This window comes from Cellulophaga baltica (assembly GCF_900102165.1).
GTDB lineage: Bacteria > Bacteroidota > Bacteroidia > Flavobacteriales > Flavobacteriaceae > Cellulophaga > Cellulophaga baltica.
This window is the reverse complement of the sequence record NZ_FNBD01000016.1, coordinates 1-57,671: the sequence shown is the minus strand read 5'-3', so window position 1 is coordinate 57,671 and position 57,671 is coordinate 1. Positions and strand designations below refer to the sequence as shown.

The 57,671-nt window shown below is 33.5% G+C and carries 57 protein-coding genes and 1 tRNA gene (1 of these 58 running past the window's edge); 12 read left to right on the top strand and 46 right to left on the bottom strand.

Annotated features, from left to right (window positions below):
• From BLQ19_RS19070 to BLQ19_RS19060, 3 genes are all read right to left on the bottom strand, one after another.
• Positions 1-1,394 carry the 5' portion of a CDP-glycerol glycerophosphotransferase family protein gene (locus tag BLQ19_RS19070; protein ID WP_074539388.1) on the bottom strand. 433 nt of this gene lie to the left of the window's left edge, so only the first 1,394 of its 1,827 coding nucleotides appear in the window; it begins with the start codon at positions 1,392-1,394; its stop codon lies beyond the left edge, outside the window.
• Positions 1,394-2,077 (bottom strand): phosphocholine cytidylyltransferase family protein, encoded by a 684-nt coding sequence (locus BLQ19_RS19065; protein ID WP_173399761.1) that lies wholly within the window; start codon positions 2,075-2,077, stop codon positions 1,394-1,396. The genes BLQ19_RS19070 and BLQ19_RS19065 overlap by 1 nt, the downstream gene beginning before the upstream one ends.
• Before the next feature lie 189 nt (positions 2,078-2,266).
• Positions 2,267-3,082, bottom strand: coding sequence for a 2,3,4,5-tetrahydropyridine-2,6-dicarboxylate N-succinyltransferase (locus BLQ19_RS19060; protein WP_025614299.1), 816 nt, complete (start codon positions 3,080-3,082; stop codon positions 2,267-2,269).
• 104 nt (positions 3,083-3,186) lie between these two features.
• Between BLQ19_RS19060 and ruvX the strand changes: the two genes are divergently transcribed.
• The 5 genes from ruvX to BLQ19_RS19035 all read left to right on the top strand — a co-directional run bounded on the left by ruvX (position 3,187) and on the right by BLQ19_RS19035 (position 6,390).
• Entirely contained in the window at positions 3,187-3,597 is a 411-nt protein-coding gene (ruvX, locus tag BLQ19_RS19055) for a Holliday junction resolvase RuvX (RefSeq protein ID WP_074539387.1), read from the top strand.
• A 4-nt stretch (positions 3,598-3,601) separates the two neighbouring features.
• Positions 3,602-4,192: a peptide deformylase gene (def, locus tag BLQ19_RS19050; protein ID WP_025614301.1), complete on the top strand. Its 591-nt coding sequence runs from the start codon at positions 3,602-3,604 to the stop codon at positions 4,190-4,192.
• 56 nt (positions 4,193-4,248) lie between these two features.
• On the top strand, positions 4,249-4,683 hold the full coding sequence (locus BLQ19_RS19045) for a DUF5606 family protein (protein WP_025614302.1): 435 nt from the start codon (positions 4,249-4,251) through the stop codon (positions 4,681-4,683).
• 226 nt (positions 4,684-4,909) lie between these two features.
• Complete coding sequence (locus tag BLQ19_RS19040) at positions 4,910-6,001, top strand: sensor histidine kinase (protein ID WP_074539386.1); 1,092 nt, start codon at positions 4,910-4,912, stop codon at positions 5,999-6,001.
• The gene (locus BLQ19_RS19035) at positions 6,001-6,390 is read left to right on the top strand and encodes a response regulator (protein WP_024479687.1); all 390 of its coding nucleotides are present in this window, start codon (positions 6,001-6,003) and stop codon (positions 6,388-6,390) included. Before BLQ19_RS19040 ends, BLQ19_RS19035 begins: the two co-directional genes overlap by 1 nt.
• Positions 6,391-6,406: 16 nt before the next feature.
• Here the strand turns inward: BLQ19_RS19035 and BLQ19_RS19030 are convergent, their stop codons facing one another.
• The 3 genes from BLQ19_RS19030 to BLQ19_RS19020 are packed head-to-tail and all read right to left on the bottom strand — an operon-like array spanning position 6,407 to position 9,841.
• On the bottom strand, positions 6,407-7,540 hold the full coding sequence (locus BLQ19_RS19030; RefSeq protein ID WP_074539385.1) for a lactonase family protein: 1,134 nt from the start codon (positions 7,538-7,540) through the stop codon (positions 6,407-6,409).
• A gap of 27 nt (positions 7,541-7,567) precedes the next feature.
• Positions 7,568-9,184, bottom strand: a complete 1,617-nt coding sequence (locus BLQ19_RS19025) for a beta-N-acetylhexosaminidase (RefSeq protein WP_074539384.1) — start codon at positions 9,182-9,184, stop codon at positions 7,568-7,570.
• An 18-nt stretch (positions 9,185-9,202) separates the two neighbouring features.
• Positions 9,203-9,841 carry a GDSL-type esterase/lipase family protein gene (locus BLQ19_RS19020; protein ID WP_083332300.1) on the bottom strand — a complete coding sequence of 213 codons (639 nt, stop codon included), beginning with the start codon at positions 9,839-9,841 and terminating at the stop codon, positions 9,203-9,205.
• 159 nt (positions 9,842-10,000) lie between these two features.
• Between BLQ19_RS19020 and BLQ19_RS19015 the strand changes: the two genes are divergently transcribed.
• Positions 10,001-10,074, top strand: a tRNA-Pro gene (locus tag BLQ19_RS19015).
• A 761-nt stretch (positions 10,075-10,835) separates the two neighbouring features.
• Here the strand turns inward: BLQ19_RS19015 and BLQ19_RS19010 are convergent.
• The 17 genes from BLQ19_RS19010 to BLQ19_RS18925 all read right to left on the bottom strand — a co-directional run bounded on the left by BLQ19_RS19010 (position 10,836) and on the right by BLQ19_RS18925 (position 27,243).
• Positions 10,836-11,681 carry a hypothetical protein gene (locus tag BLQ19_RS19010; protein WP_074539382.1) on the bottom strand — a complete coding sequence of 282 codons (846 nt, stop codon included), beginning with the start codon at positions 11,679-11,681 and terminating at the stop codon, positions 10,836-10,838.
• Positions 11,682-11,944: 263 nt separating this feature from the next.
• Positions 11,945-13,483: a phospholipase D family protein gene (locus BLQ19_RS19005; protein ID WP_254788441.1), complete on the bottom strand. Its 1,539-nt coding sequence runs from the start codon at positions 13,481-13,483 to the stop codon at positions 11,945-11,947.
• Between the two features lie 116 nt (positions 13,484-13,599).
• Complete coding sequence (locus tag BLQ19_RS19000) at positions 13,600-14,814, bottom strand: bifunctional alpha/beta hydrolase/OsmC family protein (protein ID WP_074539380.1); 1,215 nt, start codon at positions 14,812-14,814, stop codon at positions 13,600-13,602.
• Positions 14,815-14,989: 175 nt separating this feature from the next.
• Complete coding sequence (locus BLQ19_RS18995) at positions 14,990-15,514, bottom strand: OmpA family protein (RefSeq protein ID WP_074539379.1); 525 nt, start codon at positions 15,512-15,514, stop codon at positions 14,990-14,992.
• Between the two features lie 83 nt (positions 15,515-15,597).
• Complete coding sequence (locus BLQ19_RS21660) at positions 15,598-15,861, bottom strand: hypothetical protein (RefSeq protein WP_254788438.1); 264 nt, start codon at positions 15,859-15,861, stop codon at positions 15,598-15,600.
• Positions 15,815-16,003 carry a hypothetical protein gene (locus tag BLQ19_RS18985; RefSeq protein WP_074539377.1) on the bottom strand — a complete coding sequence of 63 codons (189 nt, stop codon included), beginning with the start codon at positions 16,001-16,003 and terminating at the stop codon, positions 15,815-15,817. The genes BLQ19_RS21660 and BLQ19_RS18985 overlap by 47 nt, the downstream gene beginning before the upstream one ends.
• A 185-nt stretch (positions 16,004-16,188) precedes the next feature.
• Complete coding sequence (locus tag BLQ19_RS18980) at positions 16,189-17,211, bottom strand: adenosine deaminase (RefSeq protein WP_074539376.1); 1,023 nt, start codon at positions 17,209-17,211, stop codon at positions 16,189-16,191.
• Positions 17,212-17,360: 149 nt separating this feature from the next.
• Positions 17,361-17,900 carry a GNAT family N-acetyltransferase gene (locus BLQ19_RS18975; protein ID WP_074539375.1) on the bottom strand — a complete coding sequence of 180 codons (540 nt, stop codon included), beginning with the start codon at positions 17,898-17,900 and terminating at the stop codon, positions 17,361-17,363.
• A gap of 581 nt (positions 17,901-18,481) precedes the next feature.
• Positions 18,482-19,222, bottom strand: a complete 741-nt coding sequence (locus BLQ19_RS18965; protein WP_074539373.1) for a hypothetical protein — start codon at positions 19,220-19,222, stop codon at positions 18,482-18,484.
• Between the two features lie 139 nt (positions 19,223-19,361).
• Positions 19,362-19,781 carry a response regulator gene (locus tag BLQ19_RS18960; protein ID WP_029445620.1) on the bottom strand — a complete coding sequence of 140 codons (420 nt, stop codon included), beginning with the start codon at positions 19,779-19,781 and terminating at the stop codon, positions 19,362-19,364.
• 3 nt (positions 19,782-19,784) lie between these two features.
• The gene (locus BLQ19_RS18955; RefSeq protein ID WP_074539372.1) at positions 19,785-21,650 is read right to left on the bottom strand and encodes a PAS domain-containing sensor histidine kinase; all 1,866 of its coding nucleotides are present in this window, start codon (positions 21,648-21,650) and stop codon (positions 19,785-19,787) included.
• Positions 21,651-22,056: 406 nt separating this feature from the next.
• Positions 22,057-23,232, bottom strand: coding sequence for a hypothetical protein (locus BLQ19_RS18950; protein ID WP_074539371.1), 1,176 nt, complete (start codon positions 23,230-23,232; stop codon positions 22,057-22,059).
• A 205-nt stretch (positions 23,233-23,437) separates the two neighbouring features.
• Entirely contained in the window at positions 23,438-23,902 is a 465-nt protein-coding gene (locus BLQ19_RS18945; RefSeq protein WP_024479702.1) for a hypothetical protein, read from the bottom strand.
• The gene (locus tag BLQ19_RS18940) at positions 23,899-24,459 is read right to left on the bottom strand and encodes a hypothetical protein (RefSeq protein ID WP_074539370.1); all 561 of its coding nucleotides are present in this window, start codon (positions 24,457-24,459) and stop codon (positions 23,899-23,901) included. The genes BLQ19_RS18945 and BLQ19_RS18940 overlap by 4 nt, the downstream gene beginning before the upstream one ends.
• 327 nt (positions 24,460-24,786) lie before the next feature.
• Entirely contained in the window at positions 24,787-25,233 is a 447-nt protein-coding gene (locus BLQ19_RS18935; RefSeq protein ID WP_226990059.1) for an ASCH domain-containing protein, read from the bottom strand.
• Positions 25,234-25,464: 231 nt separating this feature from the next.
• Complete coding sequence (locus tag BLQ19_RS18930) at positions 25,465-26,112, bottom strand: DUF2459 domain-containing protein (RefSeq protein WP_074539369.1); 648 nt, start codon at positions 26,110-26,112, stop codon at positions 25,465-25,467.
• A 129-nt stretch (positions 26,113-26,241) separates the two neighbouring features.
• Entirely contained in the window at positions 26,242-27,243 is a 1,002-nt protein-coding gene (locus BLQ19_RS18925) for an alpha/beta fold hydrolase (RefSeq protein ID WP_074539368.1), read from the bottom strand.
• A gap of 503 nt (positions 27,244-27,746) precedes the next feature.
• Between BLQ19_RS18925 and BLQ19_RS18920 the strand changes: the two genes are divergently transcribed.
• Positions 27,747-28,298 (top strand): hypothetical protein, encoded by a 552-nt coding sequence (locus BLQ19_RS18920; protein WP_024479706.1) that lies wholly within the window; start codon positions 27,747-27,749, stop codon positions 28,296-28,298.
• Positions 28,299-28,425: 127 nt separating this feature from the next.
• Here BLQ19_RS18920 and BLQ19_RS18915 read toward each other — a convergent pair whose 3' ends face one another.
• The 4 genes from BLQ19_RS18915 to BLQ19_RS18900 form a co-directional block, all read right to left on the bottom strand.
• On the bottom strand, positions 28,426-29,295 hold the full coding sequence (locus BLQ19_RS18915) for a hypothetical protein (protein ID WP_024479707.1): 870 nt from the start codon (positions 29,293-29,295) through the stop codon (positions 28,426-28,428).
• A gap of 99 nt (positions 29,296-29,394) precedes the next feature.
• Positions 29,395-30,126 (bottom strand): MBL fold metallo-hydrolase, encoded by a 732-nt coding sequence (locus tag BLQ19_RS18910; protein ID WP_367888709.1) that lies wholly within the window; start codon positions 30,124-30,126, stop codon positions 29,395-29,397.
• Between the two features lie 285 nt (positions 30,127-30,411).
• Entirely contained in the window at positions 30,412-31,563 is a 1,152-nt protein-coding gene (locus BLQ19_RS18905; RefSeq protein WP_074539367.1) for an alpha/beta fold hydrolase, read from the bottom strand.
• A 245-nt stretch (positions 31,564-31,808) separates the two neighbouring features.
• Positions 31,809-35,036: a ligand-binding sensor domain-containing protein gene (locus BLQ19_RS18900; protein ID WP_083332298.1), complete on the bottom strand. Its 3,228-nt coding sequence runs from the start codon at positions 35,034-35,036 to the stop codon at positions 31,809-31,811.
• Between the two features lie 450 nt (positions 35,037-35,486).
• Here BLQ19_RS18900 and BLQ19_RS18895 point away from each other — a divergent pair, with 450 nt between their 5' ends.
• Together BLQ19_RS18895 and BLQ19_RS18890 are read left to right on the top strand one after the other, a co-directional pair.
• Positions 35,487-36,782, top strand: coding sequence for a PQQ-dependent sugar dehydrogenase (locus BLQ19_RS18895; protein ID WP_025614326.1), 1,296 nt, complete (start codon positions 35,487-35,489; stop codon positions 36,780-36,782).
• 26 nt (positions 36,783-36,808) lie between these two features.
• Positions 36,809-39,103, top strand: a complete 2,295-nt coding sequence (locus BLQ19_RS18890) for a TonB-dependent receptor domain-containing protein (RefSeq protein WP_074539365.1) — start codon at positions 36,809-36,811, stop codon at positions 39,101-39,103.
• Positions 39,104-39,187: 84 nt separating this feature from the next.
• Here BLQ19_RS18890 and BLQ19_RS18885 read toward each other — a convergent pair whose 3' ends face one another.
• From BLQ19_RS18885 to BLQ19_RS20955, 3 genes are all read right to left on the bottom strand, one after another.
• A complete protein-coding gene (locus tag BLQ19_RS18885; protein ID WP_074539364.1) occupies positions 39,188-39,892 on the bottom strand; it encodes a hypothetical protein in 705 nt (234 codons plus the stop codon).
• Positions 39,893-40,008: 116 nt separating this feature from the next.
• Positions 40,009-40,749 (bottom strand): ThuA domain-containing protein, encoded by a 741-nt coding sequence (locus BLQ19_RS18880; protein ID WP_074539363.1) that lies wholly within the window; start codon positions 40,747-40,749, stop codon positions 40,009-40,011.
• 26 nt (positions 40,750-40,775) lie between these two features.
• On the bottom strand, positions 40,776-42,080 hold the full coding sequence (locus BLQ19_RS20955) for a sugar phosphate isomerase/epimerase family protein (protein ID WP_083332297.1): 1,305 nt from the start codon (positions 42,078-42,080) through the stop codon (positions 40,776-40,778).
• A gap of 43 nt (positions 42,081-42,123) precedes the next feature.
• Here BLQ19_RS20955 and BLQ19_RS18870 point away from each other — a divergent pair, with 43 nt between their 5' ends.
• Entirely contained in the window at positions 42,124-42,333 is a 210-nt protein-coding gene (locus BLQ19_RS18870; protein WP_029445635.1) for a hypothetical protein, read from the top strand.
• Between the two features lie 259 nt (positions 42,334-42,592).
• Positions 42,593-43,003, top strand: coding sequence for a hypothetical protein (locus BLQ19_RS18865; RefSeq protein WP_029448324.1), 411 nt, complete (start codon positions 42,593-42,595; stop codon positions 43,001-43,003).
• Between the two features lie 139 nt (positions 43,004-43,142).
• On the opposite strand, the gene BLQ19_RS18860 is transcribed toward BLQ19_RS18865, so the two are convergent.
• The 10 genes from BLQ19_RS18860 to BLQ19_RS18820 form a co-directional block, all read right to left on the bottom strand.
• Entirely contained in the window at positions 43,143-44,042 is a 900-nt protein-coding gene (locus tag BLQ19_RS18860) for an SMP-30/gluconolactonase/LRE family protein (protein ID WP_254788436.1), read from the bottom strand.
• 518 nt (positions 44,043-44,560) lie between these two features.
• Positions 44,561-44,710: a hypothetical protein gene (locus BLQ19_RS21420; protein WP_217637588.1), complete on the bottom strand. Its 150-nt coding sequence runs from the start codon at positions 44,708-44,710 to the stop codon at positions 44,561-44,563.
• Between the two features lie 216 nt (positions 44,711-44,926).
• A complete protein-coding gene (locus tag BLQ19_RS18855; RefSeq protein WP_302846555.1) occupies positions 44,927-45,652 on the bottom strand; it encodes a tRNA-uridine aminocarboxypropyltransferase in 726 nt (241 codons plus the stop codon).
• A gap of 265 nt (positions 45,653-45,917) precedes the next feature.
• The gene (locus tag BLQ19_RS18850) at positions 45,918-46,502 is read right to left on the bottom strand and encodes a hypothetical protein (RefSeq protein WP_024479717.1); all 585 of its coding nucleotides are present in this window, start codon (positions 46,500-46,502) and stop codon (positions 45,918-45,920) included.
• Positions 46,503-47,064: 562 nt separating this feature from the next.
• The gene (locus tag BLQ19_RS18845) at positions 47,065-47,646 is read right to left on the bottom strand and encodes a YdeI/OmpD-associated family protein (protein ID WP_074539361.1); all 582 of its coding nucleotides are present in this window, start codon (positions 47,644-47,646) and stop codon (positions 47,065-47,067) included.
• Positions 47,639-48,430, bottom strand: coding sequence for an alpha/beta fold hydrolase (locus BLQ19_RS18840; protein ID WP_302846556.1), 792 nt, complete (start codon positions 48,428-48,430; stop codon positions 47,639-47,641). Before BLQ19_RS18840 ends, BLQ19_RS18845 begins: the two co-directional genes overlap by 8 nt.
• A gap of 246 nt (positions 48,431-48,676) precedes the next feature.
• Positions 48,677-49,366, bottom strand: a complete 690-nt coding sequence (locus BLQ19_RS18835; protein ID WP_074539360.1) for a helix-turn-helix transcriptional regulator — start codon at positions 49,364-49,366, stop codon at positions 48,677-48,679.
• A 155-nt stretch (positions 49,367-49,521) separates the two neighbouring features.
• The gene (locus BLQ19_RS18830) at positions 49,522-50,364 is read right to left on the bottom strand and encodes a hypothetical protein (protein WP_074539359.1); all 843 of its coding nucleotides are present in this window, start codon (positions 50,362-50,364) and stop codon (positions 49,522-49,524) included.
• Between the two features lie 311 nt (positions 50,365-50,675).
• Positions 50,676-50,804, bottom strand: a complete 129-nt coding sequence (locus tag BLQ19_RS21740) for a hypothetical protein (protein ID WP_302846554.1) — start codon at positions 50,802-50,804, stop codon at positions 50,676-50,678.
• Between the two features lie 299 nt (positions 50,805-51,103).
• Entirely contained in the window at positions 51,104-52,105 is a 1,002-nt protein-coding gene (locus tag BLQ19_RS18820) for an NAD(P)/FAD-dependent oxidoreductase (protein WP_083332296.1), read from the bottom strand.
• 85 nt (positions 52,106-52,190) lie between these two features.
• Here BLQ19_RS18820 and BLQ19_RS18815 point away from each other — a divergent pair, with 85 nt between their 5' ends.
• Positions 52,191-52,568 (top strand): Fur family transcriptional regulator, encoded by a 378-nt coding sequence (locus BLQ19_RS18815; RefSeq protein ID WP_025614338.1) that lies wholly within the window; start codon positions 52,191-52,193, stop codon positions 52,566-52,568.
• 38 nt (positions 52,569-52,606) lie between these two features.
• On the opposite strand, the gene map is transcribed toward BLQ19_RS18815, so the two are convergent.
• The 6 genes from map to BLQ19_RS18785 form a co-directional block, all read right to left on the bottom strand.
• The gene (map, locus tag BLQ19_RS18810) at positions 52,607-53,371 is read right to left on the bottom strand and encodes a type I methionyl aminopeptidase (RefSeq protein ID WP_074539358.1); all 765 of its coding nucleotides are present in this window, start codon (positions 53,369-53,371) and stop codon (positions 52,607-52,609) included.
• 140 nt (positions 53,372-53,511) lie between these two features.
• Positions 53,512-54,033, bottom strand: coding sequence for a DUF4269 domain-containing protein (locus tag BLQ19_RS18805; protein ID WP_367888708.1), 522 nt, complete (start codon positions 54,031-54,033; stop codon positions 53,512-53,514).
• Between the two features lie 162 nt (positions 54,034-54,195).
• On the bottom strand, positions 54,196-54,564 hold the full coding sequence (locus BLQ19_RS18800) for a hypothetical protein (RefSeq protein WP_034668265.1): 369 nt from the start codon (positions 54,562-54,564) through the stop codon (positions 54,196-54,198).
• 240 nt (positions 54,565-54,804) lie between these two features.
• The gene (locus BLQ19_RS18795) at positions 54,805-55,629 is read right to left on the bottom strand and encodes a DUF5694 domain-containing protein (protein ID WP_025614341.1); all 825 of its coding nucleotides are present in this window, start codon (positions 55,627-55,629) and stop codon (positions 54,805-54,807) included.
• Positions 55,630-55,758: 129 nt separating this feature from the next.
• The gene (locus tag BLQ19_RS18790; RefSeq protein ID WP_025614342.1) at positions 55,759-56,250 is read right to left on the bottom strand and encodes a GNAT family N-acetyltransferase; all 492 of its coding nucleotides are present in this window, start codon (positions 56,248-56,250) and stop codon (positions 55,759-55,761) included.
• 202 nt (positions 56,251-56,452) lie between these two features.
• Positions 56,453-57,169: a hypothetical protein gene (locus BLQ19_RS18785; RefSeq protein ID WP_074539357.1), complete on the bottom strand. Its 717-nt coding sequence runs from the start codon at positions 57,167-57,169 to the stop codon at positions 56,453-56,455.
• Between the last annotated feature and the right edge of the window lie 502 nt (positions 57,170-57,671).

Here is a 57,671-nt window from a genome sequence, read left to right as displayed (position 1 = left end):
AAAAAATAATAAGCAGCTGCTTTCTTTTGATCAGAATTTACAGTTTTTAGCACTTCATTTTTCAAGGCATCTGTTAGCCGCTCATCAGCATCAATAAATAAAACCCAATTGTGCGTAGCTTGTGCTAAGGCATACGCTTTCTGATCTGTAAAATCTTTAAAAGGTCTTTGAATTAAATGAATGTTGTTAAAAGCCTTTAGCTTTTCAATGGTTGTATCCGTACTAAAAGAATCTACAACAATGATCTCGTCTGCAAATTGTAAGTTCTCTAAAACACCGTTGATATGTTCTTCTTCATTATAGGTAATGACAAGCGCCGAAATTTTATTTTTTTTAGGCCCTGTAAATATGTCTTTCGTTGGTGTTCCAAAGATTTTATGTATTTTCTTCTTTCTTAAAAACGATAACTTCCTTTCGTTTGGCACACCATTCTTTGCAATATACTCTTGGGTAGTTTGCACCATTCGCGCTGCAGATTTTCCATCTTTATACGGGTGGTACTGTTCATTCAACGTTTTTCTTTGAGGAGCATACGTATCATGCTCTAGCGTAGCTTTAACCTTGCCAACTAACCCTTCATAAGATTTAATATCTAGCCACTGTATATTTTTAGAGATATTTTTAAAAGTAATTACTGGTTTATCTAACAATAAAAACTCATAAATAACAGAAGAAGTATCACTGATCATTAGATCTGCCAGCAATAGCGATTCGGTAATATTCTTGTCTTCTTTAAAAAGAATATTAGGGATTTCTTCGGATAGTTTTTTATACGCTGCTATCCATTTTTGATCCATTAAATCATGAAATTTAAGCAGCAGGAGATAGCCTGTACTTAGGGCTAATTCTCTAATTTGATCTAGTAAATAAGGTGCAGAAGTTAGGCTAGGAGAGAAGGTAGGGGCATACAAAATAATTTTATCTGTTTGATAGTCCTTTAAAAGTGCCTCTTTTTCTTTCTGATATTCTTGAACAGCTGTATGGTAAATATCTAATTTAGGCCATCCCGTTTCTACAACGTCAAAATCTTGATGTTGCGCTTTAAATCTATTAAACTTTTCTGTAAAATAGGGTCCTTGTGTAAGGTACAAATCAAAATAATGGCGGATTCTAAAGTGCCCTTTTTTTTCACCTGCCAAGCCATGAAATATTTGCACTTTTACGCCTCGTAGATAATACGGGACTTCATTACCAGGAGCAAATATAGCATCACTTTCAAACAATTGAAGGTCTAAAATACTCGTCGTAAAATTTTCTTTTTTGAAAGGGAATGTATCTAATAACTTCGGTGCTATAAACCAGATATACTCATGATTTTCCTTTTGCAATACATCTCTAATGGGAGCTAAAATCCCAAAAGCATAGGCATTCTGACAAAAAAGAATAGTGTTCATTATTCTAGTAGCTTATTGGCGTTATCTAAATCTTCTTGAAAATCTACTTCCATACAATTGAATTGTGAAATATCAACAGCACATACTTCTAGACCATCTTTTTCAATGGCAATTTCAATGCCGCGTTCAAAATAGTCATTGGCATCGCATTCTTCTAGTCTAGCAATAAAGCTATTAATATCTTTGGAAGCAATATAATTAATACCAACCGCTTCTCCTAGTCCGCCTTTTACCGTTTTTGATAGTTCTTTAATAAATCCATTTTCCAGGGTGTATTTAACTTCTTCATCGGCCACTTTACTGGTGTTTACAGCAACAAAAGACTGTTTCTTTTTGATAAATGGATTTAAGACGTCAAATAGTTTTTCATCGAAAACAACATCGCCGTTCATCCAAAGAACAGATTTATCCTTAAATTTTCTTAAAGCTCTTAATAAGCTTTTAGAGGTATTTGTAGTATCAAAAAGAGGATTGTAGATATAGCTTACCTCAGGAAAACGTTCCATGATTAAGTCTTTTTTAAAACCTACTACTACATTTATGTCTTCTACAGAATAGTAAGAATTTATATTATCTACCTGCATTTGCATGATACTTTTTCCATTCACCAAAGGCGTTAAAGGTTTAGGAAATGGATTTCCCAATCTTGACCCCATTCCGGCAGCTAGTATCACTATTTTCATAATCAAAGTATATTTTAAACTTGTAAAATAGTTACAAGAACAATCGTTTTTATAGGTTGGCAAACCTAAAAAAAAATGGCCTGTATAAATAATATTTTAAGGTATTTATGTGAAAACGATTTCAAAAAAAAATCTCCCATAGGCTATTAAAACCATGGGAGATTATTCTTAAAATAGTCGTTTGTAGCCTTATACGGCTACATCATATTCTCTAAGGGCATCATTTAGAGACGTTTTTTTGTTGGTACTTTCTTTACGCGTACCTATAATTAATGCACAAGGAACATTGTATTCTCCTGCAGGGAATTTTTTAGTATAGCTTCCCGGTATAACTACAGATCTTGCAGGAACTAAACCTTTGCGTTCTATAGGGGTATCTCCAGTAACATCTATAATTTTGGTAGATGCTGTAAGCACAACATTTGCACCTAAAACTGCTTCTTTCTCTACACGTACACCTTCTACAACAATACATCTAGAACCAACAAATACATTGTCTTCTATGATGACAGGAGAGGCTTGTAATGGTTCTAAAACACCACCAATACCAACACCACCGCTAAGGTGAACGTTTTTGCCTATTTGAGCACAACTACCAACGGTAGCCCAAGTATCTACCATAGTGCCTTCATCTACATAAGCACCTATATTTACATAACTAGGCATTAAAATAGTTCCAGCAGAAATATAAGCTCCGTGTCTTGCTGTTGCTCCTGGTACCACACGTATTCCTTTTTCTTTATATCCTTTTTTCAAAGGCATTTTATCGTGATATTCAAAAATACCCGCTTCAAGAGTTTCCATTTTTTGAATTGGGAAATAAAGTACTACGGCTTTTTTAACCCACTCATTTATTTGCCATCCGTCTGTTGTAGGTTCTGCACAACGCAATTTTCCGTCATCTAATAAGTCTATTACTGAGCGTATTGCAGTTTGTGTCTTCTCTTCTTTCAATAAATCTCGGTTGTCCCAAGCTTTTTCTATTTGCTCTCTTAATTCAGTCATTTTACGCTAAAATTTTCTCAAATATAAGTCCTACGCGCTAATTATTCGCGGGAATTTATAGTTATAACAATTTATCCTTTATTTTTGCAAAAAATATAATTTAGATGGCACGGATTGTTGCACTTGATTTTGGTAAAGTTAGAACAGGAATTGCTGTTACCGATGAGTTACAACTTATTGCATCAGGATTAACTACGGTAGCCACTAAGGAATTGATTGAATTTTTAAAAAACTATATTGCAACAGAAAGTGTTGAACTTATTGTAGTTGGTGAGCCTAAACAAATGAATAATCAGGTATCAGAATCTGAGGCATTGATACTTCCATTTCTAGAGAAATTGAAAGTAAGTTTTCCAATGATGAGAATAGAACGCCAAGATGAGCGTTTTACTTCTAAAATGGCTTTTCAAACGATGATTGATAGTGGCCTGAAAAAGAAACAAAGAAGAGATAAGGCTCTGGTTGATGAGATTAGTGCTACCATTATTTTACAAGCATATTTAAATAGAATTTAATACAATGATATTACCCATTACAGCGTACGGAGATCCAGTTTTACGAAAAGTAGGAACTGATATTACAAAAGATTATCCTAAACTTGAGACCTTAGTAGAAAATATGTGGGAAACCATGTATAATGCAAGTGGCGTTGGTTTGGCTGCACCACAAATTGGTTTGCCTATTCGCTTATTTGTTATTGATACCACTCCATTCTCTGAGGATGAAGATTTAGCTCCGGAAGATCAGAAAGCATTAAATGGTTTTAAAAAGGTTTTTGTCAATGCCAAGATAGAGGAGGAGACGGGAGAAGAGTGGACTTTTAATGAGGGTTGTTTAAGTATTCCGGATATCCGTGAAGATGTGAATAGAAAAGAAACCATTAAAATCACTTATTTAGATGAGAATTTTAATGAGAAAAGTGAAACCTATGGTGGTTTGTTGGCAAGAGTAATTCAACATGAATACGATCATATTGAAGGAATTTTGTTTACAGACAAGCTTTCAAGTCTTAAAAAACGTTTGATAAAAGGTAAATTAAGTAATATTTCTAAAGGAAAAATTAATGCAGATTACCGCATGCGTTTCCCTGATATGAAAAAAGGAAGATAATCTAGTTTTTTTATTACCGTAAAAGTTTAATATTTGTCCAGAAATTAAAATAATACATGAGTTTAGATAAAATTTTATCCATAGGGGGAAAACCAGGTTTGTTTAAATTATTAACACAAACTAGAGCTGGTTTTGTAGCAGAATCGTTATTAGATGGTAAAAAAATTACGGTAGGTTTTAAGAACAACGTAAGTGTTCTTTCTGAAATTGCTATTTATACACTAGATGCAGAAATTCCGCTTCGCGAAGTGTTTAAGAAAATTCAAGAAAAAGAGAATGGAGAAAAAACTCCAGTTTCTCATAAAGATGATAAGTTAAAATTGGAGGAGTACTTTTTTGAGATACTTCCTAATTATGACGAAGATAGAGTATATGCTAGCGACATTAAGAAAGTAATTCAGTGGTATAATATGCTCCAAGAGCAAGGAATTACGGATTTTGAAGCTAAAGAAGAAGTAAAAGAAGCAGCAAAGGAAGAAGGAGGAGAGTAAATCTATCCACTTTAAAACCAGTTGTTTGAAAAGGCAACGAATATGAAAATTCATATTCGTTGCCTTTTTTTGTTAAAATCTGTCTATTTCAAATTCCTTTATCTACAGTTTATTGCTATTCGTCTATGGTTTTATCGTAGTGGCGGCTTTATTCCTGATGTTATCACACAAAAAGAGGAGTTTTGAGACCTAATAATGATTTATTACAAATCAAAAACAAGATAGTATGGCAGCAGTAGAAGGAGAATTCGATAGAGATCTTCGAGGTGCTTTTTTTAATATGGCCTATTCGCCATTTGTTATTTTAAATAAGGATCTAAATTTTGTAGATATTAATCAAGCAGCTCTAACGGCTATCAAAATTAAGAGAGAAGATTTTATAGGAAGAAATTTATTAGATTTTTTTCCGTATTTAAAAGAGAATGAAAGATATCAGTTATATAAGGATGTTTTAGTAACAGGTAAGCCTGTCGGTTTTGATGAAGTTTCTTTTCATACCGATGCCGGAGTACTTAAATTCATGATAAAAGCCTTCAAGATTGGTGATTATTTAGGCATGAGTACGTTAAATGTTACGAATTTAACGAACACTATAGATCAACTAAAAACAACAAAAGTAAACTTACAGACTGTAAACGATAATCTTAAGCGCAAAAATCAAGAGTTAGAAGAGTTTTCTTATGTAGCGGCACATGATTTAAGATCGCCCCTTACTAATATTCATAGCTTATTAGATATGTTACAGAATGAGAATGCTATTTCTGAAGCAGGTATGCCGGTATTTGATAAAGTACAGCAGGTAGCCAAACAAATGTGCGATAAACTTAGGGCTTTAAATTCTGTAATTGCTTTGAAAACGAAATCGGATGATAAAAAAGAACTTCTAAGTTTTTCTAAAATTATTGAAAAAATAAAAGTTAATCACGCTGAGGAAATAGTACAGAGTAGGACTATAATTAAAGAAGATTTTGCCCGTGCGCCTAACATAGATTATAATGTAATTCAGTTAGAAAGCATTTTGCAAAACTTAGTCTCTAATGCGATAAAATTTAGAAACCCAAACAGGAAACCTGTTATTCTTATTAAAACAGCCTTAGTTAAAGAGCGGTTGGTTTTATCGGTTAAAGACAACGGATTAGGGTTTGAGCCGGCTACTGATCCCAATAAAATCTTTGGATTGTTTAAAAGAATGCACACCCATGTAGATGGACTTGGAGTAGGACTTTATGTTACGAATTCTATTATTACAAATAATGGGGGTGCTATTCGTGCTACAAGTGATATAAATAAAGGAACTGAATTTAAAATTACATTTTAATGGAAAATCAAACTAGTAGCGTTTTCAAAATACTGTTGGTGGAAGATGATGAAATTACCAATTACATAACCACCACAAAATTAAAAAATATAGGCTTTGAAAATGTTGACGCTGTATTAAACGGGGAGTTGGCACTAGAATATTTAGCGAAGGAACAACCTAATCTAATATTTTTGGACGTTAACATGCCTGTCATGGACGGCTTTGAGTTTTTAGACTCAGAGGAAGTCAAAAATCAATACTCAGGCATACCCATTGTCTTATTAACATCTTCTAGTAGGCCAAAAGACAAAGAAATGGCTTCTAGGTATAGCAATGTCATAGAGTACTTAGAAAAGCCCTTGAATTATGAGAAAATGAAAAAAATTCTATTAGCCATTAATAAGTAGATGGTCTTAGAAATATTTAGTCAAAAAGAATACAAACAGGCGTAGGAGCTTCAATTTCTGAAACAAATGTTAATAGTCCTGTTTGCGCATTTCTTTTAAAAGAAATTAGATTGTTGGTGTCTTGATTGGCTACAATTAAATAAGTGTCTTCTGGCGTTAATGAAAAATTCCTTGGATTCTCTCCACGGCAAGATTCATAACCAACTAAGCTTAAGTCACCACTATCTTCATGTATACTAAAAATGGCAATACTATTATGACCTCGGTTTGAAGCGTATAGGAATTTACCGTCTGCAGAAATATGGATGTCGGCACTTTTAGTTGCCTCTTTAAAATCCTCAGGAATAGAAGAGATGGTTTGCTTTTTTTCATAAGTACCGTCCGCTAATCTAGAAACGCTAGTGATGGTATTATCTAATTCATTTAAAACATATAGGATTTTTTTAGTAGGATGTTGTACCAAATGTCTTGGTCCTGCACCTTCTGCCATAGGCAATCTAAAAGGAGCTACGGAATCTAGTGTATTCCTAGTGGTATTGATACTTGAAAACCAAAGCTCATTCGTTCCTAAATCTACTGCGATAACAATGTTTTCATCAAACCAAGCAGAATGCGCGTGCGGTCCTTTTTGCCTTGCTGTAGTTCCTTGGCCACTATGTTGTTGCGTATCTAATAAATCAGTCAATTTTCCGGCAGAATCTATTTGTAATAAGCCCACAGAGCCACTACTGTAATTTGCCGCTAAAACGTATCCTTTATCGTTAATAGCAACATGACAAGGATGTGCACCACCTGATGAACTCATGTTCTTGAAAAGTAAAGTATCTTTCTCAATTTGATAAGAACTTACAAAGCCGGTGTTTTTTTCGGCTACTTCATTTACGGTTAAAAGAAATTTTTTGTCTGGGCTCAAGGCTAAAAACGACGGATTATTTGTTGTAGCCGCCAAGCCTATTTTAGCTAATTTTCCATCGGCCGAAAGGCTATATTTATAAATGCCCTTACTTTCTTTATCCGTATAGGTGCCTACATAAAAAGTAGCATCTTGTGCCGTTTCTTGTGCCACTTCTGGTGTGTTTTGAGTAGGTTTGGTTTCTGTTTTACAACTTGTAAGCATAATTACTACTAAAAAAAAGATAGAATACTTCATTGAGTGGGTTTGTGGTGGTACTATTAATTAGTTTTTAAGTATGGTTTCTGATACGTCTTTCTTCCAATCAATCAAAGTAGACGGGTAGTAGTTTACATTCATCCTGTTTAGATAAGGAGTTTGATTGGCTAAGCGTGTTTTAAAATCGTCCCAATTTCTATTTTCGTCCGTGGTCCAACCTAGTTCTGCATAGCCAATAATTCTAGGAAATGCTAAATATTCTAGCTCAGCTATTGTGGAAATTGTTTCAGACCACAGTGGTGCCTCTACACCTAAGATATCCTCCTTTTTTAGATTTTCAATATATGTTGTAGGAGACCAGTTGTAAGCCGTGTCAACAGGAATGAGTGCTGCCCAATCCAAGCCATGAATAGAGGTGTCATCATATTTCATATCCAGATAAGCTCTCGTAGCAGGTGACATAATTATTTTTGATCCTCTTGCAGCTGCTTTAGTTGCATTTTTCTTGGTGTTCCAATGTTGTGCAATACTGGTGCTATCTACATCCGCTTGCATAATTTCATCCCAGCCAATCATTTGCTTACCATGTTTTTGAACAATTTTTTCTACACGATTTACAAAAAGAATATAATCTTTCTTTTTAGTTACATGACTTTCATCTCCACCAATATGAAAATAAGGTCCTGGACTAAGTGCTGCTATTTCACGTACAACATCATCAATAAAAGCATAAACGGTATCCTTGTGCGCATCAAACGTACTAAAACCTACATGCGTACCTGTATATGGCTTTAACGTTTTGCCATTTCCGTTAAGAATTGGATATGCAACAGAAGCAGCATTGGTATGTCCTGGCATATCTACTTCAGGAATAATCGTCATATGATGTTTAGAAGCATAGCTTACAATTTCACTATACGCTTCTTGCGTATAAAAACCACCTTCGCCACCGCCAACTTCTGTAGCACCAGAAACAGCAGTCAGTTTTGGCCATGATTTTATTTCAATACGCCATCCTTGATCATCCGTAAGGTGTAAGTGTAGTTTGTTGATTTTATAATAAGCTAATACGTCTATGTATTTCTTTACATCGGTAACGCTAAAAAAATGCCTTGTAACATCTAGCATGGCACCTCGATATTCAAAATTAGGACTATCAATAATTTTGCCTGTTGGAATAAGCCACATAGGATGATCTGTGATGCTATCGTTACTTTTCTCTGGGATTATCTGTCGTAAGGTCTGCACACCTCTAAAAGCGCCCTCAGCAGTCTTAGAATTGATGATAATAGAATCTTTTGAAATGTATAATTGATAAGATTCTTTTGTTTCTAGTTCTAGACTGTCCGTTTGATTGATGTAAATAATGCGATCTACCTGTTCTAAATCAGTAGTATTTACAGGAACTTTCAATGATGTTAAGGTTTCAATTTTCTCTGATAAAAAAGTACCTACTTCGGTAAATCCATTAAATGCTTGAGAAGTGTAAATCACGGTGTTCTGATCTAAGCCAAAGGCAGAATTTGTCGCAATAACTTTAGAAGGCTTCGGAATAATATTTTCTGCGGATAAATTTGTTTCAGGAAATACAAGTACAACTTTCTTCTTTTTCTCTGCACAGGATAGGGATACAATCGCTAAAGCGAATAAAGCTATTTTTAAGGCAAAAATCTTTTTTTTCATAAATAAAAAACTAGCGTATTAGTCAATATAATCTTTAATAACAGAATGCCAGAGTTGATATCCTTTTTCATTCATGTGAAGGCCATCACTGATAAAAAGATCTTTTTTTAATTGCTTTCTCTCTAGCATGATGTCCCATACGTTTGCAAATTCTAAGTTGTCATTTTCTTCACAAAAACGTTTCAATTTTCTGTTTAATCGCTTATATTTTCCTTTGTATTTCCATCTAGAAATACTTGGTTTAGGCGATATAATAACCACTTTGGTTGTACTGTCATTTACTTTTATAGTCTCAATTAATTCTGAAAATGTTGTCAGAATTTCTTTTGATTTTTTTTTAGATGATATGTCATTATCTCCTTCGTAGATAAAGACTTTTTTAGGACGATACGTAAAAATAAGCTCCTTGGTATAGCCTAATAAATCAATAGTTTGAGACCCACCAAAACCAGTATTTAGTACTTGATGGTTCGGAAAATCTTGATCTAAAGTTTTCCACATACGTACACTAGAACTGCCTGTAAAGACAATGGTTTCTCTAGAAGAATCCCATAGCGAATCATATTTTTTAGAGATGGCTGTTACTTCATCTTTAAAATAAGCGTTGGGTTGCGCCATGCAAAATAGGGGAACTAAAAATAATACTAAAAATTTCACTTTAAATGCTTTAAGCTTCTAAGATAGCTTTTATCTGTGAAACCTTCAATTTAAAATATATTACAAGTAATAACTTTTGTAATTCAAGCGCAGCGAAATCATCCTGTAAAAATTCTTTTTTTTAGTGTTACTATTCTATATATTTGGCATCAAATTAATCGGGATGTAGCGCAGTCCGGTAGCGTACACGGCTGGGGGCCGTGTGGTCGCAGGTTCAAATCCTGTCATCCCGACTGAATAAGAAAATGAATCGTGTTGCGGTTCATTTTTTGTTTCCAAGAGCATCACGAACAATGTTCGTGTAAGCGTTTGGACACAAAAAATGAAAAGGCGCTAGCCTTCATTTTGGTATTTGCACAGAGGGTTTATTAGGATTCTGTAAATCCAGATTTTGTTCGTGTAAGCGTTTGGAGACAAAAAATGAGAAGGCGCTAGCCTTCATTTTGGTATTTGCACAGAGGGTTTATTAGGATTCTGTAAATCCAGATTTTGTTCGTGTAAGCGTTTGGACACAAAAAATGAGAAGGCGCTAGCCTCCATTTTGATATTTGCAATGAGGGTTTATTCGGATTCTGTAAATCCAGATTTTGTTCTGTAAGCGTTTGGACACAAAAAATGAGAAGGCGCTAGCCTTCATTTTGATATTTGCAATGAGTGTTTATTCGGATTCTGTAAATCCAGATTTTGTTCGTGTAAGCGTTTGGAAGCAAAAAATGAGAAGGCGCTAGCCTTTATTTTTATATTTTCAATGTGTGTTTATTAGGATTCTATAAATCCTATTATTGAGGTGAAGGGGTGAGATGATTGGATTTTTGCTAGTTATTATTCATATGTTTCTTCTATGGCTTAAAATACAATACCTACAACAGAGTATAGGTGTTTTTAAAATTAAAAACCGCTATAGGCAAGTGTTCTTACTTGCTTATAGCGATTTAGTTTTTGAATACGGAAGTTGCTTCTAAAGCGCTCCTTTGTAATTTTAAAAGAAACAGATTTATTGATTACAATCCCAATCAGGTCTGTACTGCGCATCATTTAATTCAGCAATATCTTTATTAGCGCCAGTTTGGATGGTGATATCTTTCGTATCGTAAAATAAAATGTAGTCTATATTGGCATTTTTTGAACGCCCAGACATGGTGAATGTATATTCTTCACCTTCTATCAAATTGTATAGAATTGCCGATTTGTTATGGGCTGCTCCGCCATCACCAGAATAAACTCCACCCCATTGATCAACACCTCTACCAAAAAATTTCAAGTCAGTTTCTAAGTCTTCCGTGGTATATTTATCAGTAGCCGTAGTAAAATTACCTGCCATTCTTATATAAACGTCATTAGATTTATCTTCCTCTGCACCCTCTAAACGCTGGTATAGACGCATAACTAATTTATATGCTCCAGTAGACGGAGCTGTAAATACATATTCTAAAGGAGACGTTGCAGGACCACTACCTTGATTGTTACCTGTAAATTCTAAATGCGTTTCATTTATAGGACCAAGACTTTCTTTATCCAAATAGCCCGCGTCACCTTTGCTTATTAATTCCCATTGGTCTAAGGGCGATTCTGTTGCTTCTGCTTCAAAAACCACATAGTTTGTTCCAAATGTCTTTAGACAGTCTAAGACCTCTTCAGGATCTGTTGGTTCGGGATCTGGATCAGGTGTTTCTGGATCGGGTGTCTCTGGGCTAACTTCCTCATCAGTAGGATCGTCAGTTGCGTTTTCATCAACTTCTTCTGTTTCAGGATCTACAGAAGTATCTCCATCAGAGGAGCAAGAACTTAAGTTGAATAAAAGACATACAACTAATGCACTTAAATAATATTTTTTTTTCATAATTAGGATAATAATTTAGATGGTTATTGTTAGAAATTAACGATTAAAGAAGGTTAAAATTGTATTTGAATTTTGACCCATTACAACAGCTTAATTCTTTTAATTTCTATGATCACTATGGTAGTATGAGCTGTTATTAATTAATAAGATCTTTTGAAAAAGCATACTGAATGCATGACCTGTAGGGTATTCCTTATGATTTTTTATATCTAGATAAGTGGAGCTGCTTTAAGGCTTTAAAATAGTTTGTGAAGTACTATAACTTACAGGATTTCTTTTGGAATTAATTTTCTGGTCCAAGTTTTTAATCGTTTATACTTATTTACTTCAGAATCTGGATTGAAATCTAACGTGGTCTCCCATGAATTTTCAGGTTTAAACTCTTCTTCCATTCCGCTTAAAACACCCTTTGAAATTTTTTCAGAAGTAACAATAACCACACATTCAGTATTTAAATTAGCACTTCTGGGGTCTAGATTAAAGGTGCCAATGACTGTTGTTTTATGGTCTACAACCATAGATTTTGCATGCAACCCAAAAATAGGAGTGTAGTCTAGTTTTTCTTGTAACTCTCCTGTCATAATTTTTTTACGTTCTGCAGCATCAGGTCTAAATTCAAAGATTCTTACACCTGTTTGTAATAATTTTTTTCTATCTGTTTGATAACTACTGAAAGCTTCTACGTTATCTGTTGAAGCTAAGCTATTCGTTAAGATTCTAATTTTTACACCGCGGTCTACGGCATCTTTAAATAAATTTTGCGCTAATTTTGTTGTTATTAAATATGGGGTTTGAATGTCTATAGATGATTTCGCATTTTTAACTAGGTTAATTAAGGCACTAGTAGAAATTCCGCCACCTCCTAAACCACTTTCTCCATCATTTTTTCCGGGAGCATCAGAAATAAACTGTACATCATCTAACCAAACTAAATCTCCTGATGCATTAATTTTTTTAAATGTTGTAGGTAAGGCAGCAATACGCTTTCTAACTTGTGGCCAAAAATTATAAGGATTACAGGCATATTCATGAAGTTTGTCAAATCTTTCTTCTGATGTTATATTTTCAGGTAGCTCTTCAATAACTTCTGAAACCTCTTTTGTTAAGGTGCTATTCCAAAATTGGTCAAAAGAAGTATTTACAGTTTTAGCTATTTTTCCTAATAATAGAATATCCCTATCTCTAAAATTATACTCATGGTCATAATCAAAATACTCATCGGCAATATTCCTGCCTCCAGTAATGACCACTTTACCATCTACTATGAACGTTTTGTTGTGCATACGTTGATTGGCAGTTCTAAAATCTGTTGTAAATTTTTGTATTTTTTTAAAAATGTTTTTTCCTAGATTAACTCCTGGGTTATAAATTTTGACTTCAATATTTTTGTGAGAGGCAAAGGTTAAAATATCCTGAATGTCTGCATTTACCATAATGTCATCTACAATAATTCTTACTTTAACCCCGCGATCTGCTGCTCTAATCAAATAATCACAAGCAATTAAACCTACAATATCGGTAGAAAAAATAAAATATTGAATGTCTATGGTCTTTTCTGCATATTCGCTAAGCCACGCTCTGGCCACCATAGAACCACTGCCGTCTTCTAAAACATATACACCGGTTTTCGTAGCCATCAATTCTTTTACGCTGGCTAATTCCTTGCTTAATGTTATACTGTCGTTTTTATGAATGTTAGCACAGAAATCTGTTGGTGGAGTTATCTTCTGTTCTTCATTACAAGAAGCTAGTATTAATAAAAAAAGAACAAAGGCGTATTTATAGTTAAGAATCAAATTCATGGCGCTTATCATCGGTTGTTGTTAATGGTTTAATTGATAAACGCATTTATAGTCTTTAGCGTGTATAGGGAACCCAATCTATCATAAGAAAGATAGGGTTAACAAGCATATATTTTTCAGGAAACAATCAAACTAGAAGTTACCACAACAGATTGATGAAGCGTTTTGTGTACAGGACATTTATCTGCAATCTCAAGAAGGCGTTTTTTTTGAGCCTCATCCAAATCACCTATTAGTTCTATGTTTTTTGTAATATGATCAATTTTTGATTTTTTCTCATCACATTCCATACAATCTTTTATATAATCTTTGCCATGGGTAAGGTGTACAATAACTTCTTTTAAATCCCATTTCTTTAGATTGGCATATAATCGTAAGGTCATTGCTGTACAAGCGCCTAAAGAAGAAAGCAAAAGGTCATAAGGGGCTGGTCCAAAATTATTGCCACCTACGCTTTCCGGTTCATCTGCAATTAAAGGGTGTCCTGCAGCTAAAATAGAGGTCGTAAGACTTTCGTTTCCAATTTGTACAACAACTTGTTTTGAGGTTGTAAGCTTCTTTTTATCCTCTTTTTTAATATATCTCGATGCCCATTGTGCAATTAAATTACCAACGTAGGCAGAATCTTCTTTATGTGATAGCAAATGATCTGCACCATCTAAGGAAACAAAGCTTTTAGGGTGCATGGCTTCAGCATAGATCTCGGCAGCATTTTTTATGCCTACAGTCGTATCTTGTGGAGAATGTAGGATCAAAAGTGGTTTTCGTAATGATTTTACAATAGCACTCATATTTTTGCTCGATAGATCTTCAATAAATTGTTTTGCAATAGCGAAAGGTCTTCCTCCAATAGTTACCATTGCTTTTCCATTAGCTTCAATCTCTTCCAAGCCATTTTTAAAAAGATGTTGCACATGTTGGGGAGATGATGGGGCACCGATTGTGGCTACAGCATCAACAGAACTTATTTTTCTAGCAGCGTATATTGCCGCGGCACCCCCTAAAGAATGGCCTATGATTAATTTAGGAGCTTCTAATTCAAGCGCCATATAATTAGCGACATCTTCTAGATCTTGAATGTTAGAAGAGAAATTTGTGTCTGAAAAATCACCTTCGCTTTGTCCAAGTCCGGTAAAATCAAAACGTATAACACCAAAACCCTGAAGCGTTAGTGCTCTTGATATATTTCTGACAGGAGTTAAATTTTTATTACATGTAAAGCAATGCGCAAATAGGGCATAAGCAATAGGATGTTGGTTGGCAGGTACTTCTAGTTTACCGGAAATTAGAACTCCTTTTGAGTTTTTGAAGGATATTGTTTTATTTTTCATGTTCGGTATTCGTTTTAATAACCTTTAGTATTTGTGGTATACAAGTACAGGCAAGTAGGTAATTTAGCAAACAAAAAGAAGATAGGTCTTTTAATAAGTGGGCACCGGTATGCAAGTTTTTAGGTGTATGAGCGGTTTCTACAAGTTGTCTATAGATTTGAGTATGAAGTCATGATTACAACTTTCTCAATGTAACCCTTCTGTTTTTAGCCTTACCTTCTTCCGTAGCATTGTCTTCTACAGGTTTTGTTTGTCCAAAACCTTCACTTTTTAATCGTGCTTCATCAATATCTTCATCTGTAAGCGCCATAAGAACCGCTCTAGCTCTATTTTTTGATAATTTCAAATTAGCAACTTCATCCCCTGTATTGTCTGTATGTCCCTCGATTTTAATTTTTAAATCGGGACTCGCTTTCATCATTTTTGCAATTTCATTAATTATATCATAGGAATCTGCTTTAATTCTAGATTTACCCTTGTCAAAATTTATATGCAGCGTAGCAAAGCCTTTAGCGTTGATATCTTCTAACATGGTTTCAGCTGTAATTTTCTCAATAGTTTGCTCAAAATCTTTATATGCTACAACACCTATAGTTCTTGATTTTGAAGAAATTTGAAAGCCTAATTTTTGTTGAGCTGTTTGTAAAACATATAGGCTAATTGGGCCGTTTACAACATCTCCTGCGTAAAACTCATGCATGTGTTTATAAATAGCATTTGGGTTATCTCCCCATTTTTGAGTTTGTTCGTAAGGAATCTGTCCTTCAAAAAGTAAGATCGCCCCTATAGATTTAAATATTCAGATACGCTTTTGTCAAATAAATATTGTTCCCATTCTTTATCGCCTTCCATAGCAATACTCATTCGTTCCACTTTTCCATCAAGAACAAAGAACTGCCTTCCGTCAAAAAATTCCAATTTATCAAATTCAAAAGATTCTGATTCGTCTTTATCTACAATCATCCCTTTAGGAGGTGTTAGATAGGGAAATTCACCGATATCAACGGTTGATTCTGGGATTTCTGCCCAAGAAAATTCTTTTTTCAACTTCTTTATTTGGTGCTTTTTCGGTGGGAACCGCTACCGGAGTGGTATTGCTTTCTATCTCTTTATTCGTTTTTTCTGCTGTAGTATCCTTGCAGGAAAGGAATGTTACTAAAACTAGATTGATTAAAGCTATTTTTTTCATCGTTATTGGTTTTATTAAAAAAAGAGACCACAGCTACGCTGGCGTTAAACTATTTGTTTTGCTGACTTAGGAAATATACGCTAAACATCAAATTAAAAACCTGACTGTTAGTTTTTTGAAGGATAATAAGTAAAGATATTTTAGTTGAAATCTTAGCTTAATCTTGGCAAGAATAAAATGTATTATTAGTCAAGTAAACTAAAATATTCTTTTACTTGATTGATGTGTTCTTCTTTGCGTGCAGCACTCAACCAGCTGGCTTCAAAGGCATTGATGGCTAATTGCATAAGTTGTGATTTATTTAAATTTAGCGCCTTAGCCGTTTCATAGTAATTTTCATTCATGTACCCGCCAAAATAAGCAGGATCATCTGAATGTATAGTGGCTATTAGCCCTTTGTCAAGCATTTTAGCTACAGGATGTTCTTCCATTTTTTGAATAACTTTAAGTGCTACATTACTTAATGGACATAAGGTTAATGCAATCTTTTCTTTTAGCAACCTTTCTACCAGTGCTTCATCATCTAAACACCGGTTTCCGTGATCTATACGGACAACTTTAAGGAGGTCTAAAGCTTCCCAAATGTAAGTTGATGGTCCTTCTTCTCCTGCATGCGCTACCAATTTGTAACCTTCGTCTGCAGAGGCTTTAAAGACTTTAGAAAACTTACTAGGCGGGTTGCCCATTTCAGAAGAATCTAGCCCAACACCATGAATGTATTGTTTATAAGGCAATGAAGATTCTAGTGTTTTAAAGGCTTCTTCTTCACTTAAATGTCTCAAATACGACATAATAAGTTGGTAGGAGATATTTAATTCTTCTTTGGCTTTTTCTAATGCCTTAAAAATTCCATTGAATACTACATCAAAAGAAATGCCTCTATCGGTATGGGTTTGTGGATCAAAAAAGACTTCGACGTGCACTACATTTTGACTGTGGACTTTAGTAAGGTATGCCCACGTTAAATCATAAAAATCTTGTTCATGAATGAGGACTTGTGCGCCAATATAATATAGGTCTAGGAATTCTTGAAGATTATTAAATTTATAGGCTTCTTTTAAGGAAGCTATGGAATCATACGCCAGTGTAATGTTGTTTCTTTTAGCTATTTTAAACATCAGCTCAGGTTCAAAACTTCCTTCAATATGTAAATGTAATTCGGCTTTGGGAATACCTTGAATAATTTTTTTTAATGCAGATGATTCCATAAAATGTATTGTTTAAGTGTACTGAAAAGTGTTTTTTGTATGGCCGTTCTATGTTGAATTAAAATATGCTTTCTACTTAAAAATGTAGTTATAAGCGTTTTCATATCCATTAAATATAAAACTATTTTCTCGGCAACCTGATATTTTCTTTAATCTTTTTGAGCTATTCTGCGCTTATTTGCTGCTAATGTGTAAAGTAAAATCTCTTCATCGGAATTAGGAAGTTTCGTTACACCGTCTTTTTGTAGGCCTAGTTTTTCTAACAGTTTTTGAGAAGAAAAATTCTCTTTAGAGGTAATTGCTTTTACTTCATTCAGCTTAAATTCATCAAAAGCGGCATTCAAAATTCTATGACTCGCTTCATAGGCATAGCCTAGCCCTTCAAAACCAGGTAAAAGCCCAAATCCAATATCAATACCCGCTACACCATCCCGATTGTAAAGTCCGCAGGTGCCAATTTTTACTTCATCATGTTTTGTGATCATAGTATAACTAGAAAATCCTAGCGCCTTTAGTTGTGGGAGCATCATACGTTTTATATAATCGGCAGCCATCGGAATAGAAATAATACCTCTATCGTCTACATATTTTATAAACTTATCTGTGTTCATTAACTGATAAATTAATTCAGCATCTTCCTCTAATGTAGGTCTTAGTCGTAAGCGTTCTGTTTTAAATTCTGTATACATTGTTTAGGTACTTTGTGGGCATAGTGCCTTTAGCCTAAAAATACAGAAAAGAAGTATATAGTAGCTTTATGAGCTTAAAAAATGTTTATTGAGGTTTAATATGATCGATAATTGGTGGCGACCTATATCTTTTGAAAAAGGATTTTTATGTGTAGAAATGCTATATCCATAAAAGATATTTACATCACCATAGAGTCCTAAACCTATTTTTGGTGTTATGACAAAATCTCGTTCTTCAAAATCGCTCAGGTATTTAGCTTCTAAACCCAAATTAAGTAAGTAGGTATTGACCTCGTAGCCAATTTTTAAACCATAGATATCTTTTCTTTGGCTAGGAGTCCATTCCAGAGCACTATAGATATCATTAGAGAAAAAGCCAGTATCGCCATAATTACATTTATGTAATGCTAGACCAATTTCTTTATAGAATGATTTTTGTATTCCTGCTCCAACGCGAAACGAAATTTGTTTTTCAGAACTAAAATGGTGAGACCCCCAATTCGGGATGCTATCATTTTAAGTTTCCTGGCCAAATGCCATAAAACCTATACAAAGGATACAGATACTTAAGCTATTTTTTATCATTTTATTCCATCTAAAAAATTGCGTACATCATAATCATCAATCTTGAATTTGCCATTTTTATAGGTAGCCTTCTGTTCTTCTAGTGCTCCAGTAGTGCTGTTTTTATAAGGGTAGGAAATGGTTTTTGTGTCCGTTTCATACGTTATTTTAGAAGGCTCGTAAAATGTGAGTCCACTTTTAGGGAGCAATTCTTTATTCTCATCCGTAGGATAGGATGTGGCTATAGATGTCCAAGAACATACGATCAATTCTGATCCTTGTCTAAATCCTTTCTTTTTTATGGCAGTCTCTTTTTTTAGTTTAAAAACGGTGGCAGAATAACAAGAGAAGGATAAATCATCTTGCCTTTCAATAATCAAAAATTCTTTAGCATTCAGCGCATGTACCTCTACAAAATATTGATGCCTTTTAAAATCAGTATGAACAATTTTCTGTGTTTCACGGTCTATTAATTCGGAAATATAATTAAGATGATAAAAATCTTTTGAAAAATGATAAAGCTGTAATTTACTGTTGGTATCCTTAAAAGACTCAAAATGAAACATAGCAGCATCACACTTCTTTTTTACTATTTTTAAGATGCTAGTACTGTCATTTTTAGATTGGATAATTTCTTCAATTTCTCGCGTAAAACGATGTAGCAGACTGTCTTTTACATATTCGGATTTGTCAATTTCTTGCCCATAAGTAATTAACGAGACGCTAAATCCTATGAAGATTAGTGTTTTTAAGTGCATAGGTTACATTCTGAATGTGCTATTTTTTACTATAGATTACTGAAAACTACTTCCTGTAGCAGTAACTAATTCAATAGCCACTGTTTTATATAGTTTGGTATTAAAGGTGTAAAAAAAAGGATAGTAGATTAATTGTATTTTAGTCCTCATTACCTTCATCAATAAGTTTATCTACAATAGATTTTAATTCCCCTTTTTTAATAGGTTTTATAATGTAATCAGAGATTTCACTTATTTTTTTTGCACGTTCAATATCTACAGTATCTACTGAAGATGAAACCATGTAAATAGTTATTTTTTTTCCTAATTTAGGTTTAATCTTTATGTATTCTTCCATAAACTGAAAGCCATCCATGATAGGCATATTGATGTCTAGTAGAATAACATCTGGTAATTCTTCATCTTTGTGAAGGTTTTTTATCATGAAATCTAAGGCCTCTTCGCCATCAGAAAAAGCAATAATTTTTTTAGCTAGATTGAGCGCTTTTATTGTTTTTATTACTGTAAATTGGTAAATGTCATCGTCATCAACAATACAAAAATTAAAGTTCTTAATCATCTTCTATTTATTAAATTTTATGGTGAAAATAGAGCCTTCGTTGACTTCACTCTCAACAGTTATTTTACCACCCATGGCTTCTACTTGTACTTTTGTCATAAATAAACCAACTCCTTTGGCATCTGGATGGCGGTGGAACACTTTATTTAAACCAAATATTTTCTTGCCATGTCTCACTAAATTAATACCCAGACCATTATCTTTAAAGCTTAGTTTTTGAACTCCGTTTTCTACCGTTGCTTTAATAAAAATTTCAGGAGTTTTATCCTCCGCTTTATATTTTATAGCGTTACTCACTAAGTTAAGGAAAATACTCTCTAAATAAACTTTACTATACATAATAGTTGGAGCTGCTGTAAAATCGCTACTTATTTTAGCATTAGTAGCTATTATTTGACCTGAAAGAATTTCTTTAGTTTTAGAGAGGATTTCTTCAAAGGAGAGGAGTTCTATATTTTTAGAGGTTTCATCTTTTGTTTTCAATGCTTCTACTAAGGTGTTGAGGGTAGAAGTAAGGTGATGTATGACACTCTCAAATTTCTCAAACAATTGCACTTTTTCAAGAGTTGTTTCTGCATCCTTATAAAATTCTAATAAAGAATTTAGATTGCTCACGGGTGCTCGTAAGTTATGGGAGGTTATATGCGCAAAATCTGCTAATTGGGTGTTTTTTATGGTTAGCTTATCTGTTAATAGTTCTAAGCTTCCTTTGGCGTCTATGATTCTTTTTTCAGCTCTTTTCTGAAATGTAATGTCTCTAACTGCAGCAGAAACAAGTACTCCTTCTTCTGTTTTAAGCGGACTTAAGCTTATTTGGATAGGAATTTCTCTTCCGTGTTTATCAATTCCAAAAAGCTCTTTTCCTTCTCCCATTTTTCTTGTTTTGGGAATATTGAAATACAGCTCGCGGTGGTTAGCGTGTGCATTAATATAACGTTCAGGAAGTAATAATTCTACAGGTTGGTCTAATAGTTCTCCTATAGAATATCCGAATAGTTTTTCTGCCTGTTTATTAATGAGTTGTATTTTACCTTTTTCATTTACAATAACCATGGCATCTGGGGCAGATTCTAATAAACCTTTAAACTTAATTTCTGCCATTCGTTGCTGGGTCACATCTTGGCAGGTTCCAATGATCTCAATAACATCTCCCTTTTCATCTGTAATAACTTCTCCGAGAAGCTGAATTATTTTGATTTTGCCACTATCTAATTTAATGTGATGTAATAAATCGTAAAAATGTTTATCCTGTTTAGATTTTTCAAAAGAAGTACTTACAGTTTCCTTATCTCCAGGATGAACATAACTAAAATAGGTGTCATATGTTAAAACTTCATCTGGATGTACTTCAAAAATATTGTATAAGTTGCTAGACCATTTGACATTATCAGTAATAGTATCTAGCTGCCAATGCCCCATCAGGGTTATTTTTTCGGCATGGTTCAATACTTCATTTTTACGCAGCAAATCTCGCTCCACCTTTTTCTGATCAGTGATATCTCGTATAATTCTTATATAGCCGTTGCTTTTACCATTCTCATATTTCATAGGAGTAATGGTGGAATGTGCAATAAAGGTGCTGCCATCTTTTTTTAGGATAGTCCACTCTCTAGCATCATTCGCATCATGCTCAGCCAATATTTTGTAGGGATCAAAGTCAATAGTTTTTAACTGATAGCGTGCTGCTAAATCTCTTTTGAAGTTTTCAATTTCTTCTTTTAAAAGAAAAGAATCACTTTTTTTTGAGCCAACCATTTCATCAGGAGAATACCCTAATAAGGTGTGGGCTCCTGAATTAAACTGAGATATGATATCATCGTTTGTTGTAGCTATTACCGCTATTATTTCAGCATTTACATTAGGACTCATTAAAATAGGTTTAGATAAGCATATTAATTTTAAGCTCGTGCATCAGGAATAAAACCATGATTTATTTCAACCAATTTTGATCAGGTCCATAAAGCCCTCAAGTATGACTGTTGTACTCTAAAAAATTCTACTTATTTTCTAAGTATAAATTTCTAGGGTGCCAATTTCTAAAATAATACGTATTATACTCAATACCTAAAGATTTTACGCACGCTATAAATATAGATAAAACTTACAAGTAAACCCTTAAGAATGTTTAATTTATACTTTCTAAGGGTATGAATTTTAGTTTGTAAGACAGGAATAAATATATTTTTTTTCGTGCTTTTTAAAGTGCTCAGAACACTGATACTAGTAGAGTTTATTCAATTGTTTCTATTTTTTGCTTTGTAATGTAGAGCTTACATTAATCAGGTATCGACTTTAATTCTGCGATATCACTTTTTGTGAACATATTTTTAAGTTTGGCTAGGAAACCAGTATTTAAATTAAGAGATAGCGTGGCTTTTTTCCGAATATCAACCTGTAATTCTTTTGCGATTTCATCAATAAACTTATGGTAAGATCTATTAAGAATTAATGATGTATCACCAATTTCATTAGTCAGGTTTGTATCTAGGTGTGTTTGGGTTAGGTAGCAATTCTCAAGGGTTATTTCTTCCTCTTTATGTGCTAAAAGAAACCGTTTCTGTAGCAAGAAAATTTGGTTATCTCTTTTTTCAAGTCGCGCTACTTTTCCTTTTTTAAATTGCTTGGTTTCTTTATTGATATAGACCAAAATAGACAAGGTAGTTCCGTTGGTTAAAATAGTATCTTTTTTTCTAAAGACATTTAGAATAGGATATACTAACAAATATTTAATTCGAGTCACTAGGCGTATAGATTTTCGATAGAAGAACAGCGCTACAATAAACATAATTCCAGAGAAGATTACCGAAGTAATAGGGCTAATGATACTGATGAGAACAAAAACGATAGACAATACAATTTTTGATACTTCCAAAATTGTATCTATTAATGGTATAGGCGATAGAAAGATTAAAATATCAATAAAGAATCTAAAGGTCATCACGATTACTAAAAAATACATTGAAACGGCTAACACTATAATTGTTTTTAAACTGATGGAAAAGAAGCTTGCTTGGTATACAATTTCATCATGAGCAGGATTATCAGACAAAAAGGTAGGCGCTAGCATAACAAAGCCATTAATTATTAAAGCAGCATGATTGGATAGGTAATTATCTGCTAAACCAATAGGAGCGGTAGCTTTATTTGTTTTAAATACAGTGCCTACTAACGCTGTAAATAGAAATAAAGCACCAAAAAGTATCAATACAAACCAATTATTAAAAAAAGGATTGGTCGCGACAAAATCATTATGAAAGCCAATTTTTGAACATAAAGAAGTCAGAAATATGGTGATATACGGATTAATAGCCATGGGTGCCAATTGTGAAAATTGATCTACGAGACTAAAATTTTGAGTGAGCGTTTGCTGTATTTGTGAAGCATCCGTTTGAGAAAACAGAACAAAAGGTATAGATAATACGATAAGTAAAAGCAGCACTAATTTTTTCATGCGTGGTAGGTTATTGTTTGGTTTTTAAATTTTATTTATCCACAACTATTCAGATGCATTATGTAGTGGAAGGTATAAATATAGAAAAAAGTTAGAATTATCGTGCGCGATCATTTTAATTATACTTTTTATAAAGGGCATGTGAAATTGTATTAATCCAGAAAGCAATGCGTTTTTTAAAGGTAATTCCTGTACGGTAAATGAACTAAAAGAATCTTTTATTGCGCGTTTTTCTCCGTTTTACTATTCTTCTTCTAGCTAAGAGAATACGATTCGTTAATCTATTTCTTTTAAAAAATAAGACGGAAATCCCCATTGTAGTTAATAAAGCGATGAATGCAGAATTGCCTAATGCACCTCCATAGCCATTAAAAAATTGACTCTTATGAAGATAAATACAACTAAATATGATACTGGCAATAACTAAAATGACATAGGTGCCTTTGGCCTTAAAAGAAACCATACCAATAAATGATCCTCCTATAAATACCACAGGGATATTTTTGGTTAAAAAAGGATTAAGAAGTTCAGGAAATAGGTGAAAAAATAAACCAACAACTAAAGATAACATGGCAGAAGACCTTACTGGCCCTTGTTTTAGATGTTCATTGAAATAAAACGTTAGCGTAGCTCCAAAAATTCCTGTGATGATAATGATAAAAGTATTCATAAACTCAACCAGTAAATTAAAGATACCGTGACTACGCCTGCAAAAGCGATAGTACCTAGTTTTCCGCCGACTCCTAGAAATAAGTTTTTAGAAAACATATAAAATAGCCCTGCAACCATTCCTGCGGCAATTATAAAATAAATTGAAGGTGTTATCTCTGAGCTAGACATCCCTATAAATGCACCGCAATATAGTGCCGGAGGTAATTTTTTTAAATAGCGTGATTGTTTTTTTATTTTTGGAATAAATGAAGCCGTTGTCCCAACAATACCAGCAGATAGGACACTTCCTAAGCCTACTATGTTGTTTAAGGTATATGTAATAACTGCGCCAATAGGAATCAAGACAACCACCGCTATTTTTTCATAAGCGTATTCACTGTGGTGCAGATCTACATATTTGTGCCCAAATAATAATAAGGTAATTAAAAATAACGCCAAAAGCGCTGCGTAATTATTGGTGTCATAGTTTTCTCTGAAAATCATGGTCATAAATGTAATTTGAATGCCAATAACATGTATGATCATAAAAAGTCGAAGGGCTTTATGCTTCTTCATTAAGGAAATTTAATAGTCACTAGTACTCTATGGAGTGTACTTGTTTTTAACAAAAAATAAACATTGGAAAAAAGAATTCTAAAGCAGGAGGGAGGCCTTAGAAGTATTTCTGTTTTCACGTTGCAAATTTAAGAATTTAAGCTTGAATTAAAAATTTCAAATGCCTTGAAGTTGGGTTTTAATTGAAGGATGGCTAGATGGAGCCTATAAGTTTTTTAGTGTGTTGATATTGCTAAAGTTATAGCGTGTACGATGTGCTATTTTCACAAGTTCTATGAAGGCCTTGCTCTATGGTCTGTGTTGAATGTAGGAGTTATGCTTAGCGACTTAGTTTTTCTCAGGCCAAATAGTTTTAAAACGCTCACAAACAATTAACATCGTTTCGGTAGGTTGTTCTCCGCTTTCTTCCATGGCATTTGCAAAGAAATCCCAGTGGGCTTTCTTCCATTTGTTTAGCGCATCAATTTCTGTTCCCATATCCATCTGAGCGTAGCTTGAAGAAACTTTATTAAAAGGAATTGTATCTACTTTAGTAGTTTCGATGATGGCCTGAGGAATGCCTTCAAAATTTGTGACAATAATTTCTGTTCCTACTTCAGGCAATGGGGCCTTAGCTTCTTTATACCACATATAGAGTCCAGAACCTGCCTTCTTTTTCCCATCTAAAATGAGCTTTGCCAACCGGTCTGCATCTTCTTTATTATCATGAAAAAAATAGGATTCTGGTTGTTCTTCTTGAGCCTCAGGATGTGCTTTTTTAAAACTAGTCCACATACTCTCAACAGCGATCTTTGTATCCTGATGATTTTTTGTTTCGCTTTTGCAGCATATCAACATTAAAAATAAAAAGATACTTGTGAGTCTCATAAAATAAAGAATCTAGGTTAAAATGTACTTATACGTTAAAAATAAGGTATTATCTTATGATACGTAGTGTGATGTGTTTTTTAATCGCGTTCAAAATATAGATTTTTTTACTTCTAGTGCATCACTTGAAACCTGTGATCATTCATGTTTATTTAATAAGCCAAAATCAAAGGGAGTCCATAAACAAGATTTTATACCACTTTCTTTAAAGCCAACATTTACCCAACTATTGCAGGTGTTAAAACAAGAATAGCTTCCGTTAGATTTGTAAAAATTATCTAAAGAAGAATAGCCTTGATTTTCCAATAGAATATTTGAACCATTGGTAGTTCTCGTAAAAGTTTGGTGTATATAGGTATTTAGTTTTTGTAATTCGGAGGCACTTACTTTTACTTCAACCCATTCCGTCCGTACTGCGCTATAACGTGTTACATGAAGTAAGGTTGAACTTTTTAAAAATAAGGCTCTAAAGGCATTGGAAAAGGTTAAATCTCCCCAAGTAGGAGTGTTCACATAAAAATTTTCATCACCCCAACCAAAAGATAAATAGTGATCAGTAGCTGTATTCAGCAAATCTTTTAATAGTAATGGATCTAAATTTTCTTTGGGAATCACGATATCTAGATGAACACCGTTTGTACTTAAATAGATAGATTTTTCTTCACTACTAGTAGCTGCTTTACTGTCTATCGTGATAGAAGCAAATAGTAAAGAAACAAGGAGGTAGCTTAATGGAATGAGTAGAAAATACAAGAACCACTTTAATGTTTTTTTTATAATTTTCATAGAATAGAATACCTATTTACTTATTTAAAATAGACATGGTTTTAGCATATTCCATACCCCCAAATACATAGTTGCTACTAATTAGGTCTAAAATAAGCTATGTTTTTTTAGACCTAGAATGATGCTCCTCTATTCTTCTAAATAGTTGATCAAAGCCTTTATAAACGTATCAAATTTTTCAATATGTGGCAAGTGACCCACATTTTCTATTTCGACCAATGTGGAATTTGGAATTGCTTTTTGAGTTTGTTTCCCCAATTCACTGTACAAGCCCATAGTTTTTCTTACTTCATCGGTTACCAAACCTTTTCCTAATGCAGTTCTATCTCTGGTGCCTATGATCAAAAGAGTGGGAACCGTAATATTTTTAAATTCATATACTACGGGTTGCGTAAAAATCATATCATAAGTAAGTGCAGCATTCCATGAAATTGTTTTATAATCAGAATTCAACGTCCACCCTGCTAACAAGTTTACCCATTGGTCATATGCTGGTTTCCATTGATTGTCATAGTAATTCACTAGTTGGTATTTTTTAATCCCTTCGTAATTCTTTTTCAGTTCATTGTTGTACCACCATTCTACAGGTTTATAAGGAACTTTTAGTTTCCAATCTTCTAATCCTATAGGATTTTCTAAAATTAATTTCTCAGTAATTTCAGGATACATTAATGCAAATCGTGTTGCTAACATACCTCCCATAGAGTGTCCTAAAATAGCAGATCTTTTTATGTGTAGCGTATCTAATAATGTTTTTGTGTTTTGGGCAAGCTGTTGAATAGTGTAGTGCAGATGATCTGGTTTAGAAGATTTTCCAAAACCTATTTGATCAGGAACAATTACCCGGTAGCCTTGTTTGGTGAGTGCCGCTATTGTGGTTTTCCAATACGCACCATTAAAGTTTTTACCGTGTAATAGTACAATGTTTTTTCCCGCATAATTATTTGGCGTTACATCCATATACGCCATTTTTAATTCCTGATTTTGCACGTTTAAGTGCAGTGTTTCAACGGGAAAAGGGTATTCATAATTAGCTAGTTCAATATCTAACCATGATAACTTATCGGTTTGCGCATTACTTAGTTGTGTTGTAAGGATTACTAGAAGTAACCCGAGTAAATTCTTTTTCATATTCTTAATTTCAAATAGCTACTCATTCTTGCTTTAATCTATTGTTCATTTCAGATAGGGTTCAACTATTTTAGTTTCTCTTTTCTGAAAGCCTTTATGATAGCCAGTTAAAGGCAGTACGAGATGTGGGTATCGTAAAGGTAAGAATAGGATTAAATTATGTGCTTAATTTTGTGTTAAGATAAATAGTAGCAAAGGCTAGCACATTTTTGCTAAACATCTAAAGAAATTTATAAGCATTTTTTTTCAAAAGATTAAACTCTTTTCACTGGTTGTTGCAGTGGGGTAGATTTTAATTTTTAAAAAATATAATTAGACAGATCAAAGCTTAGACTAGGTTAAATGAACTATAGAAAATTGGTGATTTTTAGTGCCGTATTTGAGAGAATCATTTTCATTTTTAAGACTTAAATGTCATATGTTTATAATAAAATATAATAATATAGATTATAATAAGAATATATTTTCATCGTTTTAAGTCTATTAATTATAAAAACTTAACAATGAGAAAATTTTTAGCATTACCATTATTAGTAGCATTTGTAGGATTTACATCTTGTTCAGATTCAGAGGATAACGATGAGCCTGTAGTGGAAGAAAATAACGAGATTTTATCTTATGAGGGAATTGAATTAAAATTAGATGATTCTGATACCGAAGATTATGGAATTGCATTTTCTACAGCAACTGGAGAAACGTATTCTTATGCTGAAATTAGCGCAGATAATATTGCGGATATTGATATAGTTTCTGCAACCAATCAAGCATTTATTGCTTTTAATAGCCCAGATGCAGATGATGTTCTTAGTGAAATTGAAGGGGCAAAGTCTACTAAAATACAAGTGAGCAATGTAGCTATGACTGTAGCCGAATTTGATGCTATGGAAGATGACACCTTACTTAAAGATTTGACAGTTTCGGATGATAATGAAGCACAATCTATAACGTATAGAGAAGTGGTTCTTTTTGAAACTGCCGAAGGTAAGATTGGTGCATTTAAAATAAATATGCTGAATGCTCAAAGAATTTCAATTGACGTAAAAGTTATGAAATAGATTCCGTTTTAAATGGAATAAAAAAAGGCTATCTAGATCAGATAGCCTTTTTTGTATTTGAAACTGTCATTTTTAAAATGAGCGTTTGTAGTATTAGTTTTTTGTTGGACTCGTGAAATTTTTAGAGCTATGAGATATAATAATACTGTCTAATTTTTGAAAGCTTGTAACAACTAAAAATGTAAAGTGAGAAGATCACTGTGATACTTACAATAGCGGTTGTATTTAATATATTTGAGTCAGCGAAGACATAGCCAAAGAATAAAGCCAACATTCCTGCATTGGCATAGCCTACAGGTTCCAAGTATTCAATTGTTTTTTTTGAGTAAAATCCATTCTTAACCACTTGTTTTAACATAATTAGGTATACAAAATAGGTGATACCGGTTAGAAATAACAAAACGATAATTGCTTTGATGGAAAGTTCCTCCCAACGATCAAAAAGTCTTTCTCCTGCAGCAACTAGGGCTATAAGGAAAGAAGCAGCAGTTAGTAGCCTGGTACTAAAATAAAGTAGGAACCAATTTTTAGGCTTATAATTAAAACTTGAATAGTTGTAATAACTTAGAGAGCCATCAAGTAAATTAGTATAAAATGTAATAAATAAATCATTGGTCAATTGTAACTCATATAAGCCCTCTTTATATTCTTTTTGTATGGAGTTTTGGTTAGAATCATTGTAGGCTGTCGTCCATTTTATGAAAGCATTATCATCAATATGTAAAAGGGAGTGGATTGCTTTTTTTTCAATTTCTTTAAACTCTGATTCTACTTTGAAATAAAACTGAAAATTGATATTTAGAAACGAATAAGATTCTTCAAAGTCAAGACAAATAACCAAGTAGTCGTTTTCCAAGAAAACATTTAAGTCTTCTGATTTATTTAATTTTGCAGCCAGACGTTGATTAACTGAAAAATTATATTTTTCAATTACTTCTTTAAAGTGTGTTTCAACATCATGAACTATTCTTTTTTGTGAGTAGGATATTATTCTCATATGATTTTTCTATGCCTTAATTATATCAAAACGCAAGTACGAATAATTCATTGCAGTGTAATGATTAGTTTATTTCATAGTGCTTACCAAAGCCAATAGTTATAAGCCGTATACGTCATTAATCCTTGCAATATTAAATCCTTGATCTAAAATATCCTTTGCTTCATTACTATCTAAGTTAATTGCCGGATTGGTATGATTAAAATGAATAAAAATCACTTTATTTCTTTCCAAAGTATCCAATGCTTTAAATCGCTCAAGACTTTCAATAATAAAAGGATGTGGGATTTGAGAAATATCACGATTGTCTATTTCTTTTCCCCTATAAAATGTAGCATCTAAAAAGGCATAATCTACTTTTTCAATTTCTGCGACAATATTTTTATCCCACTTATTCCATTTATCTATGTCTGGTATGAATAATGCGGTTTTATTAGGTCCTTGAATCTTATAGCCAACGGTTTCAGAATATTCATCTCGGTGGGGTACTACAAAGGGAGTCACTGTTAGATTTTGAGAAAGAGAAATTGATTGTTCATTTTCAATGGGAGTCAATTTAATATTGTTATTTAAAACAAGCTGACTCCAAGGGCCATTGGTTTCTAGATATTTCTTCATTCTAGGCATAGCAAATACAGGAATATTCTTTGCATTAGTAGCTTCTTTACCTAAATACATTAACCCTGCGTAATGACCAATATGCGCATGGGTTAAGAAAATTCCGTCTACCATTTCGTTTTGAGTATCATCTTTTACCAAGGCTTTCATTTGTCTTGTGATATCAGGTGTAGCCTCAAATAAGTATTTATTACCATGGTCATTATCAACCAAGCCTAAGGCAACTACTTGTCTATTCTTGTCTGGATGATCAAATAAGTCTTTACAACAGTCCTTTTTGCAACCAATATGAGGAGAACCAGCATCTTGAATCGTTGCGAGGATTTTTAGAAATGTACTGCCTTGATATTGCGTCTCATCTGGTTCTTTAGTCTGTTACTCTGTGGTTTCTGTTTTCTGAGGAGATTGCTGATTTCCGCAAGAATAGGTTAAAACTAGGAGTAGTATTCTATAAGCGTATTTCATTTTTGGTTGATTTATTAGTAATACGATAGGTTGTTATTCTCGTTTTATTTTTAATAAAACAGCTTTTCCGTTTTCATTTTCTGGATTCAATGCAATAGATTTCTCGTACATTTTAATAGCGTCTGGTTTATTATTGGATAGCAATAAAGCTTCGCCATAACTATCAAAAGCATTAAAACTATCTGGAAATAACATGGTATTTAATTTAAAAATTGCTAATGCCTTTTCTGATTCTTCATTTCTCAAAAACGTATAGGCCCAATCATTCAAGTCACTTTCTGAATGCTTATTTTCTGTTTCTGTCTTTTTAGCGGCAATAGCTAACACAATGGCATTATCCAATGCTTTTTCTAACAGTACATTTTTATCGTTCTCATTTAACGTTTGTGCGTATGCTTTAATAATCGCATTAATGACTAGCCCAGGATTATCTAAATGTATATTGTGACCGCTTCCTTCAGCAATAAGTTGAACCCGATTGGATTCCGCATCTACAAAATTCTTATGTGCGTTTTGTACAAGTGTCCAATAAAAGTCAGGAAACCCTCTATTAATTGGTGAAGTAATATCTATAACAGGTACGTTAGACGGAAAATTAATTGTACGTAATAGTTTAACGGTTTCAGGATAGGTTGTTCCAAGATAATAACTGCCCAGTGTCTCAGGAGTTTTAGGAGGAACTCCCTGTGCACCCATCATTTGAAGTACTTCATCAGTATAATGTGCTACTAAATTTGCATCAATACGAATAATATATTTTACATTATCAGGATGTCGTGATGCATATAATTGAGTATAAAATCCGCCATAGGAATGAGGAACTAAAATAAGATCCTTGTTATATCCTAGCTTGGAAAGGCCTGTCTCGAGTTCTTTAATTCCATTAATGATTCCAAAATCTGAATCATTTTTTAGCGATGGATTTACTTCACTTTTCCCAAATCCTGATCGGTCATAAGTGATTAACGTTGTACCTGTAACCGTATGTATTTTATTTAATAGGTGGTCCCATACAGTACCATCACTATCCGCTCCTGATTCAAAAAGAATTGGAGTCCCTTCTCCTTTTATTATTTTGAAATGCATACGGTAACCTCCAACATCTACGAGTGTATCTAGGGTTTGAGCATGCATGGTAAATGGTAAAAACAAAATAAGAAAGAATTTAAAATGGAAGCGTCTCATGGGTGTGGTCGTTTAAATTATATGAAGAGGTTTAACTAGTGGTGTTGCAGGAGGAAAAGGTTTACTCGTTTCCGCATACATGTTTTTTAAAAAATAAATAGGTCACAAAAGTTATACCACACATAGGAAATATCCATTATTTTTTAAATAAGCAAGCTTTATTACTGCTATGTAGGGGTACACCCTATTGCCGATTATATTTTAGAAAGCTATCTGAGGTTTAACGGATATTAAGGGTCTTATATTCATTTTTTAGGTAAACTGATGATAAACGCTGTGCCTTGCCCCAGTGTGCTTTGTATTTTGATAGACCCTTCTAGTTTTTCAACTAGTGTTTTAACAATTGCCAGACCTAATCCGTGAGAGCTTTCACCATCAGTTGGTTGTGCAGAGAGTTTTTGAAACATTTTAAAGGCTCTTTTTTTATCAGCTTCAGACATACCAGGACCATAATCCTTAAATGAAATATAGACAAGACCATTGCTTGAATTCACTGATAAATCAATGGTACTACCTTTATCTGAAAATTTTATAGCGTTGGTCATCAGGTTATCAAAAATACGGGTTACTAATTTTTGGTCTGCATGAATTATCAAAGGTTTATGATCAATAAATTTTCTAAGTTTTTGATCTTTTTTATCTAATCTAGTGATATAGCTTTTTTCCCATTCCTCAATAAATTCAGAAAGTTTTATATCTGCTAATTCAATTGTTTTTTCAGGGTGATTAACATTACTCATGAATAGTAAATCAGTGATTAAACTATTGCCACTGTTCACAGATTTGTTAATATACTTAAGATAGGTTTTCTGCTCTTCATCTAAATTTTCATTCCCTTCTAAAAGTTGTGTAAGCCCATGTATATTATTCAGTGGACTCCGGAGGTCATGAGCCATAATCCCGATGATTCCATCTTTTTCTCTATCAAGCTCTTCAAGCTTCTTGTTGTTTCGTACTAATTCTTTAGTTTGCTTAGTCACCTCATTTTGAAGCATGGTTTTTGTTCTCTTTAACCTTTTAATCCGTAAATAATAGAAGGTAAAAATCGATCCTATAATGAGTAAAATACTAAGTATTCTAAACCATAGTGTTTTATACCAAGGCGGACTAATAGTAATGGTTAGTGAGGTTTCATTTTCATTCCAAATGCCTTCATTATTTGAACCCTTTATTTTTAGTACATACGTTTTAGGATCTAAGTTGGTAAAAGTCAAATCGTGTTTGTTGCCATAGGCAATCCATTGATCATTAAATCCTTCTAGCTTGTATTTGTATTTATTGAATTGTGAGTTGGTGAATTCTAGTGCTGAAAATTCAAATGTGATATTGTTTTGGTTATGAGATAAGTCTATGCTTTTCAATTCGGAAATGCTTTGATCAAATGACATAGATTCATTATTGATCTTAACCTCTGTAAAAACAACAGTAGGAATGTATGGATTACTTTTTATATCACTTGGATTAAAAATGGTGAACCCAGAGGTGCCTCCTACAATTAGGTTTCCATTTAACCCTTGAGAATGACCTCCCATATCTAGAATATTATTTCCAGGTATGGTGATATTTTTGAATTGTATATTTTCAGGGTTTGTCTTTGACAATCCGTTAGGGGTAGTCAGCCATATGTTTCCATCACTACCAGAGAGAATACCAAAAATAATATTACTAGGTAGACCGTTCTCGATGCTATATTGTTCAAATTTTTTAGTTTCTGGATCAAAAAGTGCTAAGCCACTTCTAGTTCCAATCCATAATTTATTGTTCTTATCACGGTATAGCGATCGGATTTTGTTCCCAATAATACAGTTTGTGCAACCCTCTTCATTTATATAAGATTCAAATTTAAGCGTGCTAGTATTGAGTAAGAGTAGTCCGTTGTCACTTCCAATATATACCTCGGACTCAGACGCTTTTAACATGCATTTTACGTCCAAGTTAAATAAGTAGGTATTGGGTACACTATTGGTATAGATACGTTTTAGTTCTGTGGTGATAGTGTTGTACGTAATCAGGCCAGCTCCTACGGTTCCAATCAATAATTGGCCAGCTTGAAGCTCATAAATACTTTGTATGTGCCCTATTTTAGTGGCCAACGGGCTATCAGCAAACCCTAGTGCTAAGCTAAATTTATCGAGTTTTTTATCGTAGGTATAGAGTCCACCACTTTGGGTACCTACCCATATGGTATTATTTTGAGAACGATAAATTGCACGTATTTTTGTAGTATTTACATCAGCTCTGTAATTAAAATCCTTTATATAATTTCGATACCGCTTAGACTTAGGATTAAACCTGCTAAGGCCATTGTTGGTGCCTATCCATATAGTGCCGTCTAGGTCTTGTAACATGGCCCGGACATTATTATTTACTAACGAATTACGATCGTCGTTATCTTTCTCCCAATGATGAAAATTTAAGTTTTTTAAATTAAATTTATTTAACCCGTTGCCTGTCGTGGCCATCCAAATATTTCTTGATTTATCTACAAGTACATCTTCGATGGAATTGCTACCAATTTTATAGGCGGAGTTGCCATCGGCTTTATAAATAGTGGTTTCGTGAGTTGCTATATTATAATTTATTAAACCATTTCCATTTGTGCATAACCAAATACTTCCATTATGGTCATTATAAATTTTCCAGATGCACATTGTGCTAACGGCATCTTTATGTTTGCCGTCTAATGTCATCTCTGAAAATGGTTCAGTTTTTGTGTTTATTATAGCCAAACCATTGTCAGTACCTATCCATAGCATTCCTTTTGAAAAATACAGATCGTTTATGAATTTTGAAGGGAGCAAGTTATTATTGGGGGAGCTTAAATGGGGTCTGGAAAACTTACCGCTTGTAGGCATAAAATAATACAAACCTTGAAACTCATCTCCAATCCAAAGGTTGCCTTTCTCATCCTCTGTAATCGCTTTCAGAGAAAATTCACAATGTTGGCATTCATTGGGTTGAATCCAATGTTGAAAGCTTAGCTTATCACGATCCAATAAATTCAAACCATTTTTTGTGCCTAACCACAATCTCGACTGGCTATCCTCGTATATGCGATGCACTACGTTGCTACTAATCGATGTTGAATCATTTTTTTTATGAGTGAATCTCGTAATGACATCGGTAGTTGTATTGTAATGATTTAATCCGCCACCTTCTGTACCAATCCATATATTACCTTCTTTATCTTCTAGGAGACTCGTTATCCAATTTTCAGATATGGTATTACTATCGTTTGGGTCATATTTAAAAATTTTAGATTGATATCCGTCATAACGGTTCAAACCGTTGTTAGAGCCTATCCAAATAAACCCTCTAGAGTCTTCAATAACACAAGTAGGGTAATTGGAAGATAGGCCATTCTCAATTCCAACTTTTTCTAAAAATTGATTCTTAGACTGCGCATTTAGCTTCAGTGCCATAAGTACAAAAAATACTATGGCAAAGAATGTATTGGAGGGGGAATGCTGCATTTGTCAGTTAAGTTTTTATAGTATGAGATTCATAAAATACTATCAAAAGGCAAAAGCAACGTTCTCTTTTTAAGGAATGTATAGCGTTTGTTAATTTTAATCATCTTTACTAATCCTAAAGATATAAAAAGTGTTGGTATTTTCTATCATTTAATTATGGTCTTAAGCTTAGATCAAAGTCTATCCAACAAGCTACAGACTTTCAGTCTGTCACGGTATTATTCAGGGGATTATAAGGCATCCCCATTAATATGTTTTTAAATCTTCCTAAATGTTCTTTGTTTCAAACACCAGAAGTGGGTGTTTTTTCTCCATTTACCGTGGGCGATTTCGCATGAAGTGAAGTTGTTATTTTTAAGATATTTCATCACTTTTTATTTATGTTAAATAAAAAATCGATTGCGTTAGAAAGCATCTGATGAATCTTATATTTTCATAAAAATTTTAATTATGAAGAAAACTATTACCCTATTAACTGTCGCAATTACAACAGTTTTTTTTGGTTGTAAGTCTAAAGAAAAAAATAAAATAGAAGTACCGGAAGATGTGAAAGCAATGATTTCTCAACAACCAGCAGATACGGTGCAAACTGCCATTGGTGAGCTTATTTTACCAAAACCATATGCAACAGAATCTGTGCGAAAACAAAACAAACTTGTAGCTTGGCCTGCAGGTAAGATGCCAACAGCTCCAGAAGGTTTTGAAGTGACGAAATTTGCAGACGGATTCCAAAACCCTCGGTGGACTTATATTGGTCCTAATGGAGATATATTTGTATGTGAAGCCAATACCAAAAATAGTGCTGGACGAATTACTCTATTAAGAGATGCTAATAATGATGGTACTATTGAAATGCGTGAAGTGTTTCTTGAAGAACTAAAGCAGCCGCTAGGAATGTTAATCATAAGAAATCATTTTTATGTGGCTAACACAGATGGTTTATATAAATATCCTTACCAAGCCGGGCAGACTAAATTAAACCCATCTGAGGGAGAAAAAATTGTAGCGCTTCCAGCAGGAGGGTACAATAATCACTGGACACGAAATATAATTACCAATAAAGCCGAAGATAAAATCTATATTTCAGTAGGTTCTGCAAGTAATGTTGCAGAATATGGAATGGAAGAAGAGGTACGCCGTGCCAATATTTTAGAGGTCGATTTAGATGGAGGAAATGAAAAAGTATATGCTAGCGGACTCAGAAATCCAGTAGGAATGGATTGGAATCCTGTAAATGGTGAGCTATGGACTGCTGTGAATGAGCGTGATAAAATTGGAGATAATTTAGTTCCCGATTATGTAACTAGTGTAAAACAAGGTGGTTTTTATGGTTGGCCTTATGCATACTACGGGGATATACCAGACCCTAGGTTAAAAGGTGCTGCGCCAGAGTTAGTGGCAAAAACAATTGTGCCAGATGTGTCTGTAGGATCACATACTGCTTCGTTAGGTTTAACATTTTATGATCAAGATAGTTTTCCTGAAAAATATAAGAACGGTGTATTTGTAGGACAACATGGTTCTTGGAATCGCTCTGAACTTTCTGGATATCGCGTAGTTTTTATTCCTTTTAAAGACGGCAAACCAGTCTCGGAACCTGAAGACTTTCTTACCGGATTTATTGCTGAAAATAGTGATACCGAAGTATACGGAAGGCCTGTTTGTGTTACCGTAACGCCAACCGGAGATTTATTAGTAAATGACGATTCTGGAAATACCATCTGGAAAGTAAGTTATAGCAATTAGTTCCTGATCATCAACTTTACCATCTTATGAAATTTTTACCAGTACAATTAATGGTGGTGGCTATTTTTATAATAGCTACCATCAACAAAATATATGCTCAAAATATTAATGGTCGTGTCATTGACGAAAAAGATACTCCAATTTCACAAGTGGCCGTTTTACGGGATTCCAAAATAATTGCGACCACAGATGAAAATGGAGTTTTTATCATTGAAGAAATAGTGAAGTTACCTTTTAAAATAGAACTTCAGCATCCAAGTTATTCTAGTAGAAAATTTATAGTATCAAGTGATAATAGCGTGTTTCAACTTTCTGTTTTAGAAGGTACGCAATTACTTAACGAAGTCATTATTTCATCAACCTACCAAAAGCAAAGTAGGATTATTATTCCAAGCTCTAGAATAACAGCAGTTAAATTAGATCAATATAGTCCTGTTGATTTGGTTTCAGCCATCAATGAAACCCCCGGAGTTTATATACAAAGCGGTGCCTTAAATACGAACAGAATCGTAATTCGTGGTGTAGGATCGCGCACCTTGTATGGAACTAATAAAATAAGAGCTTATTTTAATGGTATTCCCATCACAAATGGTACAGGAGCTACAGCTATTGATGCGTACAATTCAGAGGATATTTTAGATATGGAAATAGTGAAAGGCCCCAAGGCAACACAATACGGAACTAATCTTGGTGGAACTTTGTTGCTGAATTCAAAACAAGCTTCAGCCGGAGAGACCTATCTAAAATCCAGTAATACCTTTGGAAGTTATGGTTTGATGAAAAATAGTGTATCTGTGGCTACCGCAGCTAATAACTCGACATTCAATCTGAATTATGACCATATGGTGTTTGATGGTTTTCGAGATAATAGTAGGTATGAGCGGAGTACTGTTTTTTTAAATTCTACCTATTCTTTTGATGAAAAAAATGAAGTTGGCGTATTGTTTAATTATATAGATTATAACGCTCAAATTCCGAGTTCTATTAGTAAAACTGCCTTTGAAGAAGATCCTACCCAAGCAGCATATACCTGGGGCGCATCTCAAGGTTATGAAGATAATAAGCAATTGCTTGCAGGAATAACCTATACGCATCTATTTTCTGAAAATTTCAGTAACACTACGGCTGTATATTACAACTACTTAGATCATTATGAACCAAGACCCTTTAATATACTTGACGAATTCACTAATGGTTATGGGATGCGGACACTTTTTGCTAAGGATTTTAATTTTTGGGACACAGAAGCAAGTTTAAGTTTTGGAGGTGAATTTTATAAGGATCAATACAATTGGAAAACTAAAGAGAATTTGTACGAGGATAATGAGGGCGGTGGTAGTTTAGAAGGTTCACTGCTTAGTGACAACATAGAAAACCGAAATAACTTAAATGTTTTTGCTACAATAACGGTACCAGTCACTGGTAAATTAAAAGCGCAGTTAGGTGTAAATATCAATAAAACAAATTATGACTTTAAAGACGTGCTTAATTCAGGTATGAATAATAAAGATGCTGATCGTAATTTTGATCCTATTTTTGCTCCCAACCTAAACGTACTATATCAACTAACGCCGAATATGAAAGCTTATGTAAATGTAAGCCGTGGGTTTAACTACCCGTCTATTGAAGAAACCTTAACTCCAGAAGGCGTCATTAATCCAGAACTGGGTCCAGAAACAGGTTTTAATTATGAAATAGGTAGTGAAGTATTTGCATTTAATCGTGCGCTACATCTTCAGTTTTCGGCTTATTTACTAGATATAAATAATTTATTGGTGGCAGAGCGTGTGGGTGATGATCAGTATATAGGTAGAAATGCAGGGAAAACAGAACATAAAGGTATGGAACTTGCTATTTCTTACACCCACAAAATAATGGATGGATGGAGTATCTCGCCATATGTCAATGCTGAAATTTCACAAAATAGATTTATTGATTTTGTAGATAGAACAACTGATTATTCAGGTAACGACCTTACTGGCGTACCCAATAACAAAATGAATGGGGGAGTACGTTTTGAACTTAAGAATTTTAGTTTCAATGCAAATGTTCTTCATATAGGTGACATGCCCCTTAATGATGCAAATACGCTATACTCTGATGCTTATACTATTTTTAATAGCCAGTTTTCTTATAAAAATTATATTACAGATCAACTTTCTATAGGAGTTAATGTAGGTATAAATAATTTTACAGACCAAGCCTATGCTTCTTCAATACTCATAAACGCAGTAGGTTTTGGAGGCGCTGAACCTCGTTATTATTATCCCGGAATGCCAAGAAACTGGTTTGGCGGAGTGAAGATTAGATATTCACTTTAAGCACTGACAATAAACATGTATATGATCTTAACGTTTCAAGATATATTAGACCTAATTGGATATTTTAAAAATAATGACGGTCACTCAAAAATCATTTTCATCAAGGTGAAACTTCGGTACGAAATAATTTAGATACAAAATCATTCCTAGGTAGGTCGCTATTAAAGTAGGTATGTTTGAATTGAAGCCCAAATTAAAATCAGGTATATGAAGTAATTGCCTAAATGAAGTTGTTGCAATTGATAGCATAAAAACGATGCCAAATACAAATAAGCCTATAATTGAAGCTTTGTTTTTAGAAGTACGTTGAACTCCTCTTTGTGCTTCTTGTTTAAAGAAATAACTCAGGATAAAAATACTGAAAACTGCTTCTATCGCTATAGCTACGTAAACATTTGTTGCATAAAGTCCTAAAGCCACCTCTGGAGTTTCTGCTCCAAATACATGATGTGGGTGACCTGAAAAGAAATCTAAAATAAAGTGTCCAGCGACTAATGCCGCACCTACAACACCAATTTTGGTGCTTTTAAATAAAATTTTACCGACGAGAAAGATGAAAAGCAACCAAAATATTTGAGGGAGCAAATCGTGACTATACAACATATCTACCGTCATATTACTTAACGTAGTATCTAGTACATCACTGGGCTTTGTAGGTTCCAAGCCTACTATATGAAATGTGAACCACAATAAATCTTGTAATTGCGAGGCTATTAAAAAATAGAGTAAACTCCCTTTTGGAAATTTTTGGTTTACGATTAATGCGGTGGTATAATGTCCTGCTAGCATAGGTATTGTTTTTAATTGATAGTGATGATTTGTTTAATGAAAAAAAGGGGCTGTTTCTGGAAATAGTACTATACCGACCATTAAATTTATACCATAGCGCTCTGTCAATAAAAGATTTATTTTTTCTCGCCATTCGCAGCCCAATAGATACCACCAAATAAATGGTCTAAATACGTTTGATTATGGAAAGCTTCTGGTTTATGTCCGAGAGTAGTATAGAAAGAACGTCCTCCTTCATAAAATTGATACCACGCAATAGGATGGTTTTTACCCATACCTAAAAGCGGTATTTCATCATATCCTTTTTGATAATCATACGTGTTTTCATCTACGGAAAGGAGTACTTTAATATGTTCTGATTTTAAAAGCTCAAAATTATACCATTCTTCGCTCCACAGCCATTTTTCGGGTAGGTGCATATTGGAGGGGAAATCCACGTCATGATTTGTGAGTACCGCTGTTTGAAATTGAGGGTGGTCTTTGAAAACTCCGCCTACAAGATTATCAAACCAAAGGTTTCTAATTTTACTATCGGAGGTTGAATGGACTCCTACAAAACCTTTGCCGTTATGGAGATGCGTTTTTAGCACATCAAGCTGGTCCTCCGTTAATACATCAGCATCAGCATTTAAAAAGACAACCACATCATATGAGGGTAGTTTTAAGGCAAGATCTTCAGGACTTTGCGTCCAATCGAACTTAAATTGATGGAAAGCAACTACCGCAGTGGGAATGCACTCATAATGCCACGTATCTTGAACGGTGAATAGCAATACCTTAAATTGGTCTTGAGCAAAAGCCATTTGGTTACCGGTAAAAATGATAAAACAGGTTAATGATAAAATTCTTGTGTTCATAAGATCTATGTGTTAAGAGTAGAAGGTTATAATAGGTTAAAGTATAAATAGTTCCAAGCAGCATTGATGCTATACCATACGGGATAATTGTAAGCTTCTACTTCTGCTACAATATATTTGACACCCGCCGTTTCTGCATATTCAAAGTAGAGCTCAAAATCCATTTTGCCACTCTGCCCAAGTTCTTTGTAATCTTTTACATGCCAGCTTATAAACCGGTTCTTGTATTTTTTAAAATAGTCAATGGGGTTTATCTGTGATAAATGCATCCAATGCAAGTCGGCTTGAAAACTAACATATTTCGGGTTAGTGTTCTCTAAAAGGTAATCGTAAATAACTTTGTTTTCTACCGTTTTAAATTCATCGGAATGGTTATGGTAGGCGAATCTGATGCCTCTTTCTTTGCATAGTTTTCCAATAGCGGTGTAGTATTCAGCGTACTTTTTTAGTTCTGAAAGGGTCTTAATTTCTTTAAGCTGATTGTTGGATATAGTAAGGTATTCCACACCGGCTTGTTTGTGGTCTTCGATGCATTCCTTCCACCATTTCATAGCTTTTTTCCAAGCTTGATGGTTATTGGTTGGGAGGTCGTAAAATGTCATGGACCCCGTAAATTTCAGGTTATTTTCTTCTACCAGTTTTTTAAAATCAATTGGAGATAAGCCATAAAAAGAGCGATCTTTATAAACAAAAGTTTCAATATAGCTATAGCCCATTCTATCAAGGTACTTCAGGGTCTCTTTAGGATTCTTCTGCATTTCTTCATGTACCGAAACCAACTGAATGCCTATATTTTTATGCTTCGGATTTTTTTTAATGTAGCGTGTTTGCCAAAGCATTTCGTTCTGTGGGTTTACTCCCTTTAAGTACACATCAGTCTGATTTTTGAAATCAAAACTAACGGTCATGGTTTCTTTGCCTGTAAAGTCCCGGTCTTTCATTATCCAGTCTGTGTCGTTAGTAAACCCACCTTTACCAAGAAACATTTCACCTTGGGCACTTTTACCCAATGCAAAAATTGAATCGGTCTTGGTGTCGTGCCCAATAAGTTCTGTTAAGGTATGCTTGTACGATGTTCCATTGTGTTGAAGTACATCAACCGACATTCCGGAATGATCTATTTTAGGATAATTGTTCATTTTTATTAGCGGTAGGTTGGCCACACTATCGGTCTTATAATGAATTGAACTAACCCAGAACCCTAGATACTGTTGTAATCTATCAGATTGTTTGGGAATCTGCATTTGTGAGAAAACAGCATTTGCACTTATGAAGAGAAGCAGTACTACGGTTTTATGTGCAAACCGATATAAACTAAAATTGTAATTCATCCTTTAAATCTTGTAGAAGTAAATTTAATTGAGTTGCAGGTGTATGACTATAAGCTTTGAAGCTATGATTGCAACGGGTGTTGCAAATGGGCAATTATGCTCCTTGGAAGCCATCGCAATGGGTTTTAGAGATGGAGTGATCCATGTAGCTATCTGCGCCTGTGGGTGTATAATTTTCAATACAGTCAAAGTAAGTGTTCATAGAGGCGGAGGAATGCCACATGGATGCTATACAATGCGTAATTTATTATAGTGTCTGCATGGTGAACTATTTACCTTCGAAGCATAAGGAGCTCCTTGAGATTTTCTTAAAGAAATGCCATAAAATGGATAGCCTTATGTTTTTACATAAAAATGGAATTCCTTCATAAAAGAACTCCGCTATCATGATAAAACCCAACATCTCTTTTTGTATACCCGTAACAAAAAAGCTGATATTGGTAAAAGAGATAATGTTAGAAATACTAAAATAAACGGCTTATTAATAAGAATCATTTAAATACATACAACTCATGAAAACTATATTTTTTGCTGCATTTGCCATGCTATGTGTAACTAATATTTTGACTGCGCAATCTTCTGCTAAGGAGGATTTAAAGAACGTGGAAACAGAGAAATTACTATTGACTATTTTCTTGAAGCACGATCAGTCTATGAACCTAAATGAAATAGAAGCTATTAGGAACGAGCAAGGTTTTTATAAAAATTTCCCTCCAGAAGGTGTTTCTGTGGTCAATTGGTTTGTAGTCATGGGGATAGGCCAAATGGTGGTGTTGGAGTTGCCCGCCTCAAAACTTAAAGAGGTAAATTTAGCCATAGAAAGAAGCGCTTGGAAAGCTTTTCGATCTGAAATTTATCCTACCTACGATTTGTATCCGATTGTAGAGCAAAAGCTGGGCAATACTTCTAAAGTAAGCTACTAAGCATGGTGCTAACTCCTCCAGATTACTCTATCGTGAACAGGCTAAAATAATTTGAAGGAATCACAACGCACCAATAAAAAACCTTTAATTTCTGTGCTGTAGTCTTAATAAAGTTAGTAGCAAAAAGCTTATTGAAAAACTAGTTTTTCAGTGGTACTGCATATATTTTACCTGTCATCATATCGGGGACTAATAATCTGTCTTTATCCTCTTCAAGATAAAAATCTGCGGCAGATGCTAGTCCTTCTATAAGTAGGGTAGACGCTTCTGTTATTGGGTCTATTTTCCAAACTTTTCCAGAGACCCAACTGCTTACATAATAGTTGCCTTTACTATCTTGTTCTACAGCATCAGCTCCTCTAAATTGGCCTTTTAGCGGGGTGAGTACACCATCTTTTGTCACTAGAAAATTTCCTTTAAAAAAAGCAGCAACCATACTATTCCCATCGTTATCTACACCTACACCATTGGGGTTTAATATTAGGGGAGAAGTATCTTGTTGTATAGTGATATGCCCTTCTAAATCTACATGATAAATACGCCCTAAGGCTGGAATTTTTTTTGCTTCCTCACTGTCTAGCGGCCATAAGTTGTTATTGGCGTCCCGCATGTATTCGGTAGCTCCCATATCGGCAATAAAGATTCCGTTTCCTTTGCCATCTAATGAGACATCATTTAAATAGAGAACAGGCTTAGGGAAGTCGGCTTTATCAACAAAAATACTGGCCTTTCCTTCGTTATCCACTTTCCAGATTTGGGTAACATCAGAGAAATACAAATACCCATTGAGGAAAACAATTCCTTTAGGCTCATCAAAACCTTTTGCAAAAACCTTAATACCGTTCTTGGAGACATCTACCAATTCGCCATCGCCTGGTTCTTTTGCATTCATTACAGTGACATAATAATTATCGTAGAAACCTTTCGTGATACTCTCGGGCTTCATGCCCACGGAAATGGGAAAGGCTATCTCAGATTGTGCTTGAGCAAGAAAGGCCCATAATAAAGTAATGGTGAAAGTATTTTGTTTAGTTCCCATAGTACTGTTTTTAAGTAGATTAGTCATATGTATTTTTTCTTAAGCGGAAATGCTAAGTTCCTCTAAGTAGCTTACGCGCTATAAGGCAAAGACTACCTATTTATGAAACCTATAGAGGTAATAGCAAATGTTCCATACACGCTCGCGAAACAATTTTAAATTAAATTCACTGGTGGTGCTGTATTGATTGTAATCGTTTTATAATAAACACTTTAACGCATTGTGTTTTCACAAAGCTATACGTCATTTATCTCTTTTTCTGGGAGTTTTGATGCAGATCATAATAAAATTGCTGCGTGTATGAGGAGGTATGAAACTGATTTGGAAAATATTTGGCTTCTCTTCTATTTTAGTTGAAGTAGATCTTTCAGTTTGCAAATGTTTGTATTAGGCCTTGGAAATTGGTGGACGATAACAGGAAATAGAGCAGTCTTTAATAGGTCGTAAACTGCAACTTATTAAATTTCAGTTAGTTATATTTATAAAAGTGAAATTTGAGCCATACACGAAACATTATATTATTTAAGGGCAGTATCATGTATAGCAGTTTCATCCTTAAACAATGCGGCTAATAGATCAAACAACAGATTATTCTTTATGTTAAACTCTTTCTTTAAATTCCATTCTTGAATAATTACAACAATTGCATTTATTTCGGTTATCACCATCAGTATTGGCCGCCTTTACCTCTGGCGGTATAAGTTTCATGGCCTTGGTAATTACGTAGCTACGAACAATACCCGTAACCTATTTTCGTATAATCGTCTAGCATTCTAAACGATGCGCTGGAATCGGTATAATTGGTAAACGATTTTTCTCTCCGCTAGCATAACTTGCCAATGGTTAATTTATTTTAACTTTACATAGTGCTATAGAATACATAGTTATTCTTGTTCAAAAATAATATTCCTCTCCGTATTTTTCTTGTAGAGATCCTTAGCAACAACTATTTTGCTTGCAGTTGCAACATAGTTTTTGCTCTTTGGATTTAGCATATATTCTAGCTGGTACGCAATCATTTTTTCAAATGGAATAAGGAAATTTTTCGTGTCGCATTGTTCTAAATTACCTTCCTTAAGTAAATTCAGGACCGTATAGACAGATTCGATAGTGCTTAGACATAGCGATTCTGGCTGCTGCTTGATAATAAATTTTGATTTTATCTCATTATCAAAACTTATTCTTTTTAGTTTTTGTAGGTTTTTACTTAATTTAAGTATTTTACGAGCACAGGGCCAAGTACCATCGATAAGGAAAATGATTGGATGAGCTCCCATAGTAGAATTGATTTCGGAACTATCTCTTAGCGATAAATTGAAATTATCTTTTCCCGGATAAAGTAAGAAAGAAGTGCTATTTTCTTGATACAGAAGTTTATTTACACGAATGTTATTAGTAAAATCTACACCCACTATAATTTCTGAATTCTCAAGTTGAAGATTAGTCATATGCCCCGTTCCGTTTTTCTCTTTTTTGTACTCTTTCGGGTGCATAAGAATGATGAAACGAGTCTTGGTATGGAATGAACTAATATGTTCACAAATACAGGTGCTTGAGGGCCTCATGCATTTGTAACATTGTATTCTTGTTTTTTTTAGCGCTACGTGCAAGTTGAATATCTTTTTAATGTCTTCACCAGTATAAGTGCGGCAGTAGTAGGGAATTTTTTGTTTCCGCCTGCATCCTGCAAGGTTTAGGCACGAAGCTAAAGCTTTTTTGTCTATTTCTAATTTTTTGTTGCAAGGTGAAGATGGAATACTTCATCTAATTATCTGCGATTTCATAAACTTCCCGAGCCAAGAATAGGGGAGCACAGAACTTTTTACTATTTCTTAATGGCTTTTTTGGCATTGAGTTAATTAAGCCAAAACTATTTTATTCCCAAAGCACATTTAGGTTTTTAAAAACTATATTTAGGGCATCTTTTTTGTAACCAACGTTGGAATAAAAATCAATTACTAAAGCTGTAATTATGGGTGTTCCAGAGACTAATTCGTTAAGTTCAACTGTAAATTTGGTGGGTATGTCCTTTAGTAATTTTGCGATTCTTGTTTCATTACCCACGGTCATTTTATAGGACATTATCCCGTTACCTTTCGGATCAAAAGCATTTGCTTTATGTCCTTGAATAGACCTTAAAACACCATTATTTATTAAAATTCCTTCAATCATTACGGTTCCAGTATCTGAATTTCCAATAACAGAATTTATTTTGAAGGTAACCTCTTTGTTTTCTGTAGTTATTTTTGAATTGATCAATGCTAAGGTTTCTTTATAATAGAGAATCTCTTTCTTTTGCTGATCAATGGTAACATTTTGAGTGGTTATTATTCCGTCTTTAGTTATTAATTCCGATTTTAGGCTGGCATTATCTGCTTCAAGTTCTGTACAATTAGTTTGTCCTAAAACGATGGTGGTTGATAGTATTAAGACATACGTTAAAAGATTCATTTTTTTCATATTGGTGTTGGTGGTTTTTTGATGTTTTAATGAGAGCTTACAATGTTTTTAACCTCACAAAAGTTTTTCATTTAATCTCTTATAACCTTGGTAAAATTGCACTTACTCTAAGATTGTAGTAAATATACGCAAACTATTCAATTTTCTCCTAAGCTGCCATTCCGTTTTAGGTATAGAATTTTTTACGGACAAGCATTGGTTCTGCGCGTTTAGATGTGCGCCAATACTCGTAAATCCTATTGATCCTACTAATTTAGTCAACTAAAAATACTTCCCGTGCGAATATTTTTTTTCGGACTATATTTCGGTATCTCAGCTAAAGATTAATATATTGATAATGTGTTATTTAAGGGCATGGTTTACACAAGTTAAAGATCAGACTCCATAATTTAAGGTTCTGTCTAATGTGTAGCTTATCAAATGTAGGGTAGGAGTTAAGCGCTTTTTACGTTTTGAGAATTAAGACAAAATTCTAATGATTTAATTTTTGCCTATTCTACCATTTTATAGTCAAGTTCCAAACGCTCTATGTTTTTTATGTATTCTTGTAAGCTTTTTTATTTTATCGGAATTGTTTTGGTTTGGTGTTTCTACTAGCATTTTCTGCTATTTCAATAATTCTTTTTTGTTTAGTTTCATCTCTTTTAGCTAATACAATCCAACTTAATAGAATTTTCTTTGCTGATTTACTTAAACTCTCGTAATATTCTAAAGCTCCCTCTCTTTTGTCAAATTCTTTTTTTAAATTTTCAGGAAGAATTAGTGCTTCTACATCATCTAGTATAAACCAAGAACCATTTGCCTTTGCCGTTTCAATAGCTTTATAGCCAGCTTCTCGAATAAGTTTTTTTGAAGTTAAATATTCTACTTTATCTTTATTAACCTTAGACCAAATACTGTTAGGTTTTCTTTTGCTAAAATATTGGATGTACCTTTCTGAGTCAATTGTTTTTTTAGTACTATCTATCCATCCAAAACAGAGTGCTTCATCAACTGATTCACTCCAACTAATAGAAGCCACTTTTGTTGATTTTTTATAAAAAACAAGCCAAACAGACTGTTTCAACTGGTGATTTACCTCTAACCAGTTTCTCCAATCTGTTTGACTTTTAGGATAATATGTTTCTATTTCCTTCTTATTCATTATGTTGTTCCAACCATTTTAATATGGCTTTATTTGTTTCTTCAGGTTTTTCTTGTTGGATACAATGCCCACAATCTAAACTAACCACTTCTGCATTAGGTACAAAATCTGTTAAGTTTTCCGACTTAGGAATAATATCCTGTTCACCGTATATCATAAGTGTGGGATGTTGTATAATCGGCTGTACATCGGCTAGTAAATGCCAATTTAGGTCAAGGTTTCTATACCAATTTATACCTCCTGTAAATCCTGATGTTTCGAAAGCAGAAACATAAACAGCCAATTCACTCTCACTCATTATAGGGTCTCCAAGTGATTTCTCTGCTTTTGCAAGATTAATCATCATCATACCTGGTTCAGGCATTGTAAGTGGTACATTTTTTCGGAACAAATTACCAAGAAACTGAGATTTGTTTTCATCCAAAATAGCATTTGAGACTCCTACTTGTCTATTAAAGTGAACAAAATAATTATCTGGTCCAAATATTTCTTCCATAAACTCTATCCAAGGTTTTTCTCCTCGTTGCATATATGGTAAAGCCAAATTTATTATTTTACTTACTTTCTCAGGATGTAATAAAGCTAGATTCCAAACAATATTTGCTCCCCAATCGTGACCGATAAAGGTAGCTTTTTCATATCCGTAGTGGTTAAGTAGAGCAACTAAATCTCCTGTTAAATGTTCAATGCCGTATGCTGTTATTTCAGTTGGGCAAGATGATTTACCATAACCTCTTTGATTTGGAACAATCACATGGTAACCAGCTTTAACAAGTTCGGGGATTTGAAATCGCTAAGAATATGCGTTTTCTGGAAATCCGTGGCAGAGCAAGATAGGTTTACCTTTATTCTCTTTGCCTGCTTCAAATACTTCAAGTTCAATATTATTGACTGAAATCATAGTAGATTTTGGAAATTCGATTGAATTAATACTTTTGTTCATCTGTGTCGTTATTTTTTTGTTTTAAAATAATTGTACTACAAAAGTAAATTGAGTCTATGACAGCCTTATGGCAAGGGTAAAAAAGAGTTATTGATATATGTCAAAATATTCTTGTAAAGTCATATTATGAGGTTCGAAATTTTCTGTTAGAATTTCTATTATTTGAATTCTGTCTGGTCTAAAAAACCGAAACTCGTTACGCAAACGACAAAATGCAACTAAATACCAATTTTCAGAATTTAATATGGCAAATGGTTCTATTATTCTAATTGAAGCAGAATTTTCTTTATTGATATATTCTATTTTAACAAGGTTGTAATTAGTTAATGCATTTTGTAAATCTGATAAATTATTACTATTCCTTTCTCGATTTGTGTTTTGGTCATAACGTGTACGTTCAAGAAGTATATTAGCTTTATCTTTTGTTGTATATTTTAGAATTGATTTTATTTTATCTATTGCTTCTGAATAGTCCTTTACAAATGATGCATCTTTACTATTTAGCACTAATTGTTCTGCAAGTATTAAAGCATTAGCTTGTTTTTCAGTAAACATTACAGGTGGAATTTTATATCCGTCCATTAATGTATAGCCTTTTCCTTCCTCCGTTAATACAGGAACTCCAGATTGTTCTAACGCCTTTATATCTCTGTAAATAGTTCTTTTGCTAATACTAAATTTATTAGCTAATTCCGAGGCAGTTACAATCTGTTTGGTCTGTAATTGAATTAAGATTGCTGTTAATCGTGACAGTCTATTTGTTTCGGAATAATCCATTTTTTAATGTAGTTATTGGTTTTTTCAAATGGCTTACAATGTCTCTGCTCGTACGTTTAGTACGAGAATTAAAAGTACTTAATTTCCGAATAAGCTCTAAACTTTAGGTTCAGCTCCAAAATCCATAATAAATATAGCGGTGTTGTATGTTTGTCTTATTCTATAATTAGGTTCACCATTTTTTCTATTTCTTTTTTTAGAGGTAGAAGTTGTTCATTGTTGGTGAATTCTCTTTGGTAACATTCACAATAATTTTCCCAAGTTTTATCTTCGGATTCACTATCTACATTATTCCAAATTCTCTCACATTTTTCTATACCTTCTAATTCTTTTTTTATCGACTTGCTTATTAGATAAATATTGTCTTCAATTATAACAAGAGCATATAAACTGTTTGGTTTAAAAGGACCGATATCTTGTCCGTCAATACTTATCATACCATAAGCTTGTATGTTTTCTGTCTGATTGATTTTGTAGGAATGAATACCGGTTATGACATAATCAGAAGCAAATGCATAAGAAAAAATATCTTCTATTTTATTCTCAGTAATATTATTAAAATTATATCCTTGTTCTTTGAAATAATCAGAGAATATAAAATTTGTTGTACATAATATAGAAATTTCTTTTTCATAGACGGTTAAAGCATCAAGCATTCTAAACCCAAGTTCAGGCAGAAATGTCTCAAGGTTTATTTTACCTGTTTCATTGATTTCTTGTACTCTAGTGGGGATTAAAATATGTTGAAGTAATTTTTCTAAAGCAAGAAGAGAATCATTCACTTGTTTATATGTTCTATCATTGTATTCTTTTTCTTCAAAATACGCAATGTTAGAATTTCTTCTTTTGATATAGTTTAACTCTTGTTCGCGCTTAATTTCGTTTTCATTACCTTTTGCTAATAGACTTATTTTAGAGTTGCTTTTAAAATCATTATTCTTTTCTTGTCCATTACAAGAAAATATTGCTGTAAATAAAACTAAGTATATGTATTTCATTTTTTCTTAATTAAAGCTAACTTTCAATAAAAGGATCATAGGGCAGGTGATAAGCACTTTCGTTTCGGTTTATTGCTTAGCTAAATATATATATATATATTGCTATCATTATTTCTACTATCAAACACCAAATTTTATATTTGGCGGACTTAGTTACAGGCTCTAAACTTTAAATGAAGCTCTAAAACCTGTATTAATTTTAGCGATGTTGACAGCTTTTACTGTCCCCATTTGTGTATAACATTTTCATTCCACATTTTCTCCCTAAATTTTCTAAATGAATCAGGTGCATTTATAAATCTCAATTCCGTTTACATGTATTGCACTTTCGAGAAACGCTTGCGCATTTCGTCCATATCCGATTCCTGAAATTGGTAGTTTTTTAATCTATTTTCAATAAATAAACGCTTTGTCAGTTCAGCAGATTGTGCAGGGTTCATTCCCCACGTTTCTTGCTAATTGTTAAAAGCTGTTTCCCAAATCTGTGCCATGTTATTTACAAATTTTATCCTCTAATAAATCACATTCAATTCCTTTGCTTTTAAGTTCTTGCACAATAGTATTTGTATTAATTAAATCACCCTCAATCCTTAAAATAGAATGGCCACAAGGGTAGGGTTTGTTGAAATCTTCCAAGTCAAAATTGATTTTTAGAGTTGGATACTTGTTTTTTAAAAATTGCAGAATTTCTTCTGAGTGACATTCTGATTTTACGTTTGTTATAACGACATCCACCATATTAAAAAAATTCCTGTGTTAATTCATTATTAACCACAGCTCCAGAAATGTTTCCTCCAGAAACTGCTATTGCTACAGAGCGCATTAACGTACTATTGTCGCCACAAGCAAAAACGCCTTCTTCTGTAGTTTTCTGCATAGAATTGACCTCAATATGGCCGTGTTCCGTAAATGCACAGCCTAATTGTTTTGGTATGCTAGAATTTTGTTCAAATGGGATTGAAGCATATGCACACTCATAATTTTCTTTACTACCATCTTTAAATACAATAGTTTCTAATTGCCCATTTTTATGTTCAAGCCTTGTAATTTCTTTTTCTACAATTTTAATATTGTACTGCTTTAATGTATCGAGTTGGTTTTCTTTGAATTCCTTCGTACCCGAAGTGATGATTGTAATCTCTTTTGTTAAATTTTTCACTAAAGATGCAAGGTGAAATGCTCTTTCTCCGTTAGCGATTATAGATGTTTTTTTATTTCGTATTTCGTAACCGTGGCAATAAGGACAGTGTACTACAGATATTCCCCAACATTGTGAAAATCCAGGTATGTCAGGCATTATGTCTTTAATTCCTGAAGCAAAAACCAGCTTTTTTGCTGTAAAAACATCACCATTTGAGGTTGTGATTTCAAAACCATTTTTAATCTTCTTGCCACTTACGGCAAGTCCGTTATACAATTTGATACTGTCATATATAGCTAATTGACTTTTAGCGATTTTAGCTATTTCTCTGGGAGAACTTCCGTCTTGGGTCAGAAAATTATGAGAATGTGGTGTTTGACGGTTACACGGTTTTCCCGCATCTATGATCAATGTTTCTCTCAATGAACGTCCTAAACTCAGTGCTGTAGAAAGTCCTGCATAACTCCCACCAATAATTATTACTTCAAATTTTTTGTTATCCATTTTGCTGTTGTGTTGAGTGAAGAGCGATATGGGCTTCGGTAGCGCAAGAACTAGCCCTAATACTCCAATTAATTGTATAATTTCTCTTCTATTCATTTTTATTTTAACGCGAACTAGTCGCAATAGTGTGTTGCCAAAAATACAATTTTTTTGTATTATTGCAACTTATTCGCAATAATGTATGAATCGAAGAAATACGCCTACAAAAGAAGCGGTCTTAAATTTACTTTTAAATTCAAAAAAAGCATTGAGCCAAGACGCTATTGAAAACCAACTTGATATTAAAATCAATAGGGCAACTATATACCGAGTATTGAATAGATTTTGTAAGGACGATTTAGTCCATAGAATTGTTGCAGAGGATGGGAAACAGTATTTTGCCATTTGCAAAAAATGTGAGAATCAAGCAGCGGTTCTTCAACATCACTTTCATTTTCGATGTTTATCGTGTGACACAATTGAATGCTTGCAAGTGCCGGTAACGTATTCCGTTCCTAATGGCTATAGAGTCCAAAACGCCAACTGTGTTCTAACTGGGGTTTGTAATGACTGTTCGTAAATTTTAATGGGTTCAGATAAGGTTATTTTATCAAATGATTAATTCCACATTCCATTTGATTCTGTCAAAATAATAGGGTTCTTGTCTGTAATTAATATTGTCTGTTCGTGTTGGGTTACATACCCACCTTTATTTCCTACTAAAGTCCAACCGTCATTCAGTTCAACCGCAATAGTGGACTTTGTTGAAATAAAAGTTTCAATTGCAACCGTTGTATTTTTTTTAAATCGTTCTCTATTACTTCTTACCCTGTAGTTTAATATATTTTCCGGCTCTTCATGTAAACTTCTACCAACTCCGTGACCAGCCAAGTTTTTAATGACTTTGAACCCAGATTTTTTTGCTTCAGTTTCTATCAAATATCCAATATCTGAAATTTTCACTCCACCTTTGATATTGTTTATTGCTTTGCGTAAAATATCTTTAGAAGCATCTACAAGAGGTTGGTGGTTATGAATGTCATTTCCAAGAACAAAAGAACCACCATTATCAGACCAAAATCCGTTAAGTTCTGCCGATACATCAATATTAACTAAATCTCCTTCTTTTAATATTTTTTTCTCTGAAGGTATACCGTGTGCCGCTTCTTTATTTATACTAATACAAGAATAACCAGTAAAACCATAAGTCTCGAAAGGTGCAGATTTAGCTCCATAACTCTTCAAAATTTCGCCGCCATATTCATCAAGCTCTTTAGTAGACATACCAATTTTAGCGTACTCTCTCATTAATTTTAGCGTTGTTCCAACAACTTCACTAATTTTTTTCATTCCGATTAATTCGGCTTCCTTTGTTATTGACATATCATTTTTTTATTAGCCACTCCGGTTATTTACATGTTTTAAGCTTTAAATTTAGGAAATAAAACCGAATAAAAATCCGTGAGAATTTTTGTGAACTAACCAAAAATAGCCTCTAATTTTACCTGGGTTGTGGGCGGTATTTATTTTTCTAACTTTAATAATTCAATATATGGATTACCTTCTAATCCTAATAATTTTGCAAAAGCAGGTTCCGTTTTTATTCCGCTCGATTTTAGATCTTTTACTTTCTGTTTAAATTCAAAACCTTTTTCTTCTAAAATATTTCTTTCAATAATCATATGTCGATATGCATCTTGCTTCTCGGTAGGAATATTTTGTCCAAAAATCTCAAACAAAAAATTTTCCGTTTTAAACTCGGCAATAGTCGATTCAATGTCATTTTGTAATATTGAATACACCTTAAAGTCTTTTTTTTGAGAAAATTGATCTAATAAATATGCTTTAAATTCAGAATGATTTTGACATTCACAAATTATGTCCAAATCACTTTCAGGCACATCTATTTCAATTGGAATAGTTCCTGTCAAAATTGGATTATATTTTTTAAGTTTCTCTAAAACTTTATGCTTTTTGATTTCGGAAAAAGCAAGTTTTTGCCTTTCGTTTCCAGATTTTAAATATTCAATAGTTCTAAAATTCACAATCAATTCTTGCTATTTTTTTAAAGTATTCAAACTTGTTATTGGGCTATTATTGGCGTATCTAAGGACCTAATTTAGCAAAAATTTAAATGCGCCTGATTTTAGAATTTAGGAGTCTTGCAAGACTAGAGTCTTAGATTAAGGAGAAATTTAATTGTTTTTTTATCCCCATTCTGCATCTTGAAAATCAAACCTCATAATCTCGGCTCCTGGCTCTATAGTTACGAGTGCAGTCGTATCAAGAATTGTCCATTTTTCCGAAAATCCAGCTGAAAAATCAAGGGTATTCCTTCTTAAGGTAACTTGAACAGATTCAGCCTCTTTATGCTTAAACACTATTTCAGGACCTTGTTCCGATTCTATTACATAAGGTTCTTCTGTGGTTAAAAACTTGATTATAGTTTTTCTTGATTCTTGAGTGAATTCAGGGACAATCTCAGGAGTTTCTTCTAGAATCTGTCCTAGATCCTTATTTTCAGACCTACACTTCATTGCAAAATTTCTTTCTACGGCCGTAATGTCATAACTCATTTTTTTTAATTTTATTAGAAATCTATTCTTTATAAACGCTTTTCTACCTATTAAAAAGAGTTATATTTTATTTCAAATATGGTTCTCTTTTTTTAATAATGGTTAACGGTTTGGGCTTTGAGTAGTTGTGTAGATTAGCACTTTGCTTAGCAAGTACACACCAAACTGAAAATCTGCGAGGATTTTCAGAAGTAGACGAGAACAAGCATTACTAATCCACGACATTATGCTTAGTACCTTTTAGTAATCATTATATTCATTCGGATTTTCTAATCGAAATTTTGGGCTATTTTCCAGAAAAATGTCAAAATACGCAGTGTGTGTTGCTCCTAAAAGGATAAAAATCCTGTCATTTTCTGTCATTTCTATGTCGTTAAAATTGCTATACATTTTTAAATTCCGTTGGTAGAATTTAGTAATTTCATCAACTCCTTCTTGATTTCCTGTGGTATGTTGTGTTGCTAAGAAATTGTATAAGTCAAATGTTTCCATTTTATAATCTCTCGTGTTAATCGTTCTAAATTGTTCTTTTAACTTTAAAGCATTAACCCTTTGGTAGTTATCCATTACTTGTGAAATATAAAGACTATCAGTGATTTTTTTATTGGCAATCTCGACTAAGCTTGGATAATCAAATCCTGTTTGGCTGTCTATTCCATAAATTCGTTTTGTACCACTCAATCGAGCCACTTCAAGTCCGATGGAATTTAATTCGTCCGAGTAATTTAATCTTTTGGTTTGGTCTTTTATATATTCCGAATAAGTCGAAGCTATATAGTCATTGTTTATAGGTTCCAACTCAAGACAAATAATAGTAGGATTAAATTCAACAATTTTTTCAACGAGTTTTTTTAAGTCAGCTTTTTCATTTGGGTCACTCAAGTCTATTTGAGATGAGTTTGCGTCTGATGTTTGACTTAAATGAGCAGTTCCAAAGTTTAAAACCTTAATTTCTCCGTTTATTTCTGTTTTAGGATTTTGTTTATTCTTATTGTTTTCTTTTTTTATTTCAGTATTGCAACCCAATAAAATTAAAGTTGCTACTCCAATTAGTAGTTTATTCATTGATTTTCTTTTTTCTTTTAATATTTAAAGCAAAATTCCAAAGATTTTGCGGACTTCATAAAAATTCTTAAACCTTTAGATGAAGCCAAAGCCCATATAGTTTATAGGTATTGTTGTAGCTAGTTTTTATTACTCTTCTTTCAAATCTTTATACATAATGTATGTGTCAACCAGGCCTAATTCAGAATGTCTAAAACCTTTTGGTGTGGTTCCAATTATTTCAAATCCGTATTTTTTCCATAATTCTACTGCTCCTTTATTTGTGCTTACCACAATATTAAACTGGATTCCTTCGAAATTATGTAGCTTTGCTCTTTCAAGCGAATGTTCACAAAGTTTTTTTCCAACCCCTCTTCCTTGCGTGTCGGGATTTACCATATAACTACAATTTGCAATATGATTTCCTAAATCAATTTGGTTAGGTTTGATAATATATGTTCCGAGTATTTGTCCATTATCTTCGATTACAAAAGTTTCCATATAATCTGCAAACCAATGCTTTTTCAAATCCTTTTTCGGTGTATTTGGATTGAAGACATAGGTGTCTCCAGTTTTAATGACTTCTGAGAATATCAGCCAAACTTGGTCAAAATCGGATTCTATTGCTTTTCTAATATTCAATATTTATAATTTCTTAAATTAGCTACAACGTTCATTATAACAACCGTAGGGCAGGTGATAAGCACTATCATTTCGGTTTATTACTTAGCTAAATATAAATATTTTGCTTTTATCTTTTCTGCTATAAACGCCAAATTTTATATTTAGCGGACTTTGTTAATATTCACAGATCTTTCGGTTTAGCACAAACGCCCTATGTTTTTTATACCGTGTTGTAGGGCGTATTTACTTTTTTGATTTCTTTCAGTCTTTTCAAAAAGAACCCTTTTTCTGCTTCCCAACCATATTCTATCACGTTATTTAATTTTAAATAAGTCAATATTAAATTCGTATTATCATTTTTGAGTATTTCAGTGTGATTTTTGAAATATTTTTTAGTGTCAATCTCAATTTCATTCAATTCAACTACTTTTTTATTAAAACTATTTTTTGCGTCTACATCAAATTCGAGAGGGTATTTGAAATCGAAAGGAATGTCAGGAGTATTTTCACTAATTAATCCACCGTACATATGTCTAAATCCATAACCAAAGAACCATTTATCTCGTTCTATTAAATCATCTTTTTTGTAAAACTCAGGTTTTCTGCCAGTTTTTCTACCCCAAAAGAATTCAAAATCTCCTAAAAATTCAGTTTCAAATCTAATTCTTGCATAATCAAAGTCGATTTTACCAAGTAAATATTCAAATTTTAAAATGAATTCAGACCAATCATTTCCTCCACTTAAATTTTTATAAGTAGTCCCAAAAGTTGTTATTGGACTCTCGTAATAATATGGATGTTCAATAGATTTAGTGTTAAACATTTCAGCTCTAATCCAAGGGTAATTTTCATCAGGTTTCATTTCTTGTATAGTTTTATTAAATGATTTAATATCATTCAATTTAATCATTCCGTAAACTATTGAAATATGTCCCATTTTTGTTTTTTATATGCCCTACAACGTTGAGTATATGGCAAGTAGGGCAGTAGAAAGCGATAACCTTTCAAGTTTGCACTGAGCCAAAGCGTTGTATTTTGTTTTTATCTTATTCATGTTAAAAGCTAAATCAACGATTTGGAGGTGTTTGTAAATAGCACTGAACTTTCGTAAACCATTGAACGCCCTATTTGCTATATACAGTGTGTGTGCCCAGCATGGGCATCTTTTGTTTACCGAAAGGTAAATAATTAATTTAGAGGGTGCAAGTCCCTTATGGGCAGGTGTAACGCCTTGAACCATTAGTAAGCTGCAAGGTTGCTAGTTGTGAGACTAGGACTGAAGGAAGCAGGACTACAAAACTCGGTACTGACGAACAGAAACCGTATATGAGGCATAATTATCTGGGTAAGCAACCACATCATTGTAACGCCCTAAAGAGTACAAAAATGGTAGTTATGTAGATACGGCGGTGATCGAGAGAAAGAAGATGTTCTTACCT

Bases quoted from the DNA above. Each gene is read 5' to 3' on its own strand.
- BLQ19_RS18880 (WP_074539363.1), bottom strand. From the start codon at position 40,749: ATGAACACAAGAATTTTATCATTAACCTGTTTTATCATTTTTACCGGT.
- BLQ19_RS20955 (WP_083332297.1), bottom strand. From the start codon at position 42,080: ATGAATTACAATTTTAGTTTATATCGGTTTGCACATAAAACCGTAGTA.
- BLQ19_RS18965 (WP_074539373.1), bottom strand. From the start codon at position 19,222: ATGCACTTAAAAACACTAATCTTCATAGGATTTAGCGTCTCGTTAATT.
- BLQ19_RS19010 (WP_074539382.1), bottom strand. From the start codon at position 11,681: ATGAAAAAAAAATATTATTTAAGTGCATTAGTTGTATGTCTTTTATTC.
- BLQ19_RS18865 (WP_029448324.1), top strand. From the start codon at position 42,593: ATGAAAACTATATTTTTTGCTGCATTTGCCATGCTATGTGTAACTAAT.
- BLQ19_RS18920 (WP_024479706.1), top strand. From the start codon at position 27,747: ATGAGAAAATTTTTAGCATTACCATTATTAGTAGCATTTGTAGGATTT.
- BLQ19_RS18935 (WP_226990059.1), bottom strand. From the start codon at position 25,233: ATGTGGACTAGTTTTAAAAAAGCACATCCTGAGGCTCAAGAAGAACAA.
- BLQ19_RS18815 (WP_025614338.1), top strand. From the start codon at position 52,191: ATGAATCGAAGAAATACGCCTACAAAAGAAGCGGTCTTAAATTTACTT.
- BLQ19_RS18985 (WP_074539377.1), bottom strand. From the start codon at position 16,003: ATGAAAAAAATAGCTTTAATCAATCTAGTTTTAGTAACATTCCTTTCC.
- BLQ19_RS21740 (WP_302846554.1), bottom strand. From the start codon at position 50,804: ATGAACCCTGCACAATCTGCTGAACTGACAAAGCGTTTATTTATTGAA.
- BLQ19_RS18975 (WP_074539375.1), bottom strand. From the start codon at position 17,900: ATGTATACAGAATTTAAAACAGAACGCTTACGACTAAGACCTACATTA.
- BLQ19_RS19065 (WP_173399761.1), bottom strand. From the start codon at position 2,077: ATGAAAATAGTGATACTAGCTGCCGGAATGGGGTCAAGATTGGGAAAT.
- BLQ19_RS18955 (WP_074539372.1), bottom strand. From the start codon at position 21,650: ATGAGTCCTAATGTAAATGCTGAAATAATAGCGGTAATAGCTACAACA.
- BLQ19_RS18900 (WP_083332298.1), bottom strand. From the start codon at position 35,036: ATGCAGCATTCCCCCTCCAATACATTCTTTGCCATAGTATTTTTTGTA.
- BLQ19_RS18895 (WP_025614326.1), top strand. From the start codon at position 35,487: ATGAAGAAAACTATTACCCTATTAACTGTCGCAATTACAACAGTTTTT.
- BLQ19_RS19000 (WP_074539380.1), bottom strand. From the start codon at position 14,814: ATGAAAAATAAAACAATATCCTTCAAAAACTCAAAAGGAGTTCTAATT.
- BLQ19_RS18980 (WP_074539376.1), bottom strand. From the start codon at position 17,211: ATGGAATCATCTGCATTAAAAAAAATTATTCAAGGTATTCCCAAAGCC.
- BLQ19_RS18915 (WP_024479707.1), bottom strand. From the start codon at position 29,295: ATGAGAATAATATCCTACTCACAAAAAAGAATAGTTCATGATGTTGAA.
- BLQ19_RS18945 (WP_024479702.1), bottom strand. From the start codon at position 23,902: ATGAATACTTTTATCATTATCATCACAGGAATTTTTGGAGCTACGCTA.
- BLQ19_RS18960 (WP_029445620.1), bottom strand. From the start codon at position 19,781: ATGATTAAGAACTTTAATTTTTGTATTGTTGATGACGATGACATTTAC.
- BLQ19_RS19025 (WP_074539384.1), bottom strand. From the start codon at position 9,184: ATGAAAAAAAAGATTTTTGCCTTAAAAATAGCTTTATTCGCTTTAGCG.
- BLQ19_RS18835 (WP_074539360.1), bottom strand. From the start codon at position 49,366: ATGGATTATTCCGAAACAAATAGACTGTCACGATTAACAGCAATCTTA.
- BLQ19_RS18905 (WP_074539367.1), bottom strand. From the start codon at position 31,563: ATGAGACGCTTCCATTTTAAATTCTTTCTTATTTTGTTTTTACCATTT.
- BLQ19_RS18940 (WP_074539370.1), bottom strand. From the start codon at position 24,459: ATGAAGAAGCATAAAGCCCTTCGACTTTTTATGATCATACATGTTATT.
- BLQ19_RS18830 (WP_074539359.1), bottom strand. From the start codon at position 50,364: ATGAAATACATATACTTAGTTTTATTTACAGCAATATTTTCTTGTAAT.
- BLQ19_RS18885 (WP_074539364.1), bottom strand. From the start codon at position 39,892: ATGCTAGCAGGACATTATACCACCGCATTAATCGTAAACCAAAAATTT.
- BLQ19_RS18820 (WP_083332296.1), bottom strand. From the start codon at position 52,105: ATGAATAGAAGAGAAATTATACAATTAATTGGAGTATTAGGGCTAGTT.
- BLQ19_RS18800 (WP_034668265.1), bottom strand. From the start codon at position 54,564: ATGAGTTATGACATTACGGCCGTAGAAAGAAATTTTGCAATGAAGTGT.
- BLQ19_RS18850 (WP_024479717.1), bottom strand. From the start codon at position 46,502: ATGAAAAAAATGAATCTTTTAACGTATGTCTTAATACTATCAACCACC.
- BLQ19_RS18950 (WP_074539371.1), bottom strand. From the start codon at position 23,232: ATGAAAAAATTAGTGCTGCTTTTACTTATCGTATTATCTATACCTTTT.
- BLQ19_RS18785 (WP_074539357.1), bottom strand. From the start codon at position 57,169: ATGGGACATATTTCAATAGTTTACGGAATGATTAAATTGAATGATATT.
- BLQ19_RS21420 (WP_217637588.1), bottom strand. From the start codon at position 44,710: ATGGTGATAACCGAAATAAATGCAATTGTTGTAATTATTCAAGAATGG.
- def (WP_025614301.1), top strand. From the start codon at position 3,602: ATGATATTACCCATTACAGCGTACGGAGATCCAGTTTTACGAAAAGTA.
- BLQ19_RS19060 (WP_025614299.1), bottom strand. From the start codon at position 3,082: ATGACTGAATTAAGAGAGCAAATAGAAAAAGCTTGGGACAACCGAGAT.
- BLQ19_RS19035 (WP_024479687.1), top strand. From the start codon at position 6,001: ATGGAAAATCAAACTAGTAGCGTTTTCAAAATACTGTTGGTGGAAGAT.
- BLQ19_RS18925 (WP_074539368.1), bottom strand. From the start codon at position 27,243: ATGAAAAAGAATTTACTCGGGTTACTTCTAGTAATCCTTACAACACAA.
- BLQ19_RS18870 (WP_029445635.1), top strand. From the start codon at position 42,124: ATGACTATAAGCTTTGAAGCTATGATTGCAACGGGTGTTGCAAATGGG.
- BLQ19_RS18995 (WP_074539379.1), bottom strand. From the start codon at position 15,514: ATGCATGAGTTTTACGCAGGAGATGTTGTAAACGGCCCAATTAGCCTA.
- BLQ19_RS18890 (WP_074539365.1), top strand. From the start codon at position 36,809: ATGAAATTTTTACCAGTACAATTAATGGTGGTGGCTATTTTTATAATA.
- BLQ19_RS18845 (WP_074539361.1), bottom strand. From the start codon at position 47,646: ATGAATAAGAAGGAAATAGAAACATATTATCCTAAAAGTCAAACAGAT.
- BLQ19_RS19045 (WP_025614302.1), top strand. From the start codon at position 4,249: ATGAGTTTAGATAAAATTTTATCCATAGGGGGAAAACCAGGTTTGTTT.
- BLQ19_RS19040 (WP_074539386.1), top strand. From the start codon at position 4,910: ATGGCAGCAGTAGAAGGAGAATTCGATAGAGATCTTCGAGGTGCTTTT.
- BLQ19_RS18795 (WP_025614341.1), bottom strand. From the start codon at position 55,629: ATGAATAAACTACTAATTGGAGTAGCAACTTTAATTTTATTGGGTTGC.
- map (WP_074539358.1), bottom strand. From the start codon at position 53,371: ATGTCAATAACAAAGGAAGCCGAATTAATCGGAATGAAAAAAATTAGT.
- ruvX (WP_074539387.1), top strand. From the start codon at position 3,187: ATGGCACGGATTGTTGCACTTGATTTTGGTAAAGTTAGAACAGGAATT.
- BLQ19_RS18860 (WP_254788436.1), bottom strand. From the start codon at position 44,042: ATGGGAACTAAACAAAATACTTTCACCATTACTTTATTATGGGCCTTT.
- BLQ19_RS19005 (WP_254788441.1), bottom strand. From the start codon at position 13,483: ATGAATTTGATTCTTAACTATAAATACGCCTTTGTTCTTTTTTTATTA.
- BLQ19_RS18930 (WP_074539369.1), bottom strand. From the start codon at position 26,112: ATGAAAATTATAAAAAAAACATTAAAGTGGTTCTTGTATTTTCTACTC.
- BLQ19_RS19030 (WP_074539385.1), bottom strand. From the start codon at position 7,540: ATGAAGTATTCTATCTTTTTTTTAGTAGTAATTATGCTTACAAGTTGT.